Origin of the sequence: Mesorhizobium sanjuanii (assembly GCF_002529485.1) — a bacterium.
Taxonomy (GTDB): Bacteria; Pseudomonadota; Alphaproteobacteria; order Rhizobiales; family Rhizobiaceae; genus Mesorhizobium; species Mesorhizobium sanjuanii.
This window is the reverse complement of sequence record NZ_NWQG01000042.1, coordinates 1-57671: the sequence shown is the minus strand read 5'-3', so window position 1 is coordinate 57671 and position 57671 is coordinate 1. Positions and strand designations below refer to the sequence as shown.

The 57671-nt window shown below is 63.1% G+C and carries 48 protein-coding genes and 4 pseudogenes; 17 read left to right on the top strand and 35 right to left on the bottom strand.

Going from position 1 to position 57671, the window contains the following annotated elements; all coding sequences use genetic code 11:
* Window positions 1–79 precede the first annotated feature (79 nt).
* Complete coding sequence (locus CN311_RS07750) at window positions 80–2845, top strand: ATP-binding protein (RefSeq protein ID WP_165779625.1); 2766 nt, start codon at window positions 80–82, stop codon at window positions 2843–2845.
* Here CN311_RS07750 and cydB read toward each other — a convergent pair.
* Genes cydB through dld form a run of 4 tightly spaced genes read right to left on the bottom strand, consistent with a single transcriptional unit; the run spans window position 2839 to window position 9628 of the window.
* The gene (gene cydB, locus CN311_RS07745; protein ID WP_097572735.1) at window positions 2839–3825 is read right to left on the bottom strand and encodes a cytochrome d ubiquinol oxidase subunit II; all 987 of its coding nucleotides are present in this window, start codon (window positions 3823–3825) and stop codon (window positions 2839–2841) included. The genes CN311_RS07750 and cydB overlap by 7 nt on opposite strands.
* Window positions 3822–5231 carry a cytochrome ubiquinol oxidase subunit I gene (locus CN311_RS07740; protein ID WP_097572734.1) on the bottom strand — a complete coding sequence of 470 codons (1410 nt, stop codon included), beginning with the start codon at window positions 5229–5231 and terminating at the stop codon, window positions 3822–3824. The genes cydB and CN311_RS07740 overlap by 4 nt, the downstream gene beginning before the upstream one ends.
* Window positions 5232–5244: 13 nt before the next feature.
* A complete protein-coding gene (gene poxB / locus CN311_RS07735) occupies window positions 5245–6981 on the bottom strand; it encodes a ubiquinone-dependent pyruvate dehydrogenase (RefSeq protein ID WP_097572733.1) in 1737 nt (578 codons plus the stop codon).
* 55 nt (window positions 6982–7036) lie between these two features.
* Window positions 7037–9628 carry a D-lactate dehydrogenase gene (gene dld, locus CN311_RS33355; protein WP_425351058.1) on the bottom strand — a complete coding sequence of 864 codons (2592 nt, stop codon included), beginning with the start codon at window positions 9626–9628 and terminating at the stop codon, window positions 7037–7039.
* A 210-nt stretch (window positions 9629–9838) separates the two neighbouring features.
* On the opposite strand from dld, the gene CN311_RS07720 reads away from it, so the two are divergent.
* Entirely contained in the window at window positions 9839–11497 is a 1659-nt protein-coding gene (locus tag CN311_RS07720) for a Na+/H+ antiporter (protein ID WP_097572759.1), read from the top strand.
* 519 nt (window positions 11498–12016) lie between these two features.
* Here CN311_RS07720 and CN311_RS33350 read toward each other — a convergent pair.
* The 6 genes and pseudogenes from CN311_RS33350 to CN311_RS33345 form a co-directional block, all read right to left on the bottom strand.
* The gene (locus tag CN311_RS33350) at window positions 12017–12148 is read right to left on the bottom strand and encodes a CcdB family protein (RefSeq protein WP_245440778.1); all 132 of its coding nucleotides are present in this window, start codon (window positions 12146–12148) and stop codon (window positions 12017–12019) included.
* A gap of 143 nt (window positions 12149–12291) precedes the next feature.
* A pseudogene (locus tag CN311_RS07710) lies at window positions 12292–12615 on the bottom strand (transposase); the annotation flags it as partial.
* 410 nt (window positions 12616–13025) lie between these two features.
* On the bottom strand, window positions 13026–14480 hold the full coding sequence (terL, locus tag CN311_RS07705) for a phage terminase large subunit (RefSeq protein ID WP_097572731.1): 1455 nt from the start codon (window positions 14478–14480) through the stop codon (window positions 13026–13028).
* 2 nt (window positions 14481–14482) lie between these two features.
* Window positions 14483–14929 (bottom strand): DUF5681 domain-containing protein, encoded by a 447-nt coding sequence (locus CN311_RS07700; protein ID WP_097572730.1) that lies wholly within the window; start codon window positions 14927–14929, stop codon window positions 14483–14485.
* Window positions 14926–15849: a DNA-methyltransferase gene (locus CN311_RS07695; RefSeq protein WP_245440780.1), complete on the bottom strand. Its 924-nt coding sequence runs from the start codon at window positions 15847–15849 to the stop codon at window positions 14926–14928. Before CN311_RS07695 ends, CN311_RS07700 begins: the two co-directional genes overlap by 4 nt.
* A gap of 249 nt (window positions 15850–16098) precedes the next feature.
* Window positions 16099–16299 (bottom strand): annotated as a pseudogene (locus tag CN311_RS33345) (ParB/Srx family N-terminal domain-containing protein); the annotation flags it as partial.
* 422 nt (window positions 16300–16721) lie between these two features.
* On the opposite strand from CN311_RS33345, the gene CN311_RS07690 reads away from it, so the two are divergent.
* The gene (locus tag CN311_RS07690; RefSeq protein ID WP_097572728.1) at window positions 16722–16910 is read left to right on the top strand and encodes a hypothetical protein; all 189 of its coding nucleotides are present in this window, start codon (window positions 16722–16724) and stop codon (window positions 16908–16910) included.
* Here CN311_RS07690 and CN311_RS07685 read toward each other — a convergent pair.
* The 6 genes from CN311_RS07685 to CN311_RS07660 all read right to left on the bottom strand — a co-directional run bounded on the left by CN311_RS07685 (window position 16890) and on the right by CN311_RS07660 (window position 20521).
* On the bottom strand, window positions 16890–17282 hold the full coding sequence (locus CN311_RS07685; protein WP_097572727.1) for a hypothetical protein: 393 nt from the start codon (window positions 17280–17282) through the stop codon (window positions 16890–16892). The genes CN311_RS07690 and CN311_RS07685 overlap by 21 nt on opposite strands.
* Window positions 17283–17371: 89 nt before the next feature.
* On the bottom strand, window positions 17372–18673 hold the full coding sequence (locus tag CN311_RS07680) for a hypothetical protein (RefSeq protein ID WP_097572726.1): 1302 nt from the start codon (window positions 18671–18673) through the stop codon (window positions 17372–17374).
* 608 nt (window positions 18674–19281) lie between these two features.
* Window positions 19282–19542 carry a hypothetical protein gene (locus tag CN311_RS07675; RefSeq protein ID WP_245440777.1) on the bottom strand — a complete coding sequence of 87 codons (261 nt, stop codon included), beginning with the start codon at window positions 19540–19542 and terminating at the stop codon, window positions 19282–19284.
* A complete protein-coding gene (locus tag CN311_RS07670) occupies window positions 19517–19759 on the bottom strand; it encodes a hypothetical protein (protein ID WP_097572725.1) in 243 nt (80 codons plus the stop codon). Before CN311_RS07670 ends, CN311_RS07675 begins: the two co-directional genes overlap by 26 nt.
* Window positions 19760–19852: 93 nt before the next feature.
* Window positions 19853–20113, bottom strand: coding sequence for a DUF6894 family protein (locus tag CN311_RS07665; protein WP_097572724.1), 261 nt, complete (start codon window positions 20111–20113; stop codon window positions 19853–19855).
* A complete protein-coding gene (locus tag CN311_RS07660; RefSeq protein ID WP_342586610.1) occupies window positions 20114–20521 on the bottom strand; it encodes a Crp/Fnr family transcriptional regulator in 408 nt (135 codons plus the stop codon). It lies immediately after the preceding gene.
* 279 nt (window positions 20522–20800) lie between these two features.
* Here CN311_RS07660 and katE point away from each other — a divergent pair, with 279 nt between their 5' ends.
* The 3 genes and pseudogenes from katE to CN311_RS07645 all read left to right on the top strand — a co-directional run bounded on the left by katE (window position 20801) and on the right by CN311_RS07645 (window position 24198).
* Window positions 20801–22912, top strand: coding sequence for a catalase (gene katE / locus CN311_RS07655; RefSeq protein WP_097572723.1), 2112 nt, complete (start codon window positions 20801–20803; stop codon window positions 22910–22912).
* A gap of 10 nt (window positions 22913–22922) precedes the next feature.
* Window positions 22923–23564 (top strand): cysteine hydrolase family protein, encoded by a 642-nt coding sequence (locus tag CN311_RS07650; protein ID WP_208866452.1) that lies wholly within the window; start codon window positions 22923–22925, stop codon window positions 23562–23564.
* Window positions 23561–24198 (top strand): annotated as a pseudogene (locus tag CN311_RS07645) (DUF6766 family protein). Before CN311_RS07650 ends, CN311_RS07645 begins: the two are co-directional and overlap by 4 nt.
* Here the strand turns inward: CN311_RS07645 and CN311_RS07640 are convergent.
* The 4 genes from CN311_RS07640 to CN311_RS07620 all read right to left on the bottom strand — a co-directional run bounded on the left by CN311_RS07640 (window position 24195) and on the right by CN311_RS07620 (window position 26712).
* Entirely contained in the window at window positions 24195–24314 is a 120-nt protein-coding gene (locus tag CN311_RS07640; protein ID WP_245440776.1) for a KTSC domain-containing protein, read from the bottom strand. The pseudogene CN311_RS07645 and the gene CN311_RS07640 sit on opposite strands and share 4 nt — an antisense overlap.
* A gap of 905 nt (window positions 24315–25219) precedes the next feature.
* Window positions 25220–25504: a DUF982 domain-containing protein gene (locus CN311_RS07630; RefSeq protein ID WP_097572720.1), complete on the bottom strand. Its 285-nt coding sequence runs from the start codon at window positions 25502–25504 to the stop codon at window positions 25220–25222.
* Window positions 25505–25524: 20 nt separating this feature from the next.
* Window positions 25525–25827, bottom strand: coding sequence for a DUF982 domain-containing protein (locus CN311_RS07625; RefSeq protein ID WP_097572756.1), 303 nt, complete (start codon window positions 25825–25827; stop codon window positions 25525–25527).
* A gap of 594 nt (window positions 25828–26421) precedes the next feature.
* Window positions 26422–26712 (bottom strand): hypothetical protein, encoded by a 291-nt coding sequence (locus CN311_RS07620; RefSeq protein WP_097572719.1) that lies wholly within the window; start codon window positions 26710–26712, stop codon window positions 26422–26424.
* 98 nt (window positions 26713–26810) lie between these two features.
* On the opposite strand from CN311_RS07620, the pseudogene CN311_RS07615 reads away from it, so the two are divergent.
* Window positions 26811–27352, top strand: a pseudogene (locus CN311_RS07615) (LysR substrate-binding domain-containing protein); the annotation flags it as partial.
* Between the two features lie 80 nt (window positions 27353–27432).
* On the opposite strand, the gene CN311_RS07610 reads toward CN311_RS07615, so the two are convergent.
* The 6 genes from CN311_RS07610 to CN311_RS07585 are packed head-to-tail and all read right to left on the bottom strand — an operon-like array spanning window position 27433 to window position 33486.
* Window positions 27433–28206 (bottom strand): SDR family NAD(P)-dependent oxidoreductase, encoded by a 774-nt coding sequence (locus CN311_RS07610; protein ID WP_097572718.1) that lies wholly within the window; start codon window positions 28204–28206, stop codon window positions 27433–27435.
* Window positions 28207–28211: 5 nt separating this feature from the next.
* On the bottom strand, window positions 28212–29546 hold the full coding sequence (locus tag CN311_RS07605) for a dihydroorotase (RefSeq protein ID WP_097572717.1): 1335 nt from the start codon (window positions 29544–29546) through the stop codon (window positions 28212–28214).
* Window positions 29547–29561: 15 nt separating this feature from the next.
* Complete coding sequence (locus CN311_RS07600) at window positions 29562–30497, bottom strand: allantoinase PuuE (protein ID WP_097572716.1); 936 nt, start codon at window positions 30495–30497, stop codon at window positions 29562–29564.
* 12 nt (window positions 30498–30509) lie between these two features.
* On the bottom strand, window positions 30510–31535 hold the full coding sequence (locus CN311_RS07595) for an NAD-dependent epimerase/dehydratase family protein (RefSeq protein WP_097572715.1): 1026 nt from the start codon (window positions 31533–31535) through the stop codon (window positions 30510–30512).
* A 30-nt stretch (window positions 31536–31565) separates the two neighbouring features.
* Entirely contained in the window at window positions 31566–32315 is a 750-nt protein-coding gene (locus CN311_RS07590) for an SDR family NAD(P)-dependent oxidoreductase (protein ID WP_097572714.1), read from the bottom strand.
* A 10-nt stretch (window positions 32316–32325) separates the two neighbouring features.
* Window positions 32326–33486, bottom strand: coding sequence for an MFS transporter (locus tag CN311_RS07585; RefSeq protein ID WP_245440775.1), 1161 nt, complete (start codon window positions 33484–33486; stop codon window positions 32326–32328).
* A gap of 412 nt (window positions 33487–33898) precedes the next feature.
* Here CN311_RS07585 and CN311_RS07580 point away from each other — a divergent pair, with 412 nt between their 5' ends.
* Genes CN311_RS07580 through CN311_RS07550 form a run of 7 tightly spaced genes read left to right on the top strand, consistent with a single transcriptional unit; the run spans window position 33899 to window position 41046 of the window.
* Window positions 33899–34249 (top strand): RidA family protein, encoded by a 351-nt coding sequence (locus tag CN311_RS07580; RefSeq protein WP_097572712.1) that lies wholly within the window; start codon window positions 33899–33901, stop codon window positions 34247–34249.
* 24 nt (window positions 34250–34273) lie between these two features.
* A complete protein-coding gene (hydA, locus tag CN311_RS07575) occupies window positions 34274–35704 on the top strand; it encodes a dihydropyrimidinase (protein WP_097572711.1) in 1431 nt (476 codons plus the stop codon).
* On the top strand, window positions 35689–36603 hold the full coding sequence (locus CN311_RS07570; protein ID WP_097572710.1) for a nitrilase-related carbon-nitrogen hydrolase: 915 nt from the start codon (window positions 35689–35691) through the stop codon (window positions 36601–36603). Before hydA ends, CN311_RS07570 begins: the two co-directional genes overlap by 16 nt.
* Before the next feature lie 11 nt (window positions 36604–36614).
* Entirely contained in the window at window positions 36615–37925 is a 1311-nt protein-coding gene (locus CN311_RS07565) for a Coenzyme F420 hydrogenase/dehydrogenase, beta subunit C-terminal domain (RefSeq protein ID WP_097572709.1), read from the top strand.
* A 12-nt stretch (window positions 37926–37937) separates the two neighbouring features.
* Window positions 37938–39104, top strand: a complete 1167-nt coding sequence (locus CN311_RS07560) for an NAD(P)/FAD-dependent oxidoreductase (RefSeq protein WP_097572708.1) — start codon at window positions 37938–37940, stop codon at window positions 39102–39104.
* The gene (locus CN311_RS07555) at window positions 39101–40384 is read left to right on the top strand and encodes a Zn-dependent hydrolase (protein WP_097572707.1); all 1284 of its coding nucleotides are present in this window, start codon (window positions 39101–39103) and stop codon (window positions 40382–40384) included. Before CN311_RS07560 ends, CN311_RS07555 begins: the two co-directional genes overlap by 4 nt.
* A complete protein-coding gene (locus CN311_RS07550) occupies window positions 40381–41046 on the top strand; it encodes a cysteine hydrolase family protein (protein WP_097572706.1) in 666 nt (221 codons plus the stop codon). The genes CN311_RS07555 and CN311_RS07550 overlap by 4 nt, the downstream gene beginning before the upstream one ends.
* On the opposite strand, the gene CN311_RS07545 is transcribed toward CN311_RS07550, so the two are convergent.
* The 9 genes from CN311_RS07545 to CN311_RS07505 are packed head-to-tail and all read right to left on the bottom strand — an operon-like array spanning window position 41031 to window position 52369.
* A complete protein-coding gene (locus CN311_RS07545) occupies window positions 41031–42518 on the bottom strand; it encodes an N-acyl-D-amino-acid deacylase family protein (RefSeq protein ID WP_097572705.1) in 1488 nt (495 codons plus the stop codon). The two genes, CN311_RS07550 and CN311_RS07545, sit on opposite strands and share 16 nt — an antisense overlap.
* An 8-nt stretch (window positions 42519–42526) precedes the next feature.
* Window positions 42527–44068: a trimethylamine methyltransferase family protein gene (locus tag CN311_RS07540; protein WP_097572704.1), complete on the bottom strand. Its 1542-nt coding sequence runs from the start codon at window positions 44066–44068 to the stop codon at window positions 42527–42529.
* Between the two features lie 21 nt (window positions 44069–44089).
* Window positions 44090–45058, bottom strand: a complete 969-nt coding sequence (locus CN311_RS07535) for a D-2-hydroxyacid dehydrogenase (RefSeq protein WP_097572703.1) — start codon at window positions 45056–45058, stop codon at window positions 44090–44092.
* Window positions 45059–45066: 8 nt separating this feature from the next.
* Window positions 45067–45975: a dihydrodipicolinate synthase family protein gene (locus tag CN311_RS07530; RefSeq protein ID WP_097572702.1), complete on the bottom strand. Its 909-nt coding sequence runs from the start codon at window positions 45973–45975 to the stop codon at window positions 45067–45069.
* Window positions 45972–46562: a hypothetical protein gene (locus CN311_RS07525; protein WP_097572701.1), complete on the bottom strand. Its 591-nt coding sequence runs from the start codon at window positions 46560–46562 to the stop codon at window positions 45972–45974. The genes CN311_RS07530 and CN311_RS07525 overlap by 4 nt, the downstream gene beginning before the upstream one ends.
* The gene (locus tag CN311_RS07520; protein WP_097572700.1) at window positions 46563–49421 is read right to left on the bottom strand and encodes a 2Fe-2S iron-sulfur cluster-binding protein; all 2859 of its coding nucleotides are present in this window, start codon (window positions 49419–49421) and stop codon (window positions 46563–46565) included. It abuts the gene before it with no gap.
* Window positions 49418–49684: a sarcosine oxidase subunit delta gene (locus tag CN311_RS07515; RefSeq protein ID WP_097572699.1), complete on the bottom strand. Its 267-nt coding sequence runs from the start codon at window positions 49682–49684 to the stop codon at window positions 49418–49420. Before CN311_RS07515 ends, CN311_RS07520 begins: the two co-directional genes overlap by 4 nt.
* Before the next feature lie 19 nt (window positions 49685–49703).
* Complete coding sequence (locus tag CN311_RS07510; protein WP_097572698.1) at window positions 49704–50945, bottom strand: FAD-dependent oxidoreductase; 1242 nt, start codon at window positions 50943–50945, stop codon at window positions 49704–49706.
* 5 nt (window positions 50946–50950) lie between these two features.
* Window positions 50951–52369, bottom strand: a complete 1419-nt coding sequence (locus CN311_RS07505) for an MmgE/PrpD family protein (RefSeq protein WP_245440774.1) — start codon at window positions 52367–52369, stop codon at window positions 50951–50953.
* A gap of 167 nt (window positions 52370–52536) precedes the next feature.
* On the opposite strand from CN311_RS07505, the gene CN311_RS07500 reads away from it, so the two are divergent.
* From CN311_RS07500 to CN311_RS07490, 3 genes are all read left to right on the top strand, one after another.
* Window positions 52537–53424 (top strand): LysR substrate-binding domain-containing protein, encoded by an 888-nt coding sequence (locus CN311_RS07500; RefSeq protein WP_097572697.1) that lies wholly within the window; start codon window positions 52537–52539, stop codon window positions 53422–53424.
* 194 nt (window positions 53425–53618) lie between these two features.
* Window positions 53619–55274 (top strand): ABC transporter substrate-binding protein, encoded by a 1656-nt coding sequence (locus tag CN311_RS07495; protein ID WP_097572696.1) that lies wholly within the window; start codon window positions 53619–53621, stop codon window positions 55272–55274.
* Window positions 55275–55399: 125 nt separating this feature from the next.
* The coding region (locus CN311_RS07490; RefSeq protein WP_133117150.1) for a GcvT family protein at window positions 55400–57671 on the top strand (2272 nt) is incomplete at its 3' end.

Below are 57671 nucleotides of genomic sequence, written 5' to 3'. Positions count from 1 at the left end.
GCTGCGGGCGGGCATAGTGAAGCCTCCGTCAAATGTGGCCGGCATCGCGCCGTGCGCTGTTCCTGTTCGGAGACGAAAGGTGACGCTTCAAGACCATCAGCCCGCCCGCAGTTGGAGCTTCGGCCCGTTTCACATGTCCGCCGAAACTATGCAGCTGACGCGGGAGGGCCGTCCCGTGCCCCTCGGCAGCCGTGCGTTCTCGATCCTGCTCGCCTTGGTCGAACGTCAGGGCGAGGTGGTCACCATCGACGAGCTGCTGACGGAGGTCTGGCCCAATGTCTTCGTCGAGCCGGTCACCATACGCGGCCATCTGCATGCGCTGCGCAAGGCACTGGACGACGGCAGCGTCAAGGCGCGCTATATCATCAACGAGATGGGGCGCGGATACCGGTTCGTTGTCCCCGTGGCCGCCGCGCCGGCGACCGCGCCGCTTGCCCCAGCGGCAAGGCCCATGGCCGGGATCATCGGACGCGAGACCGAGATCGAGGCGCTCTGTGCCGATCTGCTGCGGCAGCGTCTGGTCAGCATCGTCGGCCCCGGCGGCGTCGGCAAGACGACGGTGGCCCTGGCCGTCGCCGCGCGTTTCCGCGACAGCGGCCGCAGCGATGTACGCTTCATCGATCTCAGTTCCCTGACCGATGCGGCCTTCGTCGCCAGCGCGATCGCCAGCCCTCTCGGGCTGTCGCTGCTGGCGGAGGATTGCAGCGAGGCGCTCGCGCGCGCGCTGCCGTCGCGCCGCCTGCTGCTGATCCTCGACAATTGCGAACATCTCGTCCGCGCGGTCACCGAGGTGGCCGAGGCGATCCGGCGCCGGGCGCCGGGCGTGACCGTGCTCTGTACCAGCAGAGAGCCATTGCGCGCCCAGGGCGAATGGGTCTTCCGTCTGGAGGGGCTGCCATTGCCGGCGGAGGGCGAGATCAGCGCCGAGGAGGCGCTGCACCATGGGGGCATTCAGCTGTTCAGCGAACGGCTCGGCACGTCGCGGCAGAGTTTTGAACTGACGGCGGAAAACCTGCTGACCGTCTGCCGGATCTGCCACCGCCTGGACGGATTGCCGCTTGCGCTCGAACTTGCCGCCGCAAGTCTGCATGGCTTCTCGCTCACCGAGTATCTCGAGCAGCTCGATGACAATCTGGCGCTGCTTGCCAAAGGGCGCCGCACCGCGCCGCCGCGGCAGCAGACGATGAGGGCGACACTCGACTGGAGCCATGCGCTGCTCTCGGAGCCGGAACGCACGCTGCTCCGGCGCCTGTCGCTGTTCCGCTCGGTCTTCGGTTTGAACGCTGTCGCCTGTGCCTGTGCCTGCCCGCAGCTCACCCGGGCCGAAGTGGTGGAATGCCTCGGCGGTCTGGTCGCCAAATCCCTGGTTCAGGCCGACGTGTCGGGCGAGCGGACGGTGTTCCGCCTGCTCGACACCACAAAGGCCTATGCGCGCGAGAAGCTGTTCCTGGCGGGCGAAGCGGCGCAGTTTCGCCGCCGCCATGCCGAGGCGATGCAGGCCATGCTGGAAGAGGCCGCGACGGACTGGCGCCTGCTTCCGATAGAGGCCTGGCGTGCCCGCTACCTGCCGCTGATCGACGATATTCGCGCCGCTCTCGACTGGGCCTTCGGACCCGAGGGGGACGCCGATCTGGGCATCGCGTTGACTTCCCGGACCGGCACGCTCGCCTTCCTCGGCTCGCTCCTTGCCGAGTTCCGGGCGCGGCACGAGAAGGCGCTGGCGGTCCTGGAGCAACGCGCAGCGGATACGGTGATCGAATTGCGGCTCAGGGCGCAGCTCTGCCGGCTGACCGCGTTCAGCGGCGGCCCGAACGAGCGCGCGCGGCTCCTGGTCGATGGCGCGGCCGAGATCGCCGGCCGGACCGGCTCCGACGCGCGCATGGCCGAAGCGATGGGCGCGCTCTGGGGGCTCGGCTTTGCCACCGCCGATGTCGAGGCGATGCATCGGGCCTGCGAAACGACGTGCCTGATCGCCGCGCGGAGCGGCGACGAGACGGCCGGACGGTTCGCCGACCGCCTGGGCGCGATCACGCATACGTTCACCGGCGATCTGCGGAAGGCGAGGGCGCTTTTCGAATATGGCCGCGACATTCCCGACGGCCGCATCGTCCTGCCGAGCTATCATGTTCCGCTGTTTCTGGACCGGGAGCTCACCAGTGCCATCGTCCAGGCGCGGCTGCTTTTTCTCCAGGGTGAAATCGGTCGCGGCATGGCGCTTGCGGAGGAGTGGGTCGAGACCACCGGACGGCTCGACCACCAGATGCCGTTCCTGGTGATGCTGGGGCTGGTCGCGATCCCGATGCAGTTCTGGATCGGTGATGTCGACCGCGCCGCCGTGTTGCTCCAGCGGCTGACCCAGCATATCGAGCGGCATTCGGCGGCCTATTACCGGCATCAGTGGGTGCGCGGATATGAACATGCGCTGCGCCTCCACCGGGGCGCGGACGCTTCCATGAGCGCGGCGGACGGCCTGGACAAGCAGATCCATGATCATCTCTGCACCGTGCATCCAGCCTTTGTTACACCGGCCGCCCTGGCGCGCGTGCAAACCGGAACGGCCGGCTGGGCCACGGCGGAAATCATGCGGATCGATGCGCTGTACCGGCTTCGGGCCGGCGAGGTCGAGGCCGGCATGGCGACCCTCATCGCCGCGCGCATGCTTGCGCGCCGTCAGGGGGCGTGGTTCTGGGAGCTGCGCGCCACCCTCGACCTTGCGACGCATCTCGCCGGCACGGGCCGGCGGGCCGAAGGGAAGGCGCTGCTGGCGCCGCTCCTCGACGGACACGACGCGGAGCCCGCGACGCGCGACCTCGACGACGCGCGGGCGTTTCTCGACGGTCAGTAGCTGGGGTGGTCGTCCCGAAGCTTGCCGCGAAACACCCAATAGACGACGACTGTGTAGAGCAACGTCAGCGGCAGCACCACGATGCCGGCAAACCAGAAGAGAAAGGAGAGGCTGGAGGGCGGCGCCGCAGCCTGCCAGATCGTCAAGCTAAACGGAACGATATAGGGCAGAAACGATACGGCAAGTGTGCCAAAGGCTGCGATGAAGATCAGGGCGGCGCCGCGAAACGGCACTGCATCGCGCCGCTTGATAAGGCCGTAAAGCACGGTGATGCCGCCCGCTAGCCCGAGTAGGGGGAACATCCCAAGGACAGGCCGTTCTAGCCAACGTGTCATTACCGGCAGATCGAGCAACAGCGACGCAACAAACGCCACGGCGAGAAACAGCAACACGCCGCGCAGGAGCCAAGCGGTCTGCCGGTACGCACGCTCGCGCATCGCGCCGCTGGTCTTGGCGATCAGCCAAGTGGAACCGATCATCGCATAGCCGAGGCAGAGACCGAGTCCGCAGAGCAAGGGGAAAGGACGCGCCCAAAAGAAAGCCCCACCGGTGAACTGGCCGGCATGGTTTGGTAGCCCCTCGACCAGTGCGCCCACCGCACAGCCTTGGACAAAAGACGCTAACAGAGATCCGAGCCCGAAACCCGCATCCCAGACCGCGCGGGAGCCGGTCGACTTCTCGCGGAACTCGAAGGCGACCCCGCGCAGGATCAGGCCGCAAAGCATCAGGATGAGCGGGAGGTAGAAGGCACTGAGAAGCAGCGCGTAGACGGAGGGGAAAGCGCCGAACAACACCGTACCGGAAATCACGAGCCAGGTTTCGTTACCATCCCAGACAGGCGCGATCGCATGAAGCATCTCGCGCTTCTCGTCCTCGGTCCGAGCGAAGCCAAAGAGGATGCCGACCCCGAGATCGAAGCCGTCGAGCAGGACATAGAGAAATACGGCAAGCGCGAGCGCCGCAGTCCAGAAAACGATCATGAGCGCAACTCCATGCTCGGACGTTCGGCTCCGGGACTATAACCGGGCACGGAGAGAGGGCGCTTGGGGTTGGTCTCGGGGCCGGCGGGCCCCTCGCCGGGAACCGGCCCGGCGCGCAACATACGATAAATGTAGAGAGTTCCGGCGGCGAAAATCAGCAGATAGATGACCGCGAAGAGCGCGAGACTGATTGTGACGAGGCCCGGGGAAAGCGTCGGCGTCACCGCCTCGGCCGTACGCAACTGACCATAGACGACCCAAGGTTGCCGACCGACCTCGGCGGTAAACCAGCCCATCAGCGTCGCAATAAATCCCAGCGGGAAGGAGCAGGCTATGGGCCATAGCAGCCATCGCCGCCCGAACAGCCGGCCCGTTGCGGCATGCAGGCCACCATACCAGGCCAGAACCAGCATCAGAAGGCCACAGCCGACCATCAGACGGAAGGCGAAAAAGGGGATCAGCACAGGAGGGCGCTGATCCTGCGGGAAGTCGCTCAGCCCGACTTCCTTTGAGTTGAGGGTCATCGTCGCGATCAGGCTGCCGAGATACGGCACGCTGAGCGCGAAATGGTCTGTCTGATGTTTGGCGTCAGGGATCGCAAACAGTATTTCGGAGGCGGGCTGCTCATCGTGCCAGCGACCTTCGATCGCCGCAAATTTTGCCGGCTGACGGTCGTGAACGAAATCGCCTGTCAGATGACCGAAGAGCATTTGTGCCGGGACCAAAACGGCCGCAAGACCAAGCCCCATGCGAAGCATGACGCGCGCCTCGGCTGCGTAGCGACCCTGGAGCATATACCATGCCCCGGTGGCCGCGACGCAGAAGGCGCCCGTGACGTAAGAGGCAAGCAGCATGTGGGGGAAGCGCACCAGCACCGCGGGGCTGAAAACGATTGCCGCCCAGTCCGTTGGCACGAACAGCCCCTGCGCATCGATGCGGAAGCCGGTCGGCCACTGCATCCAACTGTTGTTCACCATGATCCAGAAGGCCGAGAGGCTGGTGCCGAGACAAACCATGACGCAGGACAGAAAGTAGAGCCATGGCGGCACCCGGTCCCGCCCGAAGATCAGAAGCCCGAAGAAGCTCGCCTCAAGCGCAAAGGCGGTGAAGCTCTCGTAGCCAAGCAGCGGACCTTGGATCGGCCCGGTGCGAGCCGCGAGTACGCTCCAATTCGTGCCGAACTCGAAGGACATGACAATGCCGGAGACGACGCCGAGCCCAAAGGAAATCGCGAAGATTTTTAGCCAGAAGTCGAACAGAACCCGGTAGAGCGGCCGGCCTGTGGCGAGCCTCAGGCCTTCCAAAACCGCCAACCAGGCCGCGAGGCCCACGGTGAGAGCGGGAAAGATGATGTGGAACGAGACGGTGAAGGCGAACTGAAGGCGGGAGAGGAGCAGCGCTGTCATCGTCTCGCTCCGGTCAGTGCCAGAGGTTGGTTTTGGCCAGATCGACGATTTCGTCCGCCCTGCCGTTCATGATCGCGCGGAGCATGTAGAGGGAGAAGCCCTTGGCCATCTCGACCGTGATCGCCGGCGGCATCGCGAGTTCGGTCCGCGTCACGACGGCATCGACGACCGCCGGACCGTCATGGTCGAGCGCCGCGCGGATGCCGGCCTCGATCTCCGACGCATGTTCGATCCGGATGCCGCGGATACCGACGGCCTCCGCCAGGGCCGCGAAATTCGGGTTGGTCAGATCGGTGCCGAATGGCACGAAGCCGGCCGATTGCTGCTCGACCTCGACGAAGCCGAGGGCGCCGTTGTTGAAGACGACGATCTTGGCCGGAAGCTTGTGCTGCACCAGGGTTAGCAGATCGCCCATCAGCATGGTGAAGCCGCCGTCGCCCGACATCGAGATCACCTGACGTTTTGGGAAGGCAGCTTGCGCCCCGATCGCCTGCACCATGCCATTGGCCATCGAGCCATGGTTGAACGAGCCGATCAGGCGGCGTTTGCCGTTCATCTTCAGGTAGCGGGCGGCCCAGACCGTGGGGGTGCCGACATCGCAGGTGAAGACCGCGTCTTCCGAGGCAAGCTCGCTGATCGCGCGGGCGATTTGCTGGGGATGGATCTGTTGGCCGCGCCGGTCTGGCGCGCCGAGGGCGTCAAGCCCCGCGCGGGCGCTTTGGTAGTGCCGCACCGCCTGATCGAGATGGCTGCGCCCCTCGCGCGCCACAAGCTGCGGCAGAAGGGCGGTCACCGTCGCCTTGACGTCACCGACGAGCGCGCGGTCGACCGAGGTGCGCCGCCCGAGTCGCCCCGGCGCGATATCGACCTGCACGGTCACCACGCCTGGGCCCTTGGGGAAGAACTGCCGATAGGGGAAGTCGGCGCCAAGCACGAGCAACACGTCGCAGTCGAGCATGGCGTAATAGCCCGAGGAGAAGCCGATCAGCCCGGTCATGCCGACATCGAACGCATTGTCGTATTCGACATGTTCCTTGCCGCGCATTGTGTGCACGATGGGCGCCTTGAGCCGGCTGGCAAGCGCCACGACCTCGTCATGCGCACCGGCACATCCGGCGCCGCAGAAGATGGTCACGCGGCCCTCCTGATTGAGCAGCTCGGCCAGCGCCTCGACCTCTTCGGTGGGGGGCACCACGACCGGGGCCTTCGGCAGCAGCCCGGAGGATTTCGATTTGGCCTCTGTTGCGGCGGGCTTCAGCGCCACGTCGCCGGGGATCACCAGCACCGAGACGCCGCGCTGGCCGACGGCGGTGCGGATCGCGGTTTCGAGGCTGCGCAGCATCTGCGCCGGGTCGGAGACCAGTTCGCAGAAATGGCTGCATTCGCGAAACAGCTCCTGCGGATGGGTTTCCTGGAAATAGCCCGAGCCGATCTCGGCGGAAGGAATATGGGCGGCGATCGCCAGCACCGGGACATGCGAGCGGTGGCAGTCGAAAAGCCCGTTGATCAGGTGCAGGTTGCCCGGCCCGCAGCTGCCCGCACAGACCACGAGATCGCCGGTCAGATGGGCCTCGGCGCCAGCAGCGAAGGCGCCGGCTTCTTCGTTGCGGACATGGATCCACTCGATCTGGGTCTGTTTGCGGATCGCATCGGTGATGCCGTTCAGGCTGTCGCCGACGACGCCATAGATGCGTCTGATGCCGGCGGCCTGAAGCGTTTCGACAAGTTGCTGGGCTACGGTAAGGGCCATGGTCTGCTCCTGCATTGGCGTGGAGCGGGGCCGCGCGCGGGCGGCCCCGCCGGCTTCACGCGAGGTAGTTCCTGAGGACGCGAAGATCGGAGACGGAATAGGCGAAGCTGAAGCGATAGCCGCGGCCGACGCGCAGCGGGGCGATGCGGTGGATTTCTTCGCCCTCGACCTCGGGAATGCGCAGCTCGGCCGAGCCTGCCCACATGCCGACCATGGCCGGATCGTCGACCAGCGACAGGGTCAGTTCATCGACCGCAGGTGTGCCTTGCAGACCCGCGACGAGGTTGGGGAAATACCGCCGGATGGTGGTTGGCCGATTGAAGACGGTGGTCGGATCGTCGACCTTTTCCTCAAGCTGGATGCGTGCGGTGGCGATCCGTTCGCCATGCGCCGAGACGCTGGCGCCGAAGCGGCTGCCGGGGGCCAGCGGTGCGGCGGCAAGGCTGGGCACCGGGAAGCTGCGGGTCTGGAACACGCTGCCGATCTTCTTCGGGAAGCCTTGCGTCCAGCCGCGTGCGAGAGCGGCGTCATTGTCGACGAAGATATAGGGGCAATAGGTGACCGGCATGCCTTCGAACACCGCGTCGAGCAGGATGAACGCCTCGCGGTACTGATAGCGCGCGGGATCGGTCAGTTCGTCCTGTTCGCCGGTGAATTGCCAGTCGAGAAACCAGCAGAACGCGCGGCCTGCGCTGCCGTCGTCCAGCGTCATGCCGGGCGGAAGCAGGGCCGCGACCGCGGCGGGATCGGCCCAGTATTCGACCGCGATGCAATCGCTGGCGTAATGCCAGGGCGGCGTCGGGTTGAGCGAGGACTTGCCCTCGGGCGAAAGTGGCACGCAATAGCCGCGCGGTGGGGTTTGGTCCGGCATGTGTCGTTTCTCCTGTTCCGGGCGCGGCAAGGGGCCGCGCCTACTTCCAGTTGGCCAGCTTGGAGGTATGGCCGACCCCGGGGTTGAAGGAATTGGTGGGGTCGAGGCTGTGGTAATGGTCCACCAGTGCGGGCTTTGCGATGTAGAGGTGGCCGACATTGTGCTCTGCCGGGTATTCCGCCCCGCGCGCGTCGAGCAGCTTCCACATCGCATGTTCGATGTCGTCGGGCTTGAAGCCTTTTTCACCACGTAATCCTGATGGAAGACGTGGCAGAAGAAATGCCCGTAGTAGAGCTTGTGGAGGATGCCCTTCGTGATGGCTTCAGGCAGGGTTTCCATCCAGTTCAGCTCGTTGCGCGGCAGGGCAAGGTCGAGGGCGACGATATCCTCGACCTCGCGATGATGGATCGCGCGGTACCGGGTCGCCGCACCTGTGGCGGCGAAGCGGTGCAGGAACGCCTTTTCGCCTTCCTTCTTCGTGCAGGTGAAATAAGCACCCGTCGCGCTTGGAAGAATGCTGGTCAGATAGGCCTCGGCCTCGGCGATCCCGTCATCGGCCATGCGCAGGATCAAGTGGTGTTCGTAGCGCTTGCGGTAGTCATACATGCGTTTGGGCAGATGGCGCGGGAAGAGCGTACTGCCGAACTGCATTATCCGGTCGGATAGGTCCGCGGGCAGGCCGATCTGCGCGCAGAGGGAGTCGAGCCGGCCCTTGAGTGCGAACATCAGCGGGAGGCGGTCTGTGCCAAGGATCTCGATCGCGAGAAAAGCGTCCTTGCCGTATTTCTCGGCGATATCGAAGGCGTCGCGGTGGATGTATTCGCCCTCGGTCGGCAGGTTTTTGAAGTTGGCAACGATATGCCGCCGGATCTCTGTCAGTTCGGCAGGATCGTTGGTGCCGATGTAGAATTCTTGTGTCCGTTTCTCTTTCGGGAAGGTGTCGAGGCGCACTGCCGAGATCATCACCTTGCCCGCGCTCCCGGCGCTTTCGAACAGCCGTTTCGGATCGGCATTGAACCGCGCCGGGGTCGGCGAGGCAATGTCACGAACATGGTCCTGATAGCCGTAATCGGAGCAGAAGCGGTGCGGGTCGTCCTCGATATCGGCGAGGGCAAAGTCCCCCTTTTCAACTCGGGTCAGGATCGCTTCGGGATCGCCGCCGATTCGGATGCCGACATGGTTGATCAGCTCGACCTGGCCGCTGGCTGTGACCTGCGCATACAGCGTCATCTGGGTGAAAGCGGGGCCGCGATGGATCAGCGCGCCGCCCGACTTGTTGCAGACACCGCCGAAGACCGATGAGCCGATGCAGGACGAGCCGATCACCGAATGCGGGTTGCGGCCAAGCGGCGCGAGCGTCGTTTCCAGTTTGAAAAGCGTCGCGCCCGGCATACAAACAACCTGCGCGCCACCTTTGATGACATCAATACGGTCGATCCGCAGCGTGCTGATAATGACGATCTCGCGGTCATAGGTGTCGCCGTCGGGTGTCGAGCCGCCGGTGATCCCGGTGTTGGCCGCCTGCATCAGTACGATCTTTCCAGCAGCGACGCAGGCATTCAGCACATGCCACTGCTCGATCAGGTTGCCCGGCCGCACGACGGCAAGCGCCGGTCCCTCGCGGAAGCGGAAGCCTTTGCGAAACCGCCGGGTGCTTGAGGGGTTGGTCAGCACATGGGATGCGCCAACGATCCGCTTCAGGTCGGCAATCAGCTCGAAATTTGTGGCGGCAGCCGCAGGCTGCGAGGCGGTGACGATCGGGCGTGAAAGGGGCATCGGAGTCTCCGTCGAAGCCGAGATCAGTGCGCGACCCGGCCCGGCGGCTTGGTTCAAACGGCCCGATCGGGATGGTGCAGCTGCTATATCCACCCAAGCGCACGGCAGCGCATGTTGGCTGTTGTTGGACTTTGTTGGGTACCTAGAGTGCCGCTGGATCGGATCGCGGTTTCAGGCAATCTCACGCGCGTCGCAGCCGAGGAGCGCCGCATGGACATCGTCACCAACTCCCTCGTCCTTTTGGCTGCGGTGGTGCTGAGCGCCGGGCTCGGCCGGGCCCTCGGGCTGGCGGTGCCGCGACCGCTGCTGCAGATCGCGCTCGGCGCCGCGATCGCCGCGGTGGCGCCTCTCGGTTTCACGCTCAGTCCTGACGTCTTCTTTCTGCTCTTCCTGCCCCCGCTACTTTTCCTCGATGGCTGGCGCATCCCGAAAGGCGGGCTGCGGCGTGATCGCGGAACCATCGTCGCTTTGGCTTTCGGCCTGGTCTTCTTCACGGTGCTCGGGCTCGGCGTCTTCGTCCATGCGACCCTCCCCGCAGTGCCGCTTTCTGTTGCCTTCGCGCTCGCCGCCGCGGTCTCGCCGACCGATCCGGTGGCGGTTACCGCGATCGCGCAGCACGTGCCGGTGCCGCCGCGCCTGCTTGCCATCTTGGAGGGGGAGGCGCTGCTGAACGATGCCTCCGGTCTGGTCGCGATGCGCTTCGCCGTTGCCGCGGCAATGACCGATCCGGTCTCGCTATCGCAGGCCGGCCTAACGTTTCTCTGGCTGGTGGCCGGGGGCCTTGGCATCGGGTTTTGGCTGACCTGGGCAGTGGTCGAGTTGAAGAACCAAGTTGCCCTCCGGCTTGGTGAGGAGGCCGATGCCCAGATTCTGATCAGCCTGCTCCTGCCGTTCGGGGCTTATCTGATCGCGGACCGGATCGGTGCCTCGGCCATCCTCGCCGCAGTCGGTGCCGGCCTCGCGATGAGCCGCGCAGAGCAATCGGGCGCGGCACTGCCGCTGACCCGGATCCGGCGTGCGGCCGTCTGGACGACGATCGGCTTTGCTGCCAACGGGGTGATGTTTGTCCTGCTTGGCGAGCAGCTTCCGAAGCTTGTCGCGAATGCCAGCGCGACCATACGAAGCCTCAACCACATGTCTCCAATCTGGCTGCTTGTCGATGTGATCGTGATCGGCCTTGTCCTCACTGCGCTACGGTTTCTTTGGGTTTGGGCCTCCCTCCGGTTCGTACTTTTCCGCACCCGCAACGGTCGGGGTGCCGCTCAGGTCCCGGGGCTGCGGCTGGTTGCGGCGACTGCGCTTGCAGGTGTGCGCGGAGCGGTGACGCTGGCCGGCATCCTCACACTCCCCTTGCGCGACGCCACCGGCGCGCCTTTTCCGGGCCGCGACCTTGTGGTGCTGATCGCCGCAGGCCTCATTCTGATGTCGCTGATCGCGGCGAGCATCGGGTTGCCGCTGCTGCTCCGCGGGCTAGCGCTGCCGGCTGCCACCGCCGATGAGGGCGAAACGGAGGCGCGTCTCGCGGCGGCGCGTGATGCGATCGCGGCCGTCATTCGAACCCGGGACGGCCCTGCCATCGGGGAAGGCGGTCCAGATGTCCGCGCGGCGGCAGCGGAGCCGGTCCTGAGCTTTTACGAGCGCCGTATCGCGGGCCTGACGGCAGGCATGCCGAGCGCAAGCGATCAAGTGACCAGATCCGAACATGCGTTCTGGCTCGCAGCGATCCGGGCCGAGCGGCGCACGCTCTACCAATGCGCCCGTGCCGGCAGCTTGTCGGATAGCCTTGCCCGGCAGATGGTACGGGAGCTTGATCTGGTCGAGTTGCGCCTTGCGGGCAGTGACGGTTCTTTTGCAAACCCCGCTTCGTAACGGTTCTGTCACAGACTTTTGGCTGGTCTTAGGACGTCCAAGTTCGGGACATGACTATGCCGCGAGCTCTGCGAAGGTCTGGAAAGCGGCGGCGCCGTCCCTATACGCGCGAGCTGCTCGCCGCGACCCCGGCAAGGGGCATGCGCCTGCGGGGACCGACGCGTTCATTGAGTAAGAGGGCATTGCCGACTTGTCCGACCATGGGTGACTGCGACCTACCGGGCGCTGTTCAGCCGGTCATTTCGAGCATCAAGGCTGAACGAGGGCGCTGACGGTTGTAAAGGGCATCCATTTCCGGATGGCCGCCTTTGTCTCGGAGCCGGTCTCCAAGGCGTAGACCACTCGTATTTCCGGGTCCGCCACAGTCTCGATGAAGATGTTGCCGAGGATCGGAAACGAGGAAACGAGCCCAGACCGCGGCAATACGACCCATCGTCTTGCGTAAGATTAGATGCAGCGCTGCAGCTCACAGGACTAAAAACCTCCCGCTTGGAAGTTGCGACACCCGCGCCGGCGCGCTCAGACACCGTCGATCAGGATGTCCAGAGCGCGCTTCAGGGCGTCGCGATGACCTGCCAGAGTGCCGATCGGGACGCGCAACTCCGCCCCCGGTCCCGCGGCGATTTCCTGCACACGGACGATCCATGTCACTCACTCGGCCTCAGCCATCGGCGTAAGCCCGGGAAACGCCGTGTAGCGTCCGGCCCCGCGAAGGGGCACCACGATGCGCGAAGCCTCGATTCCGATCAGATCGGTCTGCAAATCAACGACAAGCTGCCCGCCGCTCAGGCAACGTGGCGACTGGCGACGTAGCGGGCGTTTCTCAGCTTGTTGAAGCACCGCTCGACCAGGTTGCGCAACCGATAGAGCCGGCGGTCCACCGCGATGCGCAGCTTGCGTGTCTTTCGTATGGGCATAACCGGGACGATGTTGCGGGCTTCCATGGTTTTGCGAATATTGCCAGAATAGCCGCGATCTGCAAGAAGGGCGGCTGGCTTGGGCAGGTTGTCGGCCATCACCAGCTCGAAGCCCAGATAGTCCGAAGTCTGGCCCGGTGTGATGTCCGACCTCATGGGCAGGCCCGCGCCATTGACGCGGAGGTGGATCTTGGTCGTGAAGTGGAAGGTGGTCTCCATCGCGGATACCAACTTGAATCACATCCAGTCCGACCCGGGAATCCCTTTTCCAACACGACCTAGGATGGGTCAACCAAGTTGCCGTTGAGAAGGGTTGGACGGCTTCGCAAACGGTCTATGCGATTATGAGAACCGGTTGCTCGTGGCTTCTTACCGTCCAAGCGAGATTTCCGCTCTGGTTGGCAGAGGCCTAGGGAAACTGTTGCCCGAGTAACCATGACGACCATAGCCTGAAGCCGTCGTCCACCTCCTGACGGCCGAAAGTCGTCAATGCGCCGCCGGCCACCCTGCCACTGCTACGAATGTCCGGTTCCGTCGGCCAGGTAGCTGGAACCGGCCATTCCGTTCCCGGCCACATTGCAGACATTCGATCGGCCAGCGAAGTAGCAGTGTCAGCATCTCCCGATATAGAACCCACCGGTCGGCTTGTCGTCCTTCATCCAAATCAGCGCCTGGGACATGGAGTCGACCTGGTCGTCGTGTCCGCCGTTCGGAAAGGCGAGTACCTCCAACATGAAATCATCTTTCCAGTGCGCGTCTTTCGGCAGGTAGACGTTGCCGTTTTCAATCATCGCTGCCGCGCGGACCAGCCGGGTCTCTTTGTCGATCCGAGCTTTGACCGGGGTCGTGGCGATGCCTTGGCTATCCAGGTCCGCGATCAGGCTTGAGCCTGAGCCTGCATCTTCAACAAGGACTATATCCGGGTCGTGCACATCGATGGATTGGCGGACGACCTTGATGAGGTCCGGGTAAGCCGCTCGAATACGGACAAGGTCAAGGAGGTAGTAGATGTTGTCGTCTTTCGCCCAGGTCGAACCGACTGAATAGTCGCAACTCGGATCGCCTTTGAGAGCGGTATCCCAGCTCTGCACGATCGTCATTGAACGACGATCGAACTGAGCCAGGTCGTAGTAACGAAACCAAGTTCTTTTTACGAGGTTGCCATCCGCCGGGGCAGGGGACTGTTGGTATTGGGCGGAAAAAGTGAGCGACCCGAGGTCGCGCTTCAGCCTGTCAAGCTCAGGCATTCCGAGCCGAGCAGCATGGAGCAGGTCACCGATCTTACGCGCGTGCCAGCGCCTTGCGCTCATTGGAATTCGCGCATCCTCGTCGGCAATCGCGGAGAGGTTGAGGTGGTCCCAGCCACCGGCGTCCAAAAGGACACCCGCCAGATCATCGACGTGGAGACGCTGCATGACAAGGATAACGGCGCCGGTGGCCGGGTTGTCGAAGCGCGACATCAAAGTCGTTCGGACCCACTCGGCGCACTTGCTACGCGCCGTTTCTGAGTGTGCATCCTCCGCCTTCAGGGGATCGTCGATGATGATGATGTCGCCGCCGCGGCCAGTCAGCTGACCGCCGATGGAGGTGGTCAATCGGCCGCCGCCTAGTGTCGTCTGCAATTCGTTCTCGGTGTTCTTGCGCGAACTGATCTTGAAGGTCGGGAACATCGATCGATACCAAGCAGTGTCGACAACGTTTCGAAAATCGTTCGCGTGCTTGACGGCGAGCGGCTGCGAATAGGACACGCAAATCAATTTCTTGGACGGATCGCGTCCCAGAATCCAAGCAGGGAAGGCTACCGAGGTGGTGACTGATTTCAGGGATCGGGGTGGCATCGTGATGATCAGCCGCTTGCACTCGCCAAGCGCAACCCGCTGGAGTTGGTAGGCGATGGCGCGAATGTGCCAATTGGGCAAATAAGTCGAACGATCGACAGCCGAGAAGGCCAACCCGACAAAGGTGGCCAAGTCGTTGCGAGCTAGCTCCAGCAGCATCTGGAAAGGGGTAGGGGCCGTAGGTGAGCGAGCCCCAATTTTCTGGTGGTCGGGGAAAAGCGCGTTCATCTTCACTCTTCCTCATCGGTTTTGGACCTGTCGCCGTCGTCGTTCGCGGCCGGGTCTTGATGCTCGAGATAGTCGCGCATGAGGTCCATCATCACGTTCTGATCGAGAGGGGTGGCGACACCACTGGATTCGGTCTCCTCTGGCTGAAGCGCGCGCATACCAAGTTGGATGGCTTGGACCGCCGAGCGGAAGTCGCCGGCGATTGCGTTGTTGCGCAACTTGAGGACGATGGCTTCAAGGGCGGTCACGTTGGTTGTCTTGCCGTTGATCTGAATAGGGATCGTCGCCAACAGTGTCTCGCGAAGCATGGTGTCGATGTTCTTCTTGCCCTTCGGACGGCCTTTCGGATTGCCCGACTGGCCTTTGGCGAACCGATGCTCCGATGGCGGTTTTCCGTAGCCGACCTCGTAGTGAGCAGGCCTTTTTCTGTTTCCGTTTCGGCCGCTCACAGCACACCTTCCGCGTTTTCAGATTGCATTGCCGAGGCCTTCGCGTTCTCGGGCGCCGGGACAATTTCCCTGGCCCGCTCGCTCAGCTCCTCAAAAGTCTCGCCGGTCGCAGCGAGCGTTGCCTGCTTCCCAGTGTGCTTCTCGAAGCGTCGGACGATGAGATCGCAGTAATGAGGATCGATCTCGACCAGCCGGGCTCGGCGCCTGGTCTTCTGCGCCGCAAGTAGCGTGGTTCCTGACCCTCCAAATGGATCAAGGACCACATCGCCGCGCTTGCTGACGTCGAGCAGCGCGTCGGCAACCAGATTGATCGGCTTGACAGTTGGGTGCGACGCCAGATCGGCCATCCGGTCGGCGCCAAAACTGTTGATGCCGCGATAGGTCCACACGTTGGATCGGTGACGGCCGTGCTTGCCAAGCTCGACGTTGTTGCGATGCGGCTCGTTGCCGTTCTTGAACACCAAGACCAGCTCATGCTGCGAGCGGTAGAGGCTGCCCATGCCGGCGTTGGTCTTGTTCCAGACGCAGAGATTGAGCAGATCGCCGAATGTCTCCCTGCCTGCAATAATGGTCTCCGCGATATGACGCCAGTCCATGCATACGAAAGCAATCGCGCCCTGTTTGGAAAAGGCGGCTATCTCGGCGAATGATTGCTCGAGGAAGCGGGCGAACTCGTCGTCGGACATTTCGCCAGATGCCATCGCGAACTCGCGATGCTGGGTCTTGCCCAAGCCCGTGACGTGTCCACCGATCGGCACGTTGTAGGGCGGATCAGTAAAACACATTGACGCTTTTTCCCCTTGCATGAGTGCTGCAAAGACCTCGGCCGAGAGTGCGTTGCCGCAGATCAGCCGATGATCGCCAAGCAGAAACAGATCATCTGGCTGAGTGACAGCGGGACCGGCTGCCTTGTCCGGCAAGGCGACCTCATCCTCCTCGTCGGCGTCGTCCTGATTGTCGGGCGAGAACTCGCCGATGATCATGTCGACCTCGAGAATATCGAAGCCCGTGAGGCTCACATCGAAATTGAGATCGACAAGCGCCTGAAGTTCGATGGCCAGGATCTCCTTGTCCCAGCCGGCCTTCTCGGCGATGCGATTGTCGGCGACGATGTAAGCGCGCTTCTGCTTCTCATTGAGATGCGTGATGGAAAGGGTGGGGACATCCTTCCACCCGAGCTGCCGGGCCGCGGCGAGGCGGCCGTGGCCGGCGAGCACATTGTTGCTCTCATCGACCAGGATCGGGTTGGTGAAGCCGAACTCGACGATGCTGTCGGCTATTTGCTTGATCTGCTTTTTAGAATGAGTGCGGGCATTTCTGGAGTAGGGGACAAGGGCGTCGATCGAAACGGTGTTGATGTTGGCGGGCATGAAATTCCTCTGACGTTGCGCGCGAGACAGAGAGCGCGATTAGCCCAAGAATCTCAGAGCCGCCGATTCACGCATATAGAAAAAATGCGCCATTCACCGAAATTTCCCATGGAATTTGGTTTGATGCAGAATACCGAGCGCGGTGGCCTAGAATTAGGCCGCAAAAATATTTTGTCTCCCCTCGACTGATGCTTCATACCCATGACAAAATATTTTGGCATGCCGCTCCCGCGAGGTGGCCTCTTGCCAAAATTTTTCGGCGGCGTCGTTCTTAACTACCCGAAGCACGGTTTAATCTCGGCAAGCGGGGCGGCGGGGCCAAGTGCGATGGGCTCTATTTCACGAATCCGATCTTCCCTCTGGCTCCATGAGTTATTCAACTATATGTGTATTCTGCTATCTTAGATTGTAGGAGGACGGCGATGTTTCGGGGATTTATCGATCCTCCAAGCCCTTTCGCACCCGTTGAGGAGTGGATCGAGTTCCGCACCAGTATGGAAACGATCGAGCCGCGCACGGCCGACATTCAGGACTACATCGATCAGGCGAATGCCGAGATTGAGCGGCTGAAGGGGCTGCCGGACACTTGCCTAGATGGCATGCTGCGATAAGCGCGACGCCAGCAAATCGGCTTCAACGGAACTCAAGCGGCTCAGCGCCTTCCGCAGGGCGTCGCAAAGATCGTCGAGGCTCGGGTCGACTTCTTCCAATCCCATGTGACGGCGTGCTCGATGCTGGAAGAAGAGACAAAGCCAGAGCTCGAGTGCCGTGCCCCGCCACCGGCCGGTCTGTCGGAATTCGGCCGATATGGCTTGAGAAATTTCGGCAAGGCGGTCCATACCGCCGGCGATCTCATAGCCGTTCAGGAAATGAGCCAAGCGGTGTGACTGATCCCAGGCGAAGGGTGCCGGAATAGCCGAAAAATCGCCCTTGAGGGCGAGCCGTTCCCACTCAAACAGCCGTGTCGCTGGTCTGCGTTTCATAGGCCGACCAACGCTCGAACCGCAGTAGTAGTCAACTCGGAATAAACGACTGCGCCATCTCCACAATAACGCCGCACGCTCAAGGCGATCTAATAGCCCCAAGAATTCCTTGGCGGCGGCGGATCGCCCTCTGAATCATACAAATCATCCAGTTCGGGAAAGAGATTCTGCTCGCGCAAGTTCGACGTCAGCACGTCCAATTGGTTCTGTGCTTCGATATGAGCCAGACGTCGTTCTGCCCATTCGATCATACGAAGATATTCGGGACTGGCTTGCGGGAGAAATGCAGCTGCTTTCGCAATCGTGGTCCGAAGATCGGTCGCTTCCTTTTGATACTCGGCGAGCTGACGCAGAAAATTCAATCTGCTCGCTTCGCGATCTTGCCGCTTTTTGTGAAGCTCCCGCCTGTGGGCCATGTGCTTGCGTCGGCGCTCCTCCGCTTCGCGCTCCTCGCGACGAGCTTTTTCGAAGGCCAGGTGAAAAAGAATGCCGTCTGCAATCGAATCGAGCAGGCCTTCCAAGTTCTGGTGCTTGGTGTCTTTCCAGCGTTTGCGCGCGCCATCCGCCCAATTCTGAATTTCGAGACTGAGCTTCCCGGAGTATATGTAATCGTATTCCGGCCAGAAGCTCTCGTAAGGCAGCCATTGACCACGGCGGCTTGCTATCTCACGGCGCCTATCATGCTCATCACGCTTCTTTTGCTCTGTAGGGGTAGGGATGTGTTTCTCCCACCTCCGCTCTTCGATTATCTCGAGCCGAACATCGTCTGGGCTGATTTCAGTCTTTATCCCCTTGTCACTATGGCTGAGCATGATTTCTCGTTGATCGAGAGCAAGAGCCAGGTGATGCAGGATCGATATCAGTCGGGATCGGGCGTTCTTGTGAACTTTCACACCAGGCACTGAGATCTCGCCATGTTGGTTTGGGTCGGCAGATCTCAGCGCTGCGACAAGACCAGAGACCGAGTTGTGAGGCTTTCTCACCGGCTCGAAGACAATCTGTTCCTTTGGTGCACGAGGTGCGGCTTCCCTTTCCGAGGCATCCCTTGCCTGCTCGGCAATGGCCCTAGTTTGCCTTTCTTCCTTCGACTTCCTTACTGTGCCGGCCGCCGCTTCGATCGCAAAAGCGATGTATGGGTTCACCGGTGGTTTATAGGCACCGATGTGGACCGTCTCCAAAGTCGGGTTGTCGATTTTCCAAAGCGGCGTTTTCGGCGCAGATTGCCCGGCCTCGATCTTCGCCCAATAGCCGCGGCCAGGAACGGGTATCTGATAGCGAGCACAAATCTTAGATAGTCCTCGATCTGACATCTCGAAGCGTTCGGCAAGGGTTACGATTGGTGTCGACCAAACGAGGTCGTACAGTTCTTGTCTGGTGAAGGTGCGTTGCATTTTTGGGATGTCACGGGGGGGTTGGCGGGGATGAGACACCCCAGTCGCAACCCTGCTCAAAGTCAAGCAACGGGTATACAGTTCGGGCGCCGGATGCCAACACCTTTCCCTGTTAGGCTGATTTCATTTCCCTCTTATGCCGAGTAGGGAATTCTCCACCAAAGCATTGAAACTGCGGCAGGATTTCAGGCTGAAATTTCCTGGGAGGCGAAAATGACCGAAAATTCGCTGTTTTTTGGCGCCTAACAGGGAAAACCAGACAGAGACTGGTTCGCATATGACTGCCAGCACCACCATTATCTTTATTTATCAATGCTTTATAGGGTGGTTCGCCACGAGGTTCGCCAAGCAGGGCTTGCGCGTGACGAGACGCACGACTCGATCCATCCCTTGCACCGCCAGGCGAACCTGGGATGCCTCGCGCGAAATAGAGCTCGGCAAGATCGATGTCGTCGTGACCGATCGAGGTCGAAGGTTGAGCGCCGGTCGGGATTCTCATCCGAATGGTCCGGCAGAAGGGGCATTCCAATTTGTGATTCAGATGTTCAGCAGCCATTGCCTGTTCCCATATGCAGGCGAAGCAAATAGATGTGACGATGAGATGACGCTTAGGGCGCATGGGCATCGAACTCCACGCCGAATCCGGCGTCGATCGCACTTCTCGCTATGTGATCGCCAAGCTCCCAATCCGTCAGCTCGCAAAGTGGGAACAGTTCTCTGACGGCGAAAATGCCCTCAGAGATCGAAACACTCGGTTTGTCGACATTATCAAGCAGGTAACGGACAATCGCTTGACGAATGTCCGACGACGCAGGTGTGTGCGCCAGCGCAGACAACTCCGCCCTATTGGAGCTGTGGTTCTGCGCCATCGGTTGTTCTCGCGTCGAAAGCAACGGGAACCCCGTGAACGATTGATGCTGCTGCCAATAGCCCCTCCAACTCGCGGTCGGTAGCCTTGCATGCCGGCATGAGTGTTCGGATGGCACGGATCGCCTGGGCCATGGAGAGGAATCGTGCCCTGCCCCGTGAGCGCACATAGGCCTCGGCGGCCCGTTCGACGGTGACGTTTTGAAAGGCGCTGGTCATGCATTCCTCCCTGTACCTGACCGAGATTTTAGGCAGGGATTTTTGCGGCCTTCAAGGCTTCGTATGATTCCGAACAGTCGCGTTTCGGACCGGTTAAGCTGACCCGGCCGCAAACTTCGGAAGCACCTCGGCGAATCGCATAACGAGGACCACTTTGCCGGTCTCGTCGGTGATCTCGAAGCTGCAGTCGAACCAGCTGCGAATTGTATCCATGCGAGTGCGGAAGACGAGATCGCGCGCGATAGCGAGCGCATGCTTGTGCAGAGCCTTTGCGTTTGCCAACTCGTCGCCTTCGTAGTCGGGTGCCAGACGACCGCGATATCGAACGTTCATGAAGTAGCGCAAGTCCGCCACTCACCTCTCCCGCTTGATCGGGAACTTGAACACGTTGGAGTACTCCTTCTCGGCAAAGCCGTAGGACTGGCCAGCGATCTGTTCTAACTTCTCGCGATCCCTTACGGTGATGTGACCACGCGTAGCCCGGATCACGCCGACGCCTTCCAGCATCTGTACCGCCAGGGTGACACCCGGACGGCGCGTGCCCAGCATCCGACTCATGAACTCGTGCGTGATGGGCAAGTCGTCTCGCTCCAGCCGATCGTGGGTCATAAGCAGCCAGCGCGCCAGCCGCTCCTCGATGGAGTAGCCGGCGTTGGCATAGGCCGTCTGGCTAACCTGCACGATGAAGGTATGCACGAAGCGCAGAAGCAGAGCACGCAGCGGCGAGCTGTGGTCCATCGTTGTTTGAAGTGCCTCCGCCACCCAATCCCGGCGCCTCCATCCGACGCCGTGCAACAGGTGCATCCACCGCCATTACTTCCAAGTCCGTCGGCACAGCGAACCCAATCACCGCGCCTGGAAGGACCGACGTGCAAGTGACCCGCAACGCCAACCTCCTTCCTAGGCTTGATTTTCAGCCCGCATTCCATTTCCGACCCTCGTCAGAGCACGAAGCTGCACCACCGCGGCTCAGCCAGGAACATAAGCCGTGCCCCGACATTATGACTGATCTTGTTCCCTTCTCTTCTTAAGGAAATCAACATGGCCAAGAGTCTCGAAAAGGCGTCTGACAAAGCGGTGACGATCCACGATCAGAAGCTCGAGCGTGGAAATGGAGGCGAACTCCACCAGATCGCCGATGGCGACACCGACGTCCTCACAACGGCACAAGGCGGGCCGGTCTCCGACGACCAGAACACATTGAAGGTCGGTCAGCGAGGGCCAACGCTGATCGAGGATTTTCATTTTCGCGAGAAAATTTTCCATTTCGACCACGAGCGCATCCCCGAGCGCGTGGTGCACGCGCGGGGCTACGGGGCTCACGGCTACTTCGAGACCTACGAATCGCTCGCTGCCTACACCCGCGCAGATATTTTCCAGCGCGCCGGGGAGAAAACCCCGGTGTTCGTTCGCTTTTCGACCGTCGCGGGTTCGAAAGGCTCTTTCGACCTCGCACGCGACGTGCGCGGCTTCGCGGTCAAATTCTACACCAAGGAGGGCAACTGGGATCTCGTCGGCAACAACATCCCCGTTTTCTTCATCCAGGACGCGATCAAATTTCCCGATGTGATTCACTCCGTGAAGCCAGAGCCGGATCGCGCCTTTCCGCAGGCGCAATCGGCGCACGACAATTTCTGGGATTTCATCAGCCTCACGCCTGAGTCGATGCATATGATTATGTGGGTCATGTCCGACCGCGCCATTCCGCGCTCGTTCAGGTTCATGCAGGGTTTTGGCGTCCACACTTTCCGGCTGGTCAACGCCAAGAACGAGTCCACCTTCGTCAAATTCATCTGGAAGCCGAAGTTCGGCATGCAGTCGGTCGTCTGGAACGAAGCCGTTAAGATCAACGGCGCCGATCCGGATTTTCACCGCCGCGATCTCTGGAATGCAATTCAGTCGGGCCAGTTCCCGGAATGGGAATTGAACCTGCAGCTGTTCGATCAGGACTTTGCTGACAGCTTCGACTTCGATGTGCTCGACCCGACCAAGATCATTCCGGAGGAAATTCTCGAACCAGTGCCGGTCGGCCGCCTCGTCCTTGACCGCATGCCCGACAATTTCTTCGCCGAGACGGAGCAGGTGGCATTCATGACGCAGAATGTTCCGCCCGGTATTGATTTCTCAAACGATCCTCTGCTGCAGGGCCGCAACTTCTCCTATCTTGACACGCAGTTGAAACGGCTGGGCAGCCCGAACTTTACGCACATTCCAATTAACGCTCCCAAATGTCCCTTCGCGCACTTCCAGCAGGACGGGCACATGGCGATGCGCAATCCTGTCGGCCGCGTGAATTACCAGCCGAACTCTTGGGGCGAAGGCCCGCGCGAAAGTCCACAGAAGGGGTTCCCGACTTTCGCTAACCCCGAGGAAGGCCAAAAGGTTCGTCTCCGCCCCGAGAGCTTCGCCGACCACTATAGCCAGGCTCGGCAGTTTTTCATCAGCCAGACGGCAACCGAACAGCGCCACATCGTGATGGCGCTGACGTTCGAACTCAGCAAATGCGAGAACCCAGTCATCAGGGAGCGGATGGTTTCGCATCTTCTCAACATCGATGAAACTCTTGGCACCGCCGTGGCCGATAAACTAGGCATTAAGAAGCTGCCCAAGCCGGCTGATGCCGCGGTTCCACCCCGCGATGACCTTCCGCCATCGCCAGCACTCAGCATCATCGAGAACGGGCCAGAAAGCTTCGCCGGAAGAAAGGTTGGCGTCCTGGTGAGTCCGGGCGCTGACGCGGCTCTCCTGAAAAAGCTGCAGGCTGCGATCGAAAAGGAAGGCGCCGTGATGGAGGTGGTTGCTCCCAAGGTCGGCGATGTCGAGGCCGTGGACGGGAGCTGGATCGAGGGAAAGCACATGATCGACGGAGGCCCATCGGTTCTGTTCGACGCGGTGGCGCTGGTCCTCTCCGAAGAAGGCGCCGGGCGCCTGGCAGGTGAGGCGGCTGCCCGCGACTTCGTCGCGGATGCGTTCGCCCATTGCAAATTCATCGCATTCACCCCGGGTGCCATTGCTCTGCTGCAAAAGGCGGGCGTCGACCCGGAAGCCGACGAGGGCATGATCAATCTCGACGGTTCGAAGGCGACCGCCTCGTTTATCGAAGCTTGCCGCAAGCTCCGGCTCTGGAGCCGAGAGATGGCGGTGAAGCTCTGACGGGCTGATCATGGCAGCTCGAGGCTTGGTGCACGGGCTTCTGGGAGAAAGCTGCCTGCATCTGTGCGTCGACATGCAGCGTCTGTTTGCGCCGGGTGGCCCGTGGGCCGTCCCATGGGCGCAAAGGATACTGCCGGCGATTGAAGAGTTGGTCGCAAAACGGCCAAGGCAAACGTTGTTCACGCGGTTCGTCCCTGCGGCCCATCCGGGCCAGGGGCCAGGCACGTGGGCGCGCTACTACCGGCGCTGGGCGGAGGTCACTCTTGCCAACGTCGACCCGACGCTCGTTGAGCTGATGCCGTCGCTGGCAAGGTTCGTTCCACCAGCCAAAGTCCTCGACAAGCGGGTCTATTCACCTTGGACAGAAGGCCGACTCGACGCTCTGCTCCACGGCTCGGGGGTCGACACCCTCGTGATCACCGGTGGTGAGACGGACGTTTGCGTGCTTGCCACCGTGCTCGGCGCCATTGACCGGGGCTTTCGAACCGTAATTGTCACGGACGCCATTTGCAGTTCCGCCGACCAGACCCACGATGCGCTGATGGAACTTTATCGCTCGCGCTACAGCGAGCAGGTCGAGATTGCGGAGATGGGCGAGGTTCTTGATGGCTGGCGCTCACCAGCCTCGTCCGATCGGAGAATCCAATCGTGAGAACGTTTTTTCGCGACAACGGCCTGACGATTGCCTTGGTGGCGCTGTTCCTGTTCAGCACCCTCGGTATGATTGGTCTGGGCACGCTGCCTACAGCGAGCAGCTCCGTCAACATGGTTTGCCCGCAATCGGTCTGGTTGACTACGCTGCGAGCGGAGACTTCCTCTCGGCCCTCTTCGAAAACTAGGAAAGTGAATTTCTGCAGATGTCGGCCTACGTCATCCTGACAGCGATGCTGTTTCAGCGCGGCTCTGCCGAGTCGCGCGATCCAGACGACCCCGACCGCCCTGACAACGAACTTCCAACCTCCAAGCGCAGACGCAATCCCATTCTGTCATGGCTCTATTCCTACTCTCTGGGAACCGCGCTGGCTATTCTGTTTGCTGTTTCGTTCGGCCTGCATTGGTGGGCGAGCCCGGCAGCGGCGAACGAGGAAGCGCTTCGGCACGGTGGCGAGGTCCAAACGTTGACCAGCTATCTCTTTGATGCCGAACTCTGGTTCGAATCATTCCAGAACTGGCAGTCGGAGTTCATGTCCACCGCGGTGCTGGTGGTCTTGTCGATTTTCCTCCGCCACAAGGGCTCGCCAGAGTCAAAACCCACTGGCGCTCCAAACGCCAAGACAGGAGCCTAGCCCGTATTCTCCTGTCCACCAGCGTGTCGGTACCTGAACTGGTCGCGGATGTGCGCGTTGAAGAAGCGGCCCTTGGCGAAGGCATTTCGAAAAGCTGCGTAGGTTTCGGCGGGCACAGCTGCAATTCCGGGCCAGGACCATCGCCTTCAGCACATACGGATCGTCGGGAAGATGGTCCGCCGTCATCGCCATGATCGGATCAAACCATATTCGCCAGTTCCGGCCGACAGCGGAATCCAGGCTGATTCACTTGGTCGCGGATCAGCTCGCCTGCGCCGGAGCGAGCGTTCGGCGGGCTCATGACCCGCCGCCAATCAAGCCCCTCAAGCAGCGCCGCCGACAGTGCAGCCGTCGGCCGGGAATGAGCTCTATGGTTAACGTTTTGTAAGGGCGACCTGTCCTATTCTAAAACAGCGCGGTCTAATGGACCATGCACGGCGGCTCCGGAAACCCCCCGCAAAAAGGCAACGGAGCCGCCACCTTTATACCGTCGATCGTTGAATGAATTGTTGCGCCGCATGCTTACCCATAGATTACAAAGGGCAAGAGCCGGGCTTACGGCATCGCTATTCGTCGTCATTTGCCGACTGTGCAAAGCACCGGTGGATGGTAACTCCCCGTCATGGGGGAGGCGGGAATCTTGCTGAAATGGAATGTGACTGATCATCTTTCGGACGATCCCATCATACGATGCGACGTTGCAGGCAGAGTGTTGGAGTTCTTCGAAAGCCACGGAGTGGGCCAGCATGGCGCTGGGGCAGATCGTAGCGTTTTGGAGGATGTTTCGCTCCAGTTCGAACAGATCCTGACTTCGGCCACAAAAGCGACGGCCTTCGTCACTAAGCTGAAAACCCAAACCCTAGCGATCTTGGGTTGGCTGAAGCACTCACCGCGTTAGCTGGGTCCGGCCCGTCGCGCTTGTAAGTCCGTTCGATAAGCCAGCCCAAGGCGGAACTCGGCAAACGATGGTGGGCGAGCCGCGAGGCAGTGGGGGCGGCAGATGCTGCCGCCCCCCACGGAATTAAACGTGATGCGCATGCGGTCCGGCAGTCGTGACCGGTACCGAGCTATCTTCCATCAGGATATCTTTTTTCCGGGCAAAGACGACGAACACTCCCCGCGCGGTTTCGGCGTCGATCTCACCGGTCAGCGCGGCTTTACAGGCACGAATTGCGGCCTTCTGTTCAGGACTGTTTCCGCACCATTCCTGCGCAAACTGGTAGGCGTCGACCACGGTGTTGAGTTGCCGGGGAAAACCCAGGCCGACCCATACGCTAATCGGCTTTTCGAAGGGCTTCGAAAGCATTGTAACCTCCCATTATACGGTCACGTGGCCAAACCGCCCCTCTGGCCCGTTTTTGCGGCCATCCAGGGCAGCGGCGTGCTGATTTCCTCAAGGATTTGGACCGACCTAGCAAAGCCGGCAAATGCCTGTCTTGCTGCCGACAACGGATAGTTGCTGTCGAATGCTCTTTGGCAGGCTCGAAGAGCCGTATCGTAAATGACGCCGCGGCGGTTCCTGGGCCATTCGTAGAGAAATTCCAGCGCGTCTTCGAGGCAAGCAATCTCCTTGATGAGACTGTTTCCGTCATTCACGAAGACGGGGGTATCGAACATCCGATCGTTCATCAGATCCTCCAAGTCGAACGAATTTTTCGCGTTTCTGAATAGGCGCAGGCCGTCGCCAGCCTTCGCCAGCGATCGATATGTGTTTCCTCTTGGTCGTCGTCAAGATAGGGGACAGACGGGGCGACATGGTTCGTGTAACTGCCTCTTTTACAGATATCTTTCTCCGTCGCCGCGATATCGAAACAGAACCAGCGGGGACGTTCGTTGGCTTAGCGAGCCCTATCCGGCATGCTGGCCGCGGCGTTGACGCCCGTAGACATGATTCTGAATGCCGGGGAGTGTGCTGAGAGTTCACCCTGGCGATCTGACACAACGGTTCTTTCTTTGGTCGATGCCATGCGTCTCAGACAGGCAGCCCTACCGGCATCGCAAGCCGGCCGGCTTTGCGAGCTCGCAACATGGCGGAACCTCAGGGCGGCCTGAAAATTACGTTGCATGCCCTCCATCGCGGTATGATGCGCCGACAAGGACGCTATGGTTGGTCCGAGCGGCGATGCTTTCAAGGCCTCTTCCTCGAAAGGGCGCTTCTTCAATGAGTTCGTGCGCGGCCGATATCGATACCAGTTTGATGGAGCATGGCTCCACCAACTCAACTTATACTTCGTCGAAGCGGCTTCCTTCCTTCGAGGGATCGCGCGACAGAACACGCTCCTCGTCGTCATCAGGCAAGGCTTCGTCGCTGTTCTGGTAAGCGTTGTCGTCGTCTTCATCGGGAAGCGTTCCGTCCGCTTCCGTCGCATCATCGCCGCCGCCCTCGGCCGCCACGCTATCCGGGGCAATTTTGGCACCTTCGACCGCATCCCAATCCTGCTGTTCGATTGCCGGGGCTTCGGTCTGATCTTCCTGGGTGGTTCGCTTGTTGCGCGGTTCCATCTCGATCTCCATGATTTGATTGCGCCTCCGCCTCGGAGGAAACCGTCGGGGCGGCAGGATGTTCCGGCGAACCGCCTCCCATACCGCGGCTGTCGAATGGAACCAGCAAGGATGCCTTTCCCACCGTTCAGATCGACGTGACCGTCACGGACGAGGAATTCGACATTGTCGCGGAAGGCTATGACGCGGGGTACGACTGGGCGAAGTCATCGATCAGGACATGATTGCCGTTCCGGTGTCGGGCGAGCAGCGCCAGGGCGCCTTCGCTGCGCCGTCCTACATCGAACGTTTTGGCAAGCCCGAACATCCTTCGGATCTCTCCGCCCACCGCTGTATCGGCTGGCGTCCAGCGCCACGCAGCGCACCCTATCGTTGGGAATTCGGCCAGCATGGACGCGAGTTCGACGTGGCTGTCGACCCGCAGATCACCACCAACGACATGTGGCTTATGATCCGCACGGCGTGTGCCGGCGGTGGCATCACCTTCGGGATGGAGGACACCTTCAAACCCTATGTCGAATCTGGTCAGTTAGTTCCCTCTCCTTCAGGAGTATTGCCCCTCTTTGCCGGCTTTTTTCTTTATTATCCCAGCCGGCGCAATCTCGCTCCAAAGCTTCGGGCACTCGTCGAACATGTGAGGCGGTGGCGATAGCGCCCATCCGCATAACGCGTCCTAGACTGCTCTATTGACCGAGTGCGCCGTTGGCGCGGTCGGGCTTAAGTCTCCCTTGTTCAGCCCGCCATCCAGCCGCCGTCCACCATCAGGTTGATGCCTGTAACGTAGCTCGCCATGTCGCTGGCGAGAAACAAGGCGGCTCCGGCCACATCGTTCGGATGTCCAAGTCGCGGCCATGGCGTGCGCCTTCGCGAGTAGTCGAGCGCGTCGGGATCGTTGGCGACACCCGGCTTGCCGGTGACAATCTTGCCTGGCGCAATCGCATTGCAGACGATCAAATCGTCGGCGTGGTCGACCGCGATTTGCCGTGTCATTTGCACGACGCCGCCCTTGCTCACTGAGTAGGGAAGGTCGCCTGGGCAGGCCACCATGCCATGCTGCGAGGAGATGTTGATGATGCGGCCGCGCACGTCGTTGACCGGCGCCTGGGCGAGCATTTGTATCACTGCCCGTTTCGAGCAGTAGAAGAATCCGGTCAGGTTGACGCCAATGACGCGCTGCCATTGTTCCGGCGTGGTGTCGATCAGATTGGTGCTGGTGTAGATCGCGGCGTTGTTGACCATCACGTCGAGCCGTCCGAACTGCGTGACCGTCGCACCGACCAGTCCGTCGACGGCGCTCCAGTCAGAGATGTCGGTCCGGATGTAAACGGCAGCTCGGCCGGCCGAGCGTATCAACTCCACGGTGCTCTCGCCGCCCTCGATCGGCCGCTCGACCGTGTCGGCGATGACGACGCTAGCGCCCTCGGCCGCAAATTTCAGCGCGATTGCGCGGCCGATACCGGAACTGCCTCCGGTGACGATGGCGGTCTTGTTGGCGAGCAGGGGCATGGTCCTCAGCTTTCCCGGGTGATGATATTTCCAACTTTCGGGCCAATCAGTTTTCCCTCGTGCACGATCTCGCGACCGCGCAGGAAGACGCTTGTCAGCCGCGCCTGGACGGTCCAGCCGTCGAATGGCGTATAACCCGCTCGCGACACCTGATCGGAATTGGCGATCGTGCTCGACTGGCGCGGATCGAGGATGAGGATATCGGCGTCGCAGCCGGCGGCGATCTTCCCCTTGCGCCGTCCAAGCCCGAAGCGCTCGGCCGGATTGCGGGCGCACAGGCGCACCAAATCGGGCAATTCGATCAGACCCTCGTCGACCAGTTTCAGCATCGCCTGCAGCAACGTCTGCAATCCCGGCATGCCGCCCGGAATGTCGGCGAAAGCCGCGTAAGGCGCCGCCTTTTCGGCCGGTGCATGCGGCGCGTGGTCGGTGGCGACGATGTCGATCAGGCCGGCGCTTAGCGCCGCGCGCAGCGCATCGACATCATGCGGCGAGCGCAGGGGGGGCGAGGCCTTCAGATTGGCGCCTTGTGTTTCGTAATCCTGCGCCGTGAAGAACAGGTTCTGCGGCGTGGTTTCGACGCTGGCGTCGGCCATGCCGCGCAGCCGGCTCCACGCCTCGACGCCGAGTTCGGAATTGATCTGGCGGACATGAATTCTGGTCTCGGCCATGCATGCGGCGGCAAGCGCCCGGGCGATGCCGCTCGCCTCCGCCAGCGGCGGCCGGCTGGCCTGAAAGGCGGCAATGGAGCCAGAGCCGTCGCGCATTGTGCTGCCCACCAGAATCGATTGATCGCCGGGCGAGATGCCGATCAAAGTTTCGGCGCCGGTGAAAGCCTTCAACGCTTCGGCCACGGCGTCTAGCGTCGCGAAGAGGAAGTCATCGGGCACATCAGCGGTGAAAAGCTCGAACGAGACCGGCGCCAAGTCCAGCAGGCGAGGGATGAGCGACAGGTCGCGGCTGACGACGGTCTGCAGGCCGACATCGACATGGATGCGGCCTTCGGCCATCGCCATCTTGTCGGCAAGCTGTTCAGCCGTGGCCGTCCAAGGCTCGTCGGTCGGCATGTCGAGCACCGTCGTCACGCCACCAAGGGCTGCGGCATGCGTGCCGGAGGAAAAGTCCTCCTTGTGCGTCAGTCCGGGCTCGCGCAGATGCGCGTGCGCGTCGACCAGGCCGGGCAGCAGATAGGCACCGGCCGCATCGATAACGGTCCTGGCCGAAGCTGTCTCGCCAGGCGCGACAAGCGCTGCGATACGGCCGCCGGTAATGCCTATATCGCGCCGCTCGAACCCTTCGGCGTTGACGATGGTGGCTCCCCGGATCAGCGTTTCGAACATGCCGTCTTGCTTCCGTTAGCCGCGCCGCTCGAAGCCGACATGGTTCTCCAGCCAGAACCGGGCAATATCCTCACGCCGCATGAAGGCCGCGGCTGGCTTTTTCTTCACGTGCTCGATCACCTCGCGCAGGCCCGACGCGCGGTTGGGCTGGCCCATCCAGCGCGCATGGATACCGATCGTCAGCATGCGGCCGCCGGTCTCGTCCGCTTCGTCGAGCATGTAATCGATCGCCGAGCGGCAATCCTCGGCGAAATCGCGCGGATTGCTGTAGCCGGGCGCGACGAGATAACGGCTGTCGTTGAGCGTCTTCGAATAGGGCACGACCAGGATTTCGGTGCCCCGATGGTCAAGGAAATAGGGCAGGTCGTCGTTGCAGGGATCGGAGTGGTAGAGGAAGCCGCCTTCCTCGACGAGCAGATCGCGCGTGTTGACGCTGGGCAGCGAACGGCAGTTCCAGCCTAACGGGCGCTTCCCTAGCAGTTTCTGGTAAAGCGCGATCGCTTCATGCAGATGGCGCTTTTCCTCACTGCGCTCCATGGTCGTGTAGTCGATCCAGCGCAGGCCATGGCCGAGCAGATCGTGCTGTCGCGTCTTCATCCATTCGACGAAAGGCGGGTTGCGCTCCAGCGCCACCGCGCAAGCGGAGATGGTGATCGGAACGTCGTAACGGTCGAACAGCCGGGCGAGCCGCCAGACACCGGCGCGGCTGCCATATTCGAAATGCGTCTCGGTGCCGAGGTCGCGCACCGGCGGGCTGGAGGTAAGATTGTACTCGCCCCAATTGTCGTTGCGGCCGTCTTCGAGCCAGGAATATTCCGAGCCTTCCTCGTAGTTGAGCACAAGGTTGATAGCGAGCTTGACGCCGTCGGGCCAGACGACGAAGGGTGGATGCGGACCATAGCCGACGAAGTCCCTCGACTGGGGCGGTTGCGAGGCAGCGCTCGGGGTCATGGCAAGTTCCTCTCAGCTCGTTTCGTTGGCTTCTATCCAGTCCATGTAAGCGTGGAAGGCTTCCTTGCCGGGGCGCGGCCGCCATGTGGTGTCGCGTAGGATGCGAGCGATGTCATACGCCCCCCACATGCCGCCTTTCAGTCTCACATCCTGGACGACATTGGCGTCTCCTGCTGATGTCACCTCGGCCGTCAGTCCGGGCACGCGTTCCCTTGCCCAGCCGATGATCTCGCCGATGGTCTGGCTGGATCCGGAGCCGATGTTGTAGTGGCGGTAATTGAGGCGCGGCGCATCGATCAACGCAAGGATCGCGGCGGCAACGTCGGTCGAGGCGACATAGTCGCCGACGGGCTCCAGGCTGTTCGGTCTGATCGTCTCGCCGGCCAGAGCCATATGCGCGACGCGGTTGGGAACATGGCGAAAGTTGCGGCTCTCGGTCGTGCGGTCCATCGGGCCGTAGACCGAAGCAAGCCGCACCGAGACCGCCGACAGGCCGAACAGGTCGGCATAGCGGTTGGTCACCATCTCGGAGGCGAATTTGGAAATGCCGTAGAGCGTCAACGGCGCGACATAGCCGTCTTCCGGCAGCGGCTCGCCACCCCAGTCGGGCCCATTGTGACGGTAGACGGAGCCGGAACTGACATAGACGAAGCGCTTGAGACCTGGTCTCGCGCGCGCCCAGTCCAGCATCCGAACGGTGCCCATCAGATTGACGTCGACGATGCGGGCCGGGTCTTCCGCCTCTGGCTGGCGCTTTGCCTCCGAGGCGCTGCCGCGCGAGATTGGCGTGATCGTCGCGCCATGCACGATTGCCGTGATGCCATGCTTGTCGAGTGTCGCAGACCAGGCCTTTGGGTCGAGGATATCGGCAGCGATCATTGTGAGCCGGTCGCGTACGGGGGCGAAATACCTTTCGGCTGCCGCGTCGAGCCCGGAGCGGTCGAGGATCACGGCCCGGGCTTGCGGATCGCGGTCGAGCCACGCGCGCGCGACCACGCTCATGACAAAGCCGGTGCCTCCAGTGACGAGTAGCGTCATGCGAACTCCTTTGCAGTTGAACCACGAGGGTCAGCGCGTCGCATAGCCGCCGTCCACAAGCATGTCGGACCCGGTGACGAAGGATGCGTCCGATGACAAAAGGAAAGCCGCCGCCGCGGCGATCTCGTCCGGCTCCGCGATGCGACCGAGCAGATGGGCGGGGCCAAGACCCGCATTGGCGGCCTCGAAGTCCGGAAATCTGCGCAGCAGGCGCGCTGTCGCCACCGCGCCCGGCGACAGGCTGTTGACGCGCACCCTCTCCGGCGCATGGTCGACCGCCATTGCCTTGGCGAGATGGATCAGCCCTGCCTTGGCGGCGCAATAGGCGACGGCCCTGCCGGTCGCGACCCGTCCGAACTGCGAGCCGATGAGCACCACCGAGCCGCCGCCACCCGCCGCCATCAACGGCACCGCGAACTTGCTCATCAGGAACGCACCGGTCAGGCTGACATCGAGTTCGCGGCGCCAGGACTGCTCGTCGAGATCGACGACGGTGGCGTTGGTCGATGGCGCGGCGGCGTTGTGCACCAATCCATCCAGCCGGCCGAAGCGCTGCTTTGCGATGTCCACGGCGCCGCTGGCGGATCCTGCATCGGTCACGTCGCAGCGGCAGGCGGAAGCGGCTGCGCCGAGCCCATCGGCAAGGGCTTGCGCCGCCGTGAGATCGTAGTCGGCGCAGATCACGCTGGCGCCTTCTGAAACGCAGCGCCGTGCAATGGCGGCGCCAATGCCGCTTGCGGCCCCCGCGATCAGGACAACGCTGCCTTTGAGACGGTTCATCGCGGCGCTCTCAAAGCCGTTCCTCGACGTTTTGCATGATCGGCACCGTAACCGGCCGGCGCAAAAGATTGTAGCAGGCGGCCAACGTGACCAGGGCAGCGCCCCCGCCAAGCAACAGGAACATGGCGGGAGGTCCAAGATGCGCCATCAACCCTGCTGCGACGCCTGGCGTTGCCACATTGCCGATCGAGTAGAGCAGGAGGAGCGTGCCGGAGGCGGCGACCATGTGCCGGGTATGAAGCTGCGATGCGCCGAAGGCCATTGCCACCGGATAGATCGTCAGCGCCGTGGCGCCATAGATGAAGAACAGCACGAACAGCAGAGGCACCGACAGAGTGCCGACCCAAGCGATCGCGGCGCAGGTCGTCACCGAAACCAGCCCTTGCGCCAGCAGTATCAGGCGGCGGTCGAACCGGTCCGAAAGCCAGCCGACCGGAGTCTGCGCCACCATGCCGGCAATGCTTATCGTGGTCACCAGCCAGACCGTGGCCGCCGCCGACAGGCCGATCTGCGTCCCGTAAAGAGGCGTCAGCACGAAGACGTTCATGTTGGTGATGCCGCCCTGGAAAATCGCGACGACCGTTACCGGCGCCAGCCTGAAAAGCGCCAGCGGCCCGAGCCGCCTGTCTGCCTTGGCTCCGGGCGCCGGCGCCGGATCGGCCGGCGCCGGATCGGCCGGCGCCGGAGGCAGCGCCGGCCAGCGCAGCCCGGCAAAGTTGGGCGCAAAAGCCACAAGCACCGTCGCCGTGGCGACCAGAAACAGATGCGGAGATTGCGGACCGACCATCGCCACCAGGACCTGGCCGAGCAGCACGGCGATCGCCGTCGTCAGCATGTAGACAGCGAACAGCGCGCCGCGATTGTGCTGTTCGGCATAGAGATTGATCCAGCTCTCGCAGACGACGAACATGGAGGCCATCGACATGCCGCCGAGCAGCCGGAAGCAGAACCAGCCCGGCATGAAGTCGGTGAAGACGAAGCCCAGAGCCGACAGCAGCGCTGTTGTCAGGATCAGAAGGAAGGTCCGCTCATGCCCGAAGCGGGCGACCAATGGACGCGTCATCAGGCATCCGATCAGGAAGCCGACCGGATAGGCGGTCAGCACGATCTGCACGATGTCGGGGTCGACGCCGGGTTTGCCGAGGTGGAACGAGACGGCTGTTGTCAGCATGGCGCTGCCGATACAGGAGAGACAGACGCTTGCCATCATCGGCAGCGTGGCGCGGGAGCGCTCGGCGTTCCGCCACAAGCGCATCGCGGATTGAGCGATCGACCCCATGAATGCCGCTGTCGGCCGGCTAGGACGGGCGCCGGCGATCGCAGTCAGGATCAATGACCGACGCCGGATTCTTATGCATTGCGACGGCTCCCCTTGGCAGTCACGCTGACCGGCGGCTGCTCTCCCAGATAGAAGCTACACCTCATCATGCGTCCTACAAGCGAAGATTGACACGGCTATGGCGTCATTTTTTTTGGCCATCCCAGCGGCGGAAAATGGCCTCGCGTCGTGCGACAGGCTTTACAGTCCTTTTGCACGCTCCCTACGATAGGTCACCTGCCGAAGATCGAGAGGAGACCAGGGGATGACGATCGAACGTCTTGAGAACGGCCAACGCTTCTGCCGGGTGCTGCGCCATAACGGCACCGTCTATGTCTCCGGCCTGACGGCGGACGACCTTTCCGGCGACACCACAGCGCAGACGATACAGATTTTCGCCAAGATCGATGCGCTTCTGGCCAAGGCCGGCAGCGACAAGTCGAAGCTTTTGAGCGCCCAGATCTGGCTGCGCGATATCGCCGACTTCGACATGATGAATACAGCCTGGGACGCCTGGATCGACCGCAGCGCCATGCCGGTGCGCGCGACGGTGGAGGCGCGTCTTGCCGGCGACCAGTATCGCGTCGAGATCATGGTCACGGCGGCGGTCGGCTGACGCCGATTGGGGTGGGAAAACCGAATGCATGAGCTGGTGATCAAAGGCGGAAGGGTTGCGCTCGACGACGGGTGGGCCGAATGCGAGATCGCCATCGACGACGGCCGCATCGCCGCCATTGGCACCAGCCTGGCCGGTAAATCCGTGATCAGCGCCGGCGGTCGTTGGGTCATGCCCGGCGGCATCGACGCCCATTGCCATCTCGACCAGCCGGTCTGGGGCGGGGCCGGCAATGCGGACGATTTCGAGTCCGGCACCATCTCAGCGGCCTTCGGGGGCACGACATGCATCGTCCCGTTCGGCATGCCGGGTCCCGAGATGAGCACTGTCGGCGCCATTGATCGAGCGCTCGATCGCGCCACAGGCCGCGCGGTGATCGACTACGGGCTGCACGCCGTGGTGACCATGGGCACCGGCCCGGATGTAGAGGCTCAGCTTACCGAGCTTGCCGGCCGTGGCATCGCCTCAGTCAAACTGTTCATGACCTATCAGGGTTTTGCCGTCGACGACGACCTCTTTTTCAGGGTGCTCGATACCGCCCACAGGCTTGGCTGGATCGTCATGGTCCATGCCGAGAACGATGCCGCGATAAGGCGCACACGCCAGCGGCTGATCGATCTCGGCCGCACCGATATCCGCTACCATGTCGTTGCTCACAGCGAGACGATGGAGCGCGAGGCAACGCATCGTGCGCTGGCCTTCGCCGAAATGACAGGCGCGCGCATGACCATCGTCCACGTCTCGTCCTGGCAGTCGGCCGAGGAGGTGGCGCGAGCGCGCGTGCGAGGGGTGGATGCGATTGCCGAGACTTGCCCGCAATATCTGTTCATCGGCTCTGCCGACCTCGACCGGCCGGCTCTCGACGCGGCGCGTTTCGTCTTTTCGCCTCCGCCGCGTTCGCCGCGCAGCCATGAGCATCTGTGGCAGGCGCTGATCGATGGCGGCATCGATCTCTGGTCTTCCGACCACTCGCCATACTGGTTCGCGGACAAGATAGGTGGATCCCAGACGCCTGCCTTCAACACCACGCTGAGCGGCATTCCCGGCATCGAGACGCGTTTGCCGCTGCTGTTCTCGGAAGGGCTGTTGACCGCCCGGCTGACGCTTGGCCGCTATCTCGATCTCACCTCGCGCAATGCCGCGTCGATCTATGGGCTCGCCGATCGCAAGGGCAGGATCGCGGTTGGGCTCGACGCGGATCTGGCGCTATGGGACCCAACGGCGCGATGGACGCTCGGCCACAAGGCCTTGCATTCCCGCGTCGACTTCACGCCTTACGAGGGCAAAAGCGTGACCGGCACGCCGACCACCGTTCTGGTGCGCGGCGTGCCGGTGATCGCAGACGGCGTGCTGCAGGTGCGGCCGGGATTCGGACAATTCGTAGAGCGCACCGCCGCCAATCCGGCTCTTTCCGGAAAACCTGTCGAGGAGACCACGCCGTGGCTAGATGCCTGACCATCGCGGTCGCCCAGACCGGGCCCATCCAACGCAGTGCGACGCGAGGCGAGACGGTCGATCGCCTTGTCCATCTGCTGGAGCAGGCAGCTTCTGCCGGGGCCGAGATTACCGTATTCCCCGAGATGGCGCTCACCACTTTCTTCCCGCGCTGGCGCATCGACGATAAGGCGGAGATCGACGCCTTCTTCGAAAGCGCGATGCCTGGGCCGGAAACGCGGCGCCTCTATGATGCCGCCGCCCGCCTCAAGATCGGCTTCACGCTCGGCTATTGCGAACTCGCGCAGGAAGAAGGCCGGACGCGCCATTTCAACACCATGGACCTTGTCGGCTCGGACGGGCGCTTCATTGGCCGTTACCGCAAGATGCATGTGCCGGGGTCGAGCGAGCCGGAGGAAGGCATCACCACGCATCTGGAACGCCGCTATTTCGAGCCGGGCAATCTCGGCTTCCCGGTTTTCGACTATCGCGGCGTGCGTGTCGGCATGGCGATCTGCAACGATCGCCGCTGGCCGGAAACCTATCGCATGCTTTGTCTCAACGGCGCCGAAGTCGCCCTGCTTGGCTACAACACGCCGCTGCTCCTCGACGAGGCGCCGGCGCTGGCGCATCTTAGAATGTTCCACAACCATCTGCCGATGCAGGCAGGGGCCTACCAGAACACGCTGTGGGTGGCGGCGGCCGCCAAGGCTGGGCTGGAAGACGGCCAGGCACTGATCGGTGGATCCTGCATCATCGCGCCGACCGGCGAGATCGCCGCGCAGGCGATGTCGCTCGACGACGAGGTCATCGTCCACCGCGCCGATCTCGATCTGATCGAGACCTGCCGGAAGGTGAATTTCAACTTCGCGCTCTATCGCCGCCCCGACCAGTACCGGCGCATTTCGGAACCGGTCTGAGATCGAGCGAGATGGGCCTCATCGAAGCCAATCAGGACACGATGCCGCGCGCGGCCGATCCGCTGTCACTCGGCGAGATCGTCGAGAATGGGCTCTGTATCGGCTGCGGCCTCTGCCGCTCGATCGCCGGTGCCGGCGAAATCGAAATGGTGATGACACCGGCAGGGCGCGAGCGGCCAGCGGCAAGACAGGTGTTGGACGAGGAGACTTTGATGCGGATCAACGCTGTCTGCCCGGGGACCCGGATCGCCGGTCCGCCGCCGGCGCAGATTAGCGAGGCAGCGCTGACCGACACTGTCTGGGGGCCCGCCGAACGGCTTGTGCTTGGCCGCGCGGGAGACGCCACGGTGCGGTTTGTCGGTTCCGGCGGCGGGGTGCTGACGGCGCTCGGACAGTTCCTGCTGAGCTCCGGGCGCGTCAAATTCGTGCTGCATGTCGCGGCATCACATTCCCAGCCGATGCGCAGCGAACGGCGGCTGAGCTTTGATGCCGCATCGATGCTTGAGGGCGCGGGCTCGCGCTATGGCCCGGCGGCGACCTTGGTGGATTTCTGCGACATTCTCGATCGCGGCGAACCCTTCGCGCTGATCGCCAAGCCTTGCGACATCACCGCCGTGCGCAACCTGGCGCGGCTCGATCCCCGCATCGACCGATATATGCGCTATGCCTTGGCCTTCGTTTGCGGCGGCGCATCGGATTTGTCGAAATCGGAACAGGTGCTGCAGCGTTTCGGCCTCGCCGAGGACGAGCTCGCGCTGTTCCGCTATCGCGGCCATGGCAATCCCGGCCTCAATTGGATCGAAACCAGGGACGGTCGCGCCTTCGAACTCACCTATAGGCAGTTGTGGGAGGACGAGGACAAATGGATGATCCAGCCGCGCTGCAAGATCTGCCCGGACGCGATCGGCCAGATGGCGGACATCGCCGTTTCGGATGCCTGGCTGAATGGCGGGCCTGCGGCCGAAGACGAGCCGCTCAACGGCATCATCGTACGCACCCGGCGCGGCCTTGAGCTGTTCGACTCGGCGGTCGAAACCGGCGCGCTGGAGATCAAGCGCGAGACCGGCATTGCCGAGATCAGTGAGTTGCAGTCGCACCAGGTGCGCAAGCGGCGCGCCGTCTGGGCGCGGTTGAAAGGCATGGCGATCGCCGGCAAGCCGGTGCCTTTCGTCACCGACCTCGCACTTGAAGATTGCGCCCTGCAGAATTCGCTGGCGGAGAATCTGGCCGAGGGGCGCGGCGCTCGCGGCCGCGCTCACCGCGGTCGCCTGGGTGAGCCGCCTGCCGCGCCGCGCGAAAGCAAGGTTGGGCAGTCATGTTGAAGGATGGGTGATATGAGTGCCGCCGAGCAGACCGACATCATCATCATTGGCGGCGGCATTGCCGGCGCCGGCGCCGCCTTCGAGATGTCCCGCACTTCCAAGGTGGTCGTGCTCGAGCGGGAAAGCCATTGCGGCTACCACACCACCGGTCGCTCGGCGGCGAGCTTCACCGAAAATTACGGCAACGGCATCATCCGTCGTATCGTGCTGGCGAGCCGATCTTTCCTAGCCGAACCGCCGGCTGGCTTCTCGGATTATCCGCTCCTTAGCAAACGTGGCATGATCACCGTGGCGCGCGCCGATCAGCTCGATCTGCTGCGGAAGGATCTGGAGACCGCGCAGGCTTTGGTCCCCTCGATCGTCGCCATGACCCAAGCCGAGGCGATTGCGCGCGTGCCGGTGCTGCGCGCGGACTATCTCGCCGGCGCCTACATCGAACCGCATTCGATGGATATCGATGTGAACGGCCTGCATCAAGGCTATCTGCGCGGGGCCCGTGCGCGTGGCGCGCGCATCGTCACCAATGCCGGCGTCAAAGCCATCGGACGGCAAGGCAACCGATGGCGGGTCGAAACCCCAGCGGGAACGTTCCTTGCGCCAACGCTCGTCAACGCCGCCGGCGCATGGGGCGACGAGATCGCCATCATGGCCGGGGTGCGCCCGATCGGCCTGCAGGCGAAGCGCCGCACTGCCTTCAACATCCCGGCACCCGCCGGTGTCGACATCACCGACTGGCCGCTGGTCAACGATGTCGGTGCCGAGTTCTACTTCAAACCCGATGCAGGGCAGCTGTTCGTCTCGCCGGCGGATGCGACGCCCTCTGTGCCGATGGATGCCTATGCGGAAGACATCGATGTCGCGATCGGTGCCGAGCGCCTCGAAAGGGCCACCACGATCGAGATACATCGTGTATCGCGCTCATGGGCGGGCTTGCGGACCTTCGTCGCCGATGGGTCGCCGGTGGTCGGACCCGATGACGAGGTCCCGGATTTCATCTGGTTGGTCGGGCAGGGCGGCTATGGCATCAAGACCTCGCCGGCGCTGTCGCGCGTCTGTGCCTGCCTGATCGCGGGCAAGGGCTTTCCAGACGATGTCGCAAGGCAGGGCGTGTCGACGGACGATCTCACGCCGCACCGGCTGCGCGGCGTCGAGTCTCAAGCCAGGCAGGTTGCCTCATGAGCAATGCCGCACTGACGGCCGGCGGCAGGCTAGCCGGGGATCTGCTAGAGAGGCTTGCGCAAGCCACAACCGATGCGCCGGGGATCACACGCGTCGCCTACGGGCCTGGTGAGCGCTTCGCCCACGATCTCGTGCGCGACGAAGCGGAAAAGCTCGGCGCCACGGCGCGCACCGATGCCGCCGGCAATCTTTATCTGACGCTGAAAGGCTGCGACCCCGACCTGCCGGCGATCGTCATCGGCTCGCATCTCGACAGCGTGCCGCATGGCGGCAATTTCGACGGCGCCGCGGGTGTGGTGGCGGGGCTGGCGGTGATGGCCGAGCTGGTCGGGCAAGGCATCCGACTGCCGCGCGACCTGATCGTGCTGGCGACACGCGCGGAAGAGGCTGTCTGGTTTCCGTTGTCCTATCCCGGCAGCCAGGCCGCACTCGGCCTGCTGGAGCCGGTGGCGCTGGAAGCGAAGCGGTCGGACAGCGGACGCACGCTTGCCGATCACATGCTGGAAGAAGGCTTTGATCCCGAAGCCGTGCGGCGCGGCGTTCCGGGTATCGATGCCGGCCGGATCGCGGCCTTCGTCGAAGTGCATATCGAGCAGGGACCGCGCCTTGTCGCATTCGGCGCGCCGGTCGGCATCGTTACCGGCATTGCCGGCGGGTTCCGCTATGTCGATGCGAAGTGCTTTGGCGCGTATGGCCATTCCGGCGCCGAGCCGCGCTTTGCCCGGCATGACAGCGTGCTCGGCTTTGCCGATCTGGTCGCCGGCCTTGAAGCGGAATGGGACGCGCTCGAGCGTGAAGGCCATGAAGCCGCCATCACCTTCGGTCGGGTGGAATCCGATCCTACGCAGCACGGCGGCAGCCGCGTCCTGGGCGAGCTTCGCTTCACGCTTGATGTGCGCAGCGCCGAGGCCGCTGTCCTGGAACGGATCGAGGCGAGGCTGCACGCGCTCTTCGCCGAAGTCGGCGCGAAACGCGGCGTCAGCTTCGAGGCCGGACCAGGCTTCACCTGGGAGCCGGCGACCATGTCGCGGGCGCTGATCGCGAGGCTGGACCGCGCTGCCACCGAACTTCAAATACAAGCGCCACATGTGCCGAGCGGGGCGGGGCACGACGCGGCCACCTTTGCCGACGCCGGCATCCCGACCGCCATGCTCTTCGTGCGCAACGAGAACGGCAGCCACAACCCGCATGAAGCGATGGAGATCGCCGATCTCGATCAGGCGATCCGTCTGCTTCTTCGCTTCGTCACCGACTTCGACAATCCCCTGGGACAGCCATGAACCTTGCCGCGACCGCCTTGCTCGCCATCGACCTGCAGAACGAATACCGCTCCGGTGCCGCCTGGCCGGTCATCGGCTACGATGCGGTGCTCGCCAACGCCGCCGCGCTGATCGAAGCCGCCCGCGCGGCGGGCCTGCCGGTCATCCATGCCCAGGCCTGGGTGACGCCGGAGGAACGCGACGGCTATGCTCGGCAGGAGGAAATTCTGACCGAGGAATTTCGCTCCGCCGTGGCCGGCAGCAATGGCGCGGCGATCTGCGCCGAGGTGGCGGCGCTGCCCGGCGACATCGTCATCCACAAGCACTGGCCGAGCGCCTTTCGCCGAACCGACCTTTCAAAACGGCTTGCCGATCTCAAGGTCGAGAACCTGATCGTGACCGGCGTGCTGACCGACAGCTGCGTGACCGAGAGCGTGTTCGACGCGGTCTATCAGGGGTTTCGCGTCTGGCTGGTCAAGGAGGCCTGCGGCAGCATGAGCGAGGCCATGCACCGCACCGGCATGCTCGACATGGCCAACCGGCTCTATGGCGGCGGCGTCCTGCGCCTGCCCGAGGCGCTGAAGGCGCTCGCCGGCCAGCCTTTCGACGGCTGGCGCTGCACGCGGCCGGTGGAATTTGTCTACAGGCTGGAAACCGTCGACCGGATTTACGAGGCTCTGTGATCGACGCCGCAGTGGCATGCGCCTCTGACAACCTTTGAAGCCGAGGGCTTGAGAACCGCGCCCGGCAATGCTCCGGTCGCCCTGCCGCCCCGCCAGACGGATATGCCATTGACGAAAACATCCTCGATGCCGGTAGCGGGCCGGCGCGGCTCTTCGAAGGTGGCGGTGTCGATGATCGTCGCCGGATCGAAAATGACAAGGTCGGCGAAATTGCCTTCAGCCAGGAATCCGCGCTGCTGGATGCCGAATTCCCTTGCGGGCAGGCCGGTCATGCGGAACACAGCCTCCTCCAGGCTGAACAGCCCGACATCCCTGGCATAATGACCGAGTACACGCGGAAACGTGCCCCACAGGCGCGGATGCGGATGGATGTCGTGCGGCAGGCCATCCGACCCGATCATGGTGCGCGGATGCGCGATGATGGTGCGCACGTCCGTCTCGTCGAGCTGGAAATAGACAGCGCCGGCCGGCAGTAGTCGCTGGCCTGCCTCGCGCTCGCTGCAATTCCATTCGCGCGCGATGTCGGCGATCTCGCGCCTCGCCATTTCAGGATGCGGATCGGACCAGGTGACGAGGATCTTCAGGCCCGTGTCGCAGCGCTCCAGCCGCAGCACGGTCGAACTCGCGGCATAGGGATAGACATCCATGCCGATGTCCATCGTCTGGCGCGCCTGGTCGATTCTTTCCAGTGACGGACGGCTCTTGCCGAAATTGGCGCGGCCCGTGCACTGGTGGTGTGAGATGAACAGCTTGCCGCCGGCATGATCGGCGATGTCGATCGCTTCCTCGATCGCCTCGTCCATCGTCTCGAAATAATTGCGTGTGTGGGTGACATATGGGCCGCCGAGGCTTGCCGCCGTGGCGGCGAGCGCCTTGACCTCTTCGGTCGAGGAGTTGACCGCCGGCGGATAGTCGAGCCCGGTGCTGAGCCCGAACGCGCCCTCGGCCATCGCCTGCTCCACGGCTTCCTGCATCGCCGCCGTCTCCGCCTCGTTGGCCGGACGGTCAGTCACCGGCATGCAGCGCTGGCGCAAAGTGGTGTGGCCGACGAGCAGGGCCGCGTTCGTGGCGATGCCGCGCCGTTTGAGCTCGGCGACATAGTCGGCAAAACGATCGAAATGGAAATTCTCGCGGCCGCCGACCAGCGTGAAGGGCGGTGGCGGCGTCTTGTCGAAAAGCAGCGGCGCAAGGCTGACGCCGCAATTGCCGGCGATCACCGTCGTCACACCCTGGCTGATCTTCGGGTCCATGCCGCGTGGCGCCAGAAGCGCGCCGTCGTCATGGGTGTGCACGTCGATGAAGCCGGGCGCCACCACCTTGCCCTTGGCATCGATTTCCTTGCTGCCCTGCGCGTCGTCCAGCCGACCGATGGCGGCGATCTTGTCACCGGTGACGGCGATGTTGGCTTCGAAAGGTTTCGAGCCGTCCCCGGCGATCAGCGTCGCGTGGCGGATGACGAGATCATAGGGCATCGGAGGTCCTAACCTTCCGGATTGGCGGCGATCTCCTCGCGGCGGCGCGCGACATAGGCGTCGAGCTCCTCGCGGATCGCGGGGTCCATCATCGGTTCTTCGTAGTCGTGCAGGGCCTGCTGCCAGAGCTCCGTCGCCCGCTCCAATGCATCCTTGCCGCCGGCTTCCTCCCAGGCGCCGTGGTTCTGCCAGTTGGAGAGCATGGGCTGGTAGAAGGCGGTGGTGTAGCGCGACATTGTGTGCTCGGCGCCGAAGAAATGGCCGCCGGCTGGCACCGATTTGATGGCCTCGAAACCGAGATCCTCCTCCTGGAACGGCAGCGGCCGCAGGAACTCCATCATGTTCTGCAGAATCTCGACATCGAGCACCAGCTTTTCATAGGACGCGGTGAGCCCGCCCTCGAGCCAGCCGGCCGCATGGTAGATCAAATTGGCGCCGCCCAGCACCGCGCCCCATGTCGCCATTTCCGTCTCGTAGGCGGCCTGCAGGTCGACGACGTTGGAGGCATTCGCGTTGGAGGTGCGGTAGGGCAGATTGTAGCGTCGCGCCAACTGGCCGGCGATGATGTTGGCCTTGGCATTTTCCGGTGTGCCGAAGGCCGGCGCTCCCGACTTCATGTCGACATTGGAGGTGAAGGCGCCGTACATCACCGGCGTGCCGGGATTGACGAGCTGGGTCAGTACCACACCGAACAGCGCCTCGGCATTCTGCTGGCAAAGCGCTGCGGCAAGCGTCACCGGCGTCATCGCGCCCATCAGGGTGAAGGGCGTGACGGTCACCGGCTGGCCATGTTCGGCCATCGCGATCAGTCCCTCGGCCATGGCGTCGTCGAACAGGCGCGGTGAGTTGATCGAGATGATCGTGGTCACGCCGGGCGAGGCGCGCATCTCCTCGACGGAGATGCCGCGCGCGATCGCCATCATGTTGATCCCGTCCATTGCCCTTGCGCGGCCGATCGCCGTGCAGTGGAAGGAGAGATCGCTCAGCGTCAGATTGGCATGGTAGGTGTCGAGATGGCGGGAGTTGGCCGGCAGCTCCATCGGTGCCACCACCTGGTTGCCGATGATGTGGATGGCATTGAAGTGGTGCGCCAGCTTGATGAAGTTCTGGTAATCGGCAAGATTGCCCTGACGGCGGCCGTTGATGCGGTCGTGCACATTGGGCGGGCCCGCCACCAGGCCGAAGACCAGCGAATTGCCCCCGAGGTGCACCTGCTTCTCAGGATTGCGGCTGGTCAGCGTAAAGGAGTACGGCACTGCGCGCAGCGCCTCGTTCACCAGGCTCTCGTCGATACGGATAGTCTTTTCCTCGCGGTCGACGATGGCGCCGGCGGAAGCGAACAGATCCATCACGCGCTCGCTCATGACGCGGATGCCGAGTTCAGACAGGATACGCATCGAGGTGTCGTGCAGCCGCTCCATCCGCTCTTCATCGAGCAACTGCATCGGCGGGTAGGGGTTCTCCACATGTTGCCAGGGCAGTTGCGCGATACCGCCGCCGCTGCGTCCGGCCTTCCCCCTGCGACCACCGCCGCGCCTGTCCTGTGTCATGAGACTGCTTTCCTCTCGGCTTCAGTAACCGCGTTCCGGACTGACGACGTTTTCGAGCGGCGCGCCGCCGCGGTAGCGCTTCAGATTGTCAGCGAACATGCGCACCGACTTGATGTCCCAGCCGTCATAGACCGCCGCGCAATGCGGGGTGACGGCGACGTTCTCGTGGCTCCATACCGGGTGGTCCCCCGGCAAAGGCTCGGTCGCGAAGACGTCCAGCGCGGCGCCCTTGATCTGCTTGCCGTCAAGGGCAGCGAGCAGGGCGGCCTCGTCGACGACGCCGCCGCGCGAGATGTCGATAAGCACGGCGGAACGTTTCATGGCAGCGAAAGCTGCCGCACCGAGCAGGCCGCGCGTGCTGGGCAGCAGGGGAACGCAACAGACGATGAAATCGGCGCGCCCAAGCAGGGTCGGCAGCGCATCTGGACCATGCACCTCGTCGAGGCTGTCCATGGCTTTTGGACGCGCGCGGATGCCAAGGGTGCGCATGCCCATCGCCCGTGCGCGTCCGGCGACGGCTGTCCCCGTCTTGCCAAGGCCGATGATCAAAACCGTCTTGCCTTCGATCGGCTCGACGCGGCCACCGCCCCATTGCCTCGCCTGCCGGCGGCGTTCGAAGCCGCGCAGGTCGAGCGAGAAGGACAGCATGGCGCCGAGCGCGTACTCCGCCAGCATGCCGGCGGCAACGCCAGCCGCATTCGTCACCGTGAGCCGCTCCGGGTCCCAACACCCGAGATGATCGGTGCCGGAGCCGCCGACAGAGACCCATTTCACGGTCGGACTTTCGACCAGGGCCTGGCGTGGAAAGCGCGGCGTACCATCGAAGCGAACGGAGTAAACCACTTCCGCCGCCACGCGCCCGATCAGCTCGGGCAGGGCGGCATAGCTGTCGCAGGCATGCACCGTGAGATCCGGATGCGTCTCCTTGAGCACGGCCAGCGCCGCGGCCGGCCGGTCGCTGTGCAGGATGACGGATGGATCAGCCGACATGATGCCGCTCAGCTCGGGCCAATGTGATCGGCCGAAGGACCGAGCGCGGCAAGAAGCTTCTCACCGGTTTCGAGTGTCGCATTCTCATGCGGCGCTCGCAGGTTCAGCCAACGCCTATCGCCGGAACGCACCGCCAGCACGGCCTTCATCGCCGGGATGAGACCGGCATCCTGGATGATCTTGCGGAACGCCTTGATCGCCGCATCCGCCTCGGCAACATCCTCGCCGGCGATCGTACGATCGTAGAGGGTTCGGATGGCCGCTGCGTTGAGGTTGACGGTCGCCGAGATGCAGCCCGCCGCGCCGCTGGCGAGCCCCTTGGTCAGCTGTGCTTCCGAGCTCGGAAAGACCGCGACCTTAGGCGCCGCGGCAATCACTGCCGCCGTGTTGTTCCAGTCGCCGGCGCTGTCCTTGTACGCCACCACAGTGTCGGGGAACGCGTCGTTCAGCCGTGCGGTCAAGGCGGGGCTCACCGGCACTCCTGAATTCTGCGGGATGTGGTAGAGGATCACCTTCATCGCCGGGTTCGCCACCTGCTCGATCAGTTCGCTGTAGTAGCGAGCTTGGCCGTTGTCGCCGACAGCGGTGTAGAAGAACGACGGCAAGACCATCACCCCGGCGCAGCCCAGTCCGACCGCGTGCGCCGACAGCTCGACGGTTTCGGGTAGCGCGGTGACGCCGGTGCCGGGCATCAGCCGGCTCGGCGCGATGCCGGCCTCGATCAGCCATTCCAGCGCCTGCATGCGCTCGCGCGACGACAGCGACAGCGCCTCGCCGGTGGTGCCGAACGGCGACAGGAAATGCGCGCCTTGGCCCAGCACCCATTTGGCGTGCGATATCCAGAGATCGCGCGCGATGCGGCCGTCGTTTTCAAACGGCGTCAGGATCGGTGCGATGGTTCCTTGCGGGCGGGTCATATGTGTCCTTCCGTATCGATCGGCAAATCTATGCAGTACATGGCCTCCGCCGCTGTCGTCCTGGCGAAGTAGGCCGACGCGGTGACGTCGAACAGTACATCAAAACCCGCTTGGGAGCGGAATGTGACCGCCTCGATGTGCCCGACGCGGGTCTGCGCAATGTCGTCGACACCGAATTCATCCGCTCTGAGATCAAGCGCGCATAGCCGCTCCATCGCTTGCGGCGCGTGCCGGCCAGAGAGGCGCATCCACGCCCAGCCTTCCTCGCGCCACGATGAATAGCCTTTCGGTCCCGTATCGTTCGCCCAGCCGGCCTTGAGTTCGGCAAGCGCCTCGCCGGCACCTTCGGCAAGCAGCAGGATGTCCTCGTTGCCGAGACGCAGGATCCGCATGCCGTGATGCGCGCCGATGCGATTGACCGCGGGCAGGGAGATGCCGTGCGCCGTGAGCCAGGCGGCGCTGCCGCCGCCCTTCAGGCCAAAACGCGGACTGGCCGTCAGGTCGCTCAGCGTCACCGCGCCGACAGGCAGCTTGGTGCCGTGCGCCGCGCCGCCGGCAATGAAGGGAAACACCGCACTCGCGACCATCTACATTTCCTGCCGTGCATTGGCGGGATCGAAGAAAGCGTGAGCAACCACCGGCACGTCGACCAGATTGCCGTTCCGGCACTTCACCGTCACCAGGCTTCCTTCCGTGGAGTCGTCGATATGGACGTAGGCGAGCGCGATGGTACAGCCGAGCGTCGGCGAGAAGCCGATCGAGGTGATCTGTCCGACGGGAGCATTGCCGCGCAGCACGAGGCAGCTTTCGCCGGGTATATCCCTGGCATCGGCCGGAAATCGCAGGCCGACGAGCTTGCGCGCCTGGCCCAGCCTTGCGCGCATTTCGATCGACCGCTTACCGACGAAGAACGGCTTCTTCTTCGAGACTGCCCAGCCAAAGCCGAGCTCGTCCGGCGTGGTGATAGCATCGGTGTCCTGACCGATCAGGATGTGCCCCTTCTCCAGGCGAAGGGTGCGCGAGGCTTCGAGACCGTAAGGCTTCAGACCGTACGTTTTGCCGGCAGTCATCACCGCGTCCCAAAGGGCGGGTGCGAGGCTGGATGGACAATGCAATTCGTAGCTCAGCTCGCCGGTGAAGCCGATCCGCATGACACGCACCGGCACACCGGCGACAACGCCTTCGCGGCCGCTGAGATAGGGGAATGCTTCGCGTCCGAAATCGATGTCGCTTTCCAGCGCTTCAAGCACGGCCCTGGCCTTGGGTCCGGTGACATTCAAGCCGGAGAACGCGCCGGTGAGGTTGAGCACATCGACCCGCAAGCGCCATTGCGCGTTCCAGAACAGCATGTCGGCATAGACACGCGCGACCGCACCCGTGGTGGCCGTCACATAGAACCGGTCTTCCGCCATGCGGCAGGCGACGCCGTCATCGACCACCGAGCCCATCTCGTTGAGCATCAGGCAATAGCGGACGCGCCCGACAGGCTGGTTGGCATGCGCCATGGTGTAGAGGCGGTCGAGGAAAGCGCCGGCATCCGGCCCACGCAGTTCGAGCTTCCCGAGCGTCGAGACGTCGAGCAGGCCGACGCCTTCGCGCACCGCCATGATCTCGTCGCGGATCGCCTCTTCCGCCTCGCTTGCCTCACCATAGACATACGGCCGCCACCAGGCGCCGACCGGCTTCATCACGGCGTTAAGCGCCAAGTGCCTGGCATGCAGCGCGGTGCGCCGCTCGAGCGGTTCGTGGTGGCCGGCGAGCACACCCAGCGTCTCCGGTCCGACCGGCGGGCGGGCAGTGGTGATGCCGACTTCGGCGACTGTGCGGTTGGTCGCCTCGGCAACGATCCTCGCAGTTGCCAGCGCGGAATGGCGCCCCTGGCTGGGGCCCATGCCGACGGTGCTGAAGCGTTTGACCAGCTCGATCTCGCGATAACCCTCCTTGACCGCGTTCTGCAGGTCCTTGACCTGCAGATCTTCGTCGAAATCGACAAAGTCACGGCCCTTCCGATGAGCGACGATCGGCAGCACACGGGCCGGGCTGCCTGCCGTCGGCCTGGTCGATATTCTTTCCTCTCCGACAGCGTGGCCGAGCCCCAGAAGCGCGGCCACGGCCGCGCGATGGCCGCCGGTAATCGCGTCCTGCAGATTGCTGTCTCCGGCGACAGAGCCGGCAAGGTGGATCGGCGCTTTCGGCAGGCTGAGCGTCATTGATCCGCTAACCGCGTCATAGCCGACCTTCGCTCCGGCCTGGCAAGGCAGCTGCCAGGCGGGCACCTGGTCGGCCGAGACAGCGAGCAGGTCGCACTCGATCCAGCTTCCACCAACACGAACGCGGGAAAGATGGCGATTCCCCACGCTCCCCTCGGCGGCTTCGATCGTCGCGGCCTTCCGGATGGCCACGCCCGAGCCGCGCAACGCGGCTTCGAAAGTGCCTGTCTCGCCGCCGGATCTCGGATCAGCGACGAGAACGACCGAGACGCCGGCCTCGACCAGATCGAGCGCCACGCAATAGCCTTCGTCGCCGGTGGCCAGCACCACGGCCTTTTGTCCCGGGCGCACGCCGTAATGGCGGATCAGGCGCTGTGCGGCGCCGCCGAGCATGATCCCCGGCAGGTCGTTGTTGCGGAAGATGGCAGGCTGCTCGATCGAGCCCGTGGCCAGGATTACCGCGCGCGCCCGTGTGCGAAAGAGACGGTCGCCCTGGATCAAGGGCAGCCAGTTGTCCTCGTACCATCCGTTGCAGACGGTCCCGGTCAGCAGGCGCAGATTGGGCAATGCCCGCAGCCGGGAGGACAGGTCGGCAAGGAGGGCCGGATCATGCCGGCCGTAGGTCAGCGAACCGCCGATCTCCGGGTTCTCGTCGCAAAGCACGACATCCGCGCCCGCCTCGGCGGCAGCTATGGCGGCGTTCAGTCCTGCCGGACCCGCGCCGACCACGAGGATGTCGCAATGCAGATGCGTCTTGTCGAAATGCCGGCGCGGGGCCGTTGTGTCGACTACGCCCAGCCCGGCCTTGCGGCGGATCATCGGCTCCCAGAATTTCAGCCAGCTGTCGCGGCGCGGTCCCATGAAGGTGCGGTAGTAGAAGCCGACCGGCAGGAATCGGCCCAGCCTGTCGATGATCGCGTCGCGGTCGCGTTCCAGTGTGCCGTTGACGTTCTGTGCGCTAACGCTAAGCCCTTCGCTGATCGGCGTACGATCGGCAGCGACATTCGGTTCGAACGGCAGTTGCACCAGCGTGTTGGCATCGGCCCCGGTCATCGAGAGGATGCCGCGCGGCCGATGGTATTTGAAGGAGCGCGACAGCACCCACTGTCCGGAGGCGGCGAGCGCGCTGGCGATGCTGTCGCCGGCGTAGCCTTCAAAATGCTTGCCCTCGAAAGTGAAGGGGATCGGACGGCTGCGGTCGATTCTGCTCCCCCAGGGTCCAGGCAGCCGATTCATGATTGAGCCCGACGTTCGGAAGCGTCGAAAGTGCGGATGATCTCGTTGGTGACGAGATCGCGCTCGGCCAGGAAAAAATAATTGCTCGGCACGTGCCGCCACCACTCAACCACGATGCCCCTGCGGTTCTCGGCACGAAACAGGTGTCGCGACCAGTCGGCATCGGCGGTCGTATCCGGATCCGGCTCCGCGCGAACGGGTCCGAAGGATTGGAACTCGTCTATGTTGCGCGGGCCGTTCATCGGGCAAGTGAGGATCTTCATGGTCAGTGGCGTTTCGTGGTCAGTGACTGGCCGCCGTAGCGCCCATTTCGTTGAGCAGCCGGAATGTCTCGAAGCGCTCCAGCGCGAACGGCTTCAGGATGTCTGGCACACGGCCCGTGGCGATGGTCTGCGCCATCCGCTTGCCGGCAACCGGCGTTGCCTTGAAACCCCACGTGCCCCAGCCGCAATCGAGCCATAGATTTTCGAGTGGGCTGGCACCCATGATCGGGCTGTAGTCCGGCGTCATGTCGGTGATGCCTGCCCATTGCCGGAGCAGCCGTACGCCTTGCAGGAACGGAAAGAGGTGGACGGCGCCTTCGGCGAGGTGCTCCTTCATGTCAAGCGTCGATCGCGTGGAATAGAGCTGGTAAGGATCGGAGCCGCCGCCGATGACGACCTCGCCGCGCGAAGACTGCACCAAATAGGTGTGCAGCGAGACCGAGGACACCAGTGTGTGCAGCCAAGGCTTCAGCGGCTGCGTCACCATCGCCTGCAGCGGATAGCAGCGGATCGGAAGCTCCACGCCTGCCATCATCGCCACGTCGTAATTCATCCCCCCGGTCGCGATCAGCACGTGCCCGCAAACGATGCGGCCGCGGTTGGTCTTGACGGCCCGGACTTGATCGCCGACGACCTCGAAGCCTTCCACTTCGGTCCGTTGGTGAATCTCGACGCCGCGCCGCGACGCTTGTGCGGCATAGCCCCATGCCACCGCGTCGTGCCGCGCGGTGCCGCCGTCGGCATGCCAGAGCCCGCCAAGGATCTCGAGCGCGCCGCCATAGTCCATGTTGAGAGACGGCACGAGTTCCTCGATCGCCTTCTGGTCGATCACTTCGGTCCGTGTGCCCAGATGCTTGCCCATCTCGGCGCGTGCGTGGAAGCTGCGAAGCGTTGCTTCCGTGTGCGCAAGGGTCAGCTGGCCGCGCTGCGAGAACATGACGTTGAAGTCGAGCTCCTGCGAGAGGTCCTCGAAAAGCTCGACGGCTTCCTTGTAGAAGGCGATGCCTTCGGGCGTGATGTAGTTCGAGCGGATGGTAGTCGTGTTGCGCGCGGTGTTGCCGCCCGCAAGGTAACCCTTCTCGATCACGGCGACGCTGCTTATGCCGTGGTATTTCGACAGGTGATGCGCGCACGACAATCCGTGGCCGCCGCCGCCGACGATGACGACATCGTAGGATGGCTTGAGCTCCGGCGTCGCGGGAATATCGCCGCTGACCGGATAGGTCCTGCTGAGACCGTATTTCAAAAGTCTGAGCGGCATCTAGCCTACCACGCTGGCCGCTGGAGAAGCGTACTGATCAATGGCGGATCGTAGATCAATACCGAAAGATCGGAAAAACGGCTTTCATGATCCGCAAGAGACAGGACTGCGTCCCGGATCGCGCTGGCGCGGCCCTGTCCCAGCACCGGCGTCGCGAAGCCCATGTACTTGGCCTCGATTTCAGCCTTTGTCAGAGGCGCCTCTGGTCCACCGCGCGCGTGAACGTCGCCGGAAGCCAGCACGCGCGCATCGCGGGTCGTGATCGTCACATCGGCCCAGCGGCCTGCCGGAAAGCGGGCGCTGTGGCGCGCAGATTCCGATACGGTGATACGGTCCAGCATGTCGGCGACGGCGGCATCCTCGAGCCCGCTGCCTGAAATATGTTCCAGTCCGATGCGGCCATGGACGATAAAGGTCGCGACGGCGAAGCGCAGGCTATACTGCGCTTTGGAGGTCGTGTCCGGCATGCTGTCGAACAGCGTTGCGGCGTAGTGGAAGCTGTTCACCTCGACGTTGCTGATGTCGGAGGGATCGAGATGATGCGCATGGCAGAGTCCGCGCGTCGCGTCGATCGCGGCATGCGCCCAACGGCAGATCGGGTACGGCTTCACATACTGGTGCAACACCTGCCAAAAGGTGCCGAGATCCCGCCAATGCGTCGCGACTTCGGGCTCCTCGATCGTGATCGCCGGGGCGCCGGTAAAGCCGCGTTCGGCAAGCACGGCCGCAGACAGGCCGATCAGCGTGCCGATGCCCGAGCCGTCATGCAGCATCGTCGGGTTCGCGATCTCGCGCATCATCTGGCTGCGTGGACCGTGATATTCGGCAATGCCAAGCGCCTGGCGCAGCTGATCGTCGCTGAGCCGCCGCAACCTAGCCGCCACCGCAACCACGCCCAGCGCGTTCCAGGCGCCCGATGTGTGGTAGTCGGACACGGTTGCATGCAGCGAGATGCCCGCCCGGCCAGCGATTTCATAGCCTACGACCAGGGAGGCCAGCGCTTCCGGACCGCTGAGGTCGGGGAGCGCCTCGGCAAGCGCTGCCAGCGCCGGCACGACGGCGACGCCGATATGGCCCCTGGTCGGGCTGTACCCGTCGTGGCCATCGAGATTGTCGATCTGCGTTGCCGCCGCGTAAGCGGCTCCGGCGATGCTGGCGCGGCGGCCGTCGAAAAGCATGCGCGCCGAATGCAGCGGATCGGCCGAGCCGTAGAGAAGGGTGGCGGTGTCGCGGGCGATCCGGCCGGCTTCCATAGGGCCAGCCGCGATGGCGATTCCGAGCGTGTCGAGCAGAAGATATCGCGCCTGCTCCAGGACAGGGGCAGGGAATACAGCTGCCGGCCGCCGCAACACGAAGTCGGCCAGGCGAATGGCAACGCTGGTACTCGCGTCAGGCCCCTCACGCCGATGCGACGGCACAGCCACTGGCATACTCCCCTCTGCGTCACGACATCATTAATTTGGGTTCATCGTGCTTTCACGCAATTAGTTCGGCGGCATTGGCCAAAAAAATTCACGTCTTGCGATCAGTCACGATTGAATGCCGGCCCGTCTGTGGGATAGCTATCCCTTGGGTCTTGCAGGAGTTAGCGATGAAGCCGCCACCCCCGTTGAACTATATCAGGTCCTTTGAGAGCTCGGCCCGGCATCTCTCCTTCACCGCCGCCGCCAACGAACTCGGATACACGCAAGCCGCGGTCAGCACGCATGTCCGCGCGCTTGAACATTACATCGGACGGCAATTGTTCATTCGCTATCCGCGCAGCCTCAAGCTCACCGAAATGGGCGAGGCATTCCTGCCGACCTTGCGCCAGGCCCTCGATCAGATCGATCAGGCGACGGAGGCGATCGTGACCTCGTCGCGCAACCGCACCGTTGTCGTCTCCTGCCCGATGAGCCTGGCGGAGAACTGGCTGGCGGGTTGCATGGCCGCGTTTCGCAAGAAGCATCCCGAGATCGAGATCGTGCTGCACGGTACGATCTGGGAGGATATGAGCGAACAGATAGCCGACATCACGATTTCAACGCGGCGTTTCGACGACCGCCCGCCCGCGGGCATACCGCTTTGGAACGACGAGCTGTTGCTACTCTGCGCTCCGGCGCTGCTGGAGGGCGAACACGCGCTGAAGACGCCGCGCGACATTCTCAAGGTGGACTGGATCTTCGTGCACGGCCGCCAGGAATACTGGCAGGTGGTCACCACGGCGCTTGGCCTCGATATGGACGACCACGACAAGGGTCTGTCGACGAACGCTTCCAACATTGCGCTCGAACTCGCCGCCATGGGGGCCGGACTGGTCGCCACCCAGCGGTCGCTTGCCCACGCCTATCTGCGTCGCGAGCTACTCGTCGAACCCTTTCCGGTCCGGTCGCCAAGCCCCTGGAATTACTACCTCACCGAGAGCCAGCTCTCAAAAGGCAACATCGCGCGGATCGTGCGGGAATGGATCCTCTCGCGAGCGCGCGAAGACGGAGCCTGACAGCCATCCGCGAGCCGGCGGCAGGCTCGCGCTCCAAAAATTGACACGCCAATGGCATCGTTTTTTTAGGTCTTAAGGGCCGCTTTTTGGCGGTTCTTCAGGGCTTGAGCCCTTCCGGGATTTTTGCATCGCCCCTAACATGGATATTGCAAGGGGAATGTAACGGGCGGAAAGCCCTAAACCGGAGAACAACGATGACAATGTTCAAGAGCAACGGTGATCGCGTCCCGGCGGTTATCGAAAGCTACGCAGCCGAAGTCAAAAGCGGCAGGATGGATCGCCGCGAATTCCTGGCCATGGCAAGCGCGATGGGCGCTTCCGCGGCGTTCGCCTATTCGATGGCCGGCATCGCCCCGGCCAAGGCCGCTGCGATCGTGCCCGGCAAGAAGGGCGGCATCCTGAAGATGCAGATGATCATCAAGGAAATGAAAGATCCGCGCTCATGGGACTGGTCCGAGATCGCCAATGTCATGCGCCAGTGCAACGACTACATGATCCGCTACACCACCGACTTCACCTTCGAGGGCCATCTGGTCGAAAGCTGGGAGGTGAGCGATGACGCCACCCAATACACGCTGCATCTGCGCAAGGGCGTGAAGTGGTCGAATGGCGACGACTTCAACGCCGACGACATCGTCCACAACATCGAGCGTTGGTGCGACAAGGCGGCCGAAGGCAATTCGATGGCCGGGCGCATGAACTCCCTCATCGATCCTGCCACCAAGAAAGCGGCAGCCGGCGCCATCACCAAGATCGACGACCACACGGTGAAGCTGAAATGCCTGCAGTCGGACGTCACGATCATTCCGGGCTTTTCCGACTATCCGGCGGTCATCGTCCATCGCGACTTCGACAAGAACGGCGGCGACATGCTCAAGACCCCGGGCACCGGTCCCTATGAGCTGATCTCGTACAAGGTCGGCGAATCGGCCTCGGTGCGGCGGCGCAAGGACTTCACCTGGTTCGGCGGCGAGCCCTATCTCGACGGCGTCGACTGGACCGACTACGGATCGGACGCGTCCAACCCCGCCATCGCCAGCGCCTTCGAGGCCGGTGAGATCGATTGCAACTACCAGACGGTGGGGGGCACGGTCGATCTCTATGACAGCATGGGGCTGGTCAAGGAGCCGGTCGTCACGGCCGGAACCATCGTGCTGCGCACCAATGTGACCAACAAGCCGTATGACGACAAACGAGTGCGCAACGCCATCCAGCTCGCGGTCGACAATGAGACGGTGCTGAAGCTCGGCTACAGCGGCCTTGGACAGGTCGCCGAAAACCACCATGTCTGCCCGATCCATCCCGAATATTACGCTTTGCCGAAAGTTCCACGCGATCTCGCCAAGGCCAAGGCGCTGATGGCCGAGGCCGGCCAGATGGATCACGAGTTCGAGCTGATCTCCTACGATGCGGACTATGTGAAGGACCCCGCCGACGTCGTCGCCGCGCAGATGCGCGAGGCCGGCTTCAAGGTCAAGCGCACCATCATTCCGGGTTCGTCGTTCTGGAACGACTGGACGAAATATCCGTGGTCGACCACCGACTGGGGCATGCGCCCGCTCGGCGTCCAGGTGCTGGCGATCGCCTATCGCAGCGGTGAGGCCTGGAACGAGTCGGGCTACGCCAATCCGGAATTCGACAAGAAGCTCAACGCGGCGCTCGCCATGGCGGATGTCGACAAGCGCAAGGAACTGATGAAGGACGTCGAATCCGTCCTGCAGGACTCCGGCATCCTCGTCCAGGCGTTCTGGCGTTCGCTCTACCGGCACCACGCCCCCTATGTGAAGAACCTCGGCATGCATCAGACATTCGAACTGCAGCTGGACAAGGTCTGGCTCGACAAGGCCTAGGCCGGGCCGGACACAGCAAATATCTCAGGGGCGCATGTTGCGCCCCTGAACTCGCCGGGCGACTGCGATTGACCCGTCAGCTAAATCAAACGCCAAGATAAAAGTCGCCGAACAAGGGAAGAAACATGCGTACCCATGCACAAGCCGTCGTCATCGGCGGTGGTCTGATCGGCTGCTCGATCCTTTATCACCTTGCCAAGTTCGGCTGGACGGATGTCGTTCTCCTGGAGCGCAGCGAATTGACCTCCGGCTCCACCTGGCACGCGGCGGCCAACATTCACGGCCTGCATGATTCCACCAACATCAGCCGCCTCCAGCACTACACCATGGCGCTCTACAAGGAGCTGGAGGCCGAGACAGGCCAGGGCTGCGGCATCTTCCAGCCGGGCTCGCTTTATCTCGCCCAGACCGAGGCGCGCGAGCATCAGCTGAGGCTCCAGGAAGCCAAGGCGCGGCGCTACAAGATGAACTTCTACGAAGTCGCGCGTGACGAGGCGGAGCGCCTGCACCCGCTGGTCGACTTCGACGGCATACGCTGCATCATGTACGAGCCGGAAGGCGGCAATGTCGATCCGTCCGGCGTCACCGCGGCCTACGCCGCCGGCGCGCGCCAGCGCGGCGCCGAGATCCATCGCTTCACGCCGGTCACCGCCACCGAAGCGCAACCCGACGGCAGCTGGATCGTACGCACGCCGAAGGGCGACATCCAAACGCAATGGGTGGTCAATGCCGCCGGCCTGTGGGGCAGGGAGGTCGCCGCCATGGCTGGCCTGCAACTGCCGCTGATCCCGACCGAGCACCAGTACTTCGTTACCGAGACCATCCCGGAAATCGCCGCCCTGGGCCGCCGCTTGCCCTCGGTCGCCGATCGCGACGGCGAGTACTATCTGCGCCAGGAAGGGCTGGGACTGCTCATCGGCGCCTACGAGCGCAAGATGAAATTCTGGGCCGAGGACGGCACGCCGCTGGATTTCGGCCATGAACTGTTTCCTGACGATCTCGACCGTATCGAAGAGAACATGCTGCGCGCGATCGCGCGCGTCCCGGCGGTCGGCACTGCCGGTGTCAAAAAGGTGATCAACGGACCGATGATATGGTCGCCGGACAGCGCGGTCCTGTTCGGGCCGGTGCCCGAACTCAGCAATTATTTCTGCTGCAACGGCATCATTCCCGGCTTCTCGCAGTCGGGTGGGATGGGCAAGCTGGCAGCCGAGTGGATGATCGAGGGCGAGCCTTCGCTCGACATGTTCGCCTGGGACATGGCGCGCTTCGGTCACTGGGCCGGGAAGGCTTTCACCAAGGCCCGCGTCGAGGATCAGTACAGCCATCGCTTCAAGATCCATTTCCCCAACGAGGAACGCACCGCCGGGCGACCGGTGCGGATCCGGCCCGCCTACGACAGGCAAAAGGCGATGAACGCTGTTTTCGGCCTCAATTTCGGGTGGGAGCATCCGCTGTGGTTCGCCGCCGAGGGCGAGCCGCGCGAGGAGACGATCGGCTTTACGCGGCAGAACTGGTGGGGACCGGTGGGCCGCGAGGCGCGCATGCTGCGCGAACGCGCCGGCATTATCGACATCTCCAATTTCGCCAAATACGAGGTAAGCGGTCCCGGCTCCGAGGCCTGGCTCAATGCGCTGTTCGCCAACCGCATGCCGACAAGGATCGGCCGCTCCTGCCTCACGCCGCTGATCGGCAAGCGTGGCGGCATTGCCGGCGACTTTACCGTGACCCGGCTCGCTGACGAGGAATTCATGGTCATCGGCTCCGGCATGGCAGAGCGCTTCCACCAAAGGTTCTTCAAGGCCGTCCCCTTGCCCGAGGGCACGTCCTTCCGCTCGCGCACCGAGGACCTTTGCGGCTTCAACGTGGCGGGACCGAGTTCGCGCGACCTGTTGCAGCGCCTGACCAATGATGATCTGTCGAACGAGGCATTCCCCTTCATGGAGTCGCGCCGGATCACCGTTGCCGGCATCGATGTGGTGGCGCTCAGGGTGTCCTTCACCGGCGACCTTGGCTGGGAACTGCATTGCAAGGCCGCCGACCAGGTCGAGCTTTACGACGCGCTGCTCAAGGCCGGCAACGAACTTGGCGCCGGACCGGTCGGATCGCGCGCGCTGATGTCGCTGCGCGTTGAAAAAGGCTATGGTAGCTGGAGCCGCGAATACTCGCCCGAATATTGGCCGCAGGAGGTCAAATTCGATCGCCTGGTCAAAATGGACAAGGGCGCGTTCCTCAACCGCGATGCCTATGCCGCCATTGCCGAAAAGCCGGCACGCGACGAACTGATCATGCTGTCGATCGACGCCAGGGATGCCGACGCGACCGGCGGCGAGCCGATTTTCCTCGCCGACGGCACGCCGATCGGCCAGGTGTCTTCGGGCGCCTACGGCTATTTCG

Bases quoted from the DNA above. Each gene is read 5' to 3' on its own strand.
- CN311_RS07680 (WP_097572726.1), bottom strand. From the start codon at position 18,673: ATGCAACGCACCTTCACCAGACAAGAACTGTACGACCTCGTTTGGTCG.
- CN311_RS07535 (WP_097572703.1), bottom strand. From the start codon at position 45,058: ATGTCGGCTGATCCATCCGTCATCCTGCACAGCGACCGGCCGGCCGCG.
- CN311_RS07515 (WP_097572699.1), bottom strand. From the start codon at position 49,684: ATGAAGATCCTCACTTGCCCGATGAACGGCCCGCGCAACATAGACGAG.
- CN311_RS07500 (WP_097572697.1), top strand. From the start codon at position 52,537: ATGAAGCCGCCACCCCCGTTGAACTATATCAGGTCCTTTGAGAGCTCG.
- CN311_RS07510 (WP_097572698.1), bottom strand. From the start codon at position 50,945: ATGCCGCTCAGACTTTTGAAATACGGTCTCAGCAGGACCTATCCGGTC.
- dld (WP_425351058.1), bottom strand. From the start codon at position 9,628: ATGCCCCTTTCACGCCCGATCGTCACCGCCTCGCAGCCTGCGGCTGCC.
- katE (WP_097572723.1), top strand. From the start codon at position 20,801: ATGGCCAAGAGTCTCGAAAAGGCGTCTGACAAAGCGGTGACGATCCAC.
- CN311_RS07740 (WP_097572734.1), bottom strand. From the start codon at position 5,231: ATGACAGCGCTGCTCCTCTCCCGCCTTCAGTTCGCCTTCACCGTCTCG.
- CN311_RS07525 (WP_097572701.1), bottom strand. From the start codon at position 46,562: ATGGTCGCGAGTGCGGTGTTTCCCTTCATTGCCGGCGGCGCGGCGCAC.
- poxB (WP_097572733.1), bottom strand. From the start codon at position 6,981: ATGGCCCTTACCGTAGCCCAGCAACTTGTCGAAACGCTTCAGGCCGCC.
- CN311_RS07620 (WP_097572719.1), bottom strand. From the start codon at position 26,712: ATGGAGATCGAGATGGAACCGCGCAACAAGCGAACCACCCAGGAAGAT.
- CN311_RS07585 (WP_245440775.1), bottom strand. From the start codon at position 33,486: ATGCTGACAACAGCCGTCTCGTTCCACCTCGGCAAACCCGGCGTCGAC.
- CN311_RS07610 (WP_097572718.1), bottom strand. From the start codon at position 28,206: ATGCCCCTGCTCGCCAACAAGACCGCCATCGTCACCGGAGGCAGTTCC.
- terL (WP_097572731.1), bottom strand. From the start codon at position 14,480: ATGAACGCGCTTTTCCCCGACCACCAGAAAATTGGGGCTCGCTCACCT.
- CN311_RS07530 (WP_097572702.1), bottom strand. From the start codon at position 45,975: ATGACCCGCCCGCAAGGAACCATCGCACCGATCCTGACGCCGTTTGAA.
- CN311_RS07495 (WP_097572696.1), top strand. From the start codon at position 53,619: ATGACAATGTTCAAGAGCAACGGTGATCGCGTCCCGGCGGTTATCGAA.
- cydB (WP_097572735.1), bottom strand. From the start codon at position 3,825: ATGATCGTTTTCTGGACTGCGGCGCTCGCGCTTGCCGTATTTCTCTAT.
- CN311_RS07720 (WP_097572759.1), top strand. From the start codon at position 9,839: ATGGACATCGTCACCAACTCCCTCGTCCTTTTGGCTGCGGTGGTGCTG.
- CN311_RS07550 (WP_097572706.1), top strand. From the start codon at position 40,381: ATGAACCTTGCCGCGACCGCCTTGCTCGCCATCGACCTGCAGAACGAA.
- CN311_RS07565 (WP_097572709.1), top strand. From the start codon at position 36,615: ATGGGCCTCATCGAAGCCAATCAGGACACGATGCCGCGCGCGGCCGAT.
- CN311_RS07630 (WP_097572720.1), bottom strand. From the start codon at position 25,504: ATGCTTTCGAAGCCCTTCGAAAAGCCGATTAGCGTATGGGTCGGCCTG.
- CN311_RS07590 (WP_097572714.1), bottom strand. From the start codon at position 32,315: ATGAACCGTCTCAAAGGCAGCGTTGTCCTGATCGCGGGGGCCGCAAGC.
- CN311_RS07555 (WP_097572707.1), top strand. From the start codon at position 39,101: ATGAGCAATGCCGCACTGACGGCCGGCGGCAGGCTAGCCGGGGATCTG.
- CN311_RS07595 (WP_097572715.1), bottom strand. From the start codon at position 31,535: ATGACGCTACTCGTCACTGGAGGCACCGGCTTTGTCATGAGCGTGGTC.
- CN311_RS07625 (WP_097572756.1), bottom strand. From the start codon at position 25,827: ATGAACGATCGGATGTTCGATACCCCCGTCTTCGTGAATGACGGAAAC.
- CN311_RS07520 (WP_097572700.1), bottom strand. From the start codon at position 49,421: ATGAATCGGCTGCCTGGACCCTGGGGGAGCAGAATCGACCGCAGCCGT.
- CN311_RS07540 (WP_097572704.1), bottom strand. From the start codon at position 44,068: ATGACACAGGACAGGCGCGGCGGTGGTCGCAGGGGGAAGGCCGGACGC.
- hydA (WP_097572711.1), top strand. From the start codon at position 34,274: ATGCATGAGCTGGTGATCAAAGGCGGAAGGGTTGCGCTCGACGACGGG.
- CN311_RS07600 (WP_097572716.1), bottom strand. From the start codon at position 30,497: ATGACCCCGAGCGCTGCCTCGCAACCGCCCCAGTCGAGGGACTTCGTC.
- CN311_RS07560 (WP_097572708.1), top strand. From the start codon at position 37,938: ATGAGTGCCGCCGAGCAGACCGACATCATCATCATTGGCGGCGGCATT.
- CN311_RS07685 (WP_097572727.1), bottom strand. From the start codon at position 17,282: ATGAAACGCAGACCAGCGACACGGCTGTTTGAGTGGGAACGGCTCGCC.
- CN311_RS07650 (WP_208866452.1), top strand. From the start codon at position 22,923: ATGGCAGCTCGAGGCTTGGTGCACGGGCTTCTGGGAGAAAGCTGCCTG.
- CN311_RS07670 (WP_097572725.1), bottom strand. From the start codon at position 19,759: ATGACCAGCGCCTTTCAAAACGTCACCGTCGAACGGGCCGCCGAGGCC.
- CN311_RS07690 (WP_097572728.1), top strand. From the start codon at position 16,722: ATGTTTCGGGGATTTATCGATCCTCCAAGCCCTTTCGCACCCGTTGAG.
- CN311_RS07545 (WP_097572705.1), bottom strand. From the start codon at position 42,518: ATGCCCTATGATCTCGTCATCCGCCACGCGACGCTGATCGCCGGGGAC.
- CN311_RS07675 (WP_245440777.1), bottom strand. From the start codon at position 19,542: ATGGCGCAGAACCACAGCTCCAATAGGGCGGAGTTGTCTGCGCTGGCG.
- CN311_RS07605 (WP_097572717.1), bottom strand. From the start codon at position 29,546: ATGTTCGAAACGCTGATCCGGGGAGCCACCATCGTCAACGCCGAAGGG.
- CN311_RS07580 (WP_097572712.1), top strand. From the start codon at position 33,899: ATGACGATCGAACGTCTTGAGAACGGCCAACGCTTCTGCCGGGTGCTG.